The sequence below is a fragment of the Kitasatospora sp. SolWspMP-SS2h genome, assembly GCF_003259315.1.
GTDB lineage: Bacteria > Actinomycetota > Actinomycetes > Streptomycetales > Streptomycetaceae > Kitasatospora > Kitasatospora fiedleri.
Window position 1 is genome coordinate 1 of record NZ_QLLT01000027.1, and the last position, 57147, is coordinate 57147.

General features: G+C 73.4%; 50 protein-coding genes and 1 pseudogene (1 of these 51 only partly in view). 8 read left to right on the forward strand and 43 right to left on the reverse strand.

Annotation, left to right across the window (positions count from 1 at the left end):
* Positions 1–332 precede the first annotated feature (332 nt).
* The 4 genes from K353_RS27465 to K353_RS27480 form a co-directional block, all read right to left on the reverse strand.
* Positions 333–1859 (reverse strand): CoA-acylating methylmalonate-semialdehyde dehydrogenase, encoded by a 1527-nt coding sequence (locus K353_RS27465; protein WP_100836178.1) that lies wholly within the window; start codon positions 1857–1859, stop codon positions 333–335.
* Between the two features lie 106 nt (positions 1860–1965).
* Complete coding sequence (locus K353_RS27470; protein ID WP_111556212.1) at positions 1966–2826, reverse strand: hypothetical protein; 861 nt, start codon at positions 2824–2826, stop codon at positions 1966–1968.
* 4 nt (positions 2827–2830) lie between these two features.
* Complete coding sequence (locus K353_RS27475; protein WP_233533865.1) at positions 2831–3361, reverse strand: hypothetical protein; 531 nt, start codon at positions 3359–3361, stop codon at positions 2831–2833.
* Positions 3362–3485: 124 nt separating this feature from the next.
* Positions 3486–5000 carry a gamma-aminobutyraldehyde dehydrogenase gene (locus tag K353_RS27480; RefSeq protein WP_111556213.1) on the reverse strand — a complete coding sequence of 505 codons (1515 nt, stop codon included), beginning with the start codon at positions 4998–5000 and terminating at the stop codon, positions 3486–3488.
* Between the two features lie 201 nt (positions 5001–5201).
* Here K353_RS27480 and K353_RS27485 point away from each other — a divergent pair, with 201 nt between their 5' ends.
* Positions 5202–6848, forward strand: coding sequence for a PucR family transcriptional regulator (locus tag K353_RS27485; protein ID WP_111556214.1), 1647 nt, complete (start codon positions 5202–5204; stop codon positions 6846–6848).
* 36 nt (positions 6849–6884) lie between these two features.
* On the opposite strand, the gene K353_RS27490 is transcribed toward K353_RS27485, so the two are convergent.
* The 5 genes from K353_RS27490 to K353_RS27510 all read right to left on the reverse strand — a co-directional run bounded on the left by K353_RS27490 (position 6885) and on the right by K353_RS27510 (position 12034).
* The gene (locus K353_RS27490; protein WP_111556215.1) at positions 6885–7577 is read right to left on the reverse strand and encodes a hypothetical protein; all 693 of its coding nucleotides are present in this window, start codon (positions 7575–7577) and stop codon (positions 6885–6887) included.
* Positions 7574–8593 carry a WXG100 family type VII secretion target gene (locus tag K353_RS27495; protein WP_111556216.1) on the reverse strand — a complete coding sequence of 340 codons (1020 nt, stop codon included), beginning with the start codon at positions 8591–8593 and terminating at the stop codon, positions 7574–7576. The genes K353_RS27490 and K353_RS27495 overlap by 4 nt, the downstream gene beginning before the upstream one ends.
* Positions 8590–8904 carry a WXG100 family type VII secretion target gene (locus tag K353_RS27500; protein ID WP_111556217.1) on the reverse strand — a complete coding sequence of 105 codons (315 nt, stop codon included), beginning with the start codon at positions 8902–8904 and terminating at the stop codon, positions 8590–8592. The genes K353_RS27495 and K353_RS27500 overlap by 4 nt, the downstream gene beginning before the upstream one ends.
* Before the next feature lie 114 nt (positions 8905–9018).
* The gene (locus tag K353_RS27505) at positions 9019–10377 is read right to left on the reverse strand and encodes an aspartate aminotransferase family protein (protein ID WP_111556218.1); all 1359 of its coding nucleotides are present in this window, start codon (positions 10375–10377) and stop codon (positions 9019–9021) included.
* Positions 10378–10588: 211 nt separating this feature from the next.
* Positions 10589–12034, reverse strand: a complete 1446-nt coding sequence (locus tag K353_RS27510) for a gamma-aminobutyraldehyde dehydrogenase (RefSeq protein ID WP_111556219.1) — start codon at positions 12032–12034, stop codon at positions 10589–10591.
* A gap of 266 nt (positions 12035–12300) precedes the next feature.
* On the opposite strand from K353_RS27510, the gene K353_RS27515 reads away from it, so the two are divergent.
* The 4 genes from K353_RS27515 to K353_RS27530 all read left to right on the forward strand — a co-directional run bounded on the left by K353_RS27515 (position 12301) and on the right by K353_RS27530 (position 16348).
* Positions 12301–12774, forward strand: a complete 474-nt coding sequence (locus tag K353_RS27515; protein WP_030458782.1) for an Lrp/AsnC family transcriptional regulator — start codon at positions 12301–12303, stop codon at positions 12772–12774.
* Complete coding sequence (locus K353_RS27520; protein ID WP_111556220.1) at positions 12771–14165, forward strand: aspartate aminotransferase family protein; 1395 nt, start codon at positions 12771–12773, stop codon at positions 14163–14165. The genes K353_RS27515 and K353_RS27520 overlap by 4 nt, the downstream gene beginning before the upstream one ends.
* A gap of 316 nt (positions 14166–14481) precedes the next feature.
* The gene (locus K353_RS27525) at positions 14482–15198 is read left to right on the forward strand and encodes an ABC transporter ATP-binding protein (RefSeq protein ID WP_111556221.1); all 717 of its coding nucleotides are present in this window, start codon (positions 14482–14484) and stop codon (positions 15196–15198) included.
* A 10-nt stretch (positions 15199–15208) separates the two neighbouring features.
* Positions 15209–16348, forward strand: a complete 1140-nt coding sequence (locus K353_RS27530; RefSeq protein ID WP_111556222.1) for a hypothetical protein — start codon at positions 15209–15211, stop codon at positions 16346–16348.
* Between the two features lie 64 nt (positions 16349–16412).
* Here K353_RS27530 and rlmN read toward each other — a convergent pair whose 3' ends face one another.
* From rlmN to rpsB, 7 genes are all read right to left on the reverse strand, one after another.
* Positions 16413–17513 carry a 23S rRNA (adenine(2503)-C(2))-methyltransferase RlmN gene (gene rlmN / locus K353_RS27535; protein ID WP_111556223.1) on the reverse strand — a complete coding sequence of 367 codons (1101 nt, stop codon included), beginning with the start codon at positions 17511–17513 and terminating at the stop codon, positions 16413–16415.
* An 85-nt stretch (positions 17514–17598) separates the two neighbouring features.
* A complete protein-coding gene (locus K353_RS27540; RefSeq protein ID WP_111556224.1) occupies positions 17599–17787 on the reverse strand; it encodes a hypothetical protein in 189 nt (62 codons plus the stop codon).
* A 145-nt stretch (positions 17788–17932) separates the two neighbouring features.
* On the reverse strand, positions 17933–18799 hold the full coding sequence (locus K353_RS27545) for a phosphatidate cytidylyltransferase (protein WP_111556225.1): 867 nt from the start codon (positions 18797–18799) through the stop codon (positions 17933–17935).
* Between the two features lie 205 nt (positions 18800–19004).
* Positions 19005–19562 carry a ribosome recycling factor gene (gene frr / locus K353_RS27550; RefSeq protein ID WP_030458788.1) on the reverse strand — a complete coding sequence of 186 codons (558 nt, stop codon included), beginning with the start codon at positions 19560–19562 and terminating at the stop codon, positions 19005–19007.
* 80 nt (positions 19563–19642) lie between these two features.
* The gene (gene pyrH / locus K353_RS27555; protein WP_111556226.1) at positions 19643–20398 is read right to left on the reverse strand and encodes a UMP kinase; all 756 of its coding nucleotides are present in this window, start codon (positions 20396–20398) and stop codon (positions 19643–19645) included.
* 291 nt (positions 20399–20689) lie between these two features.
* Positions 20690–21529, reverse strand: coding sequence for a translation elongation factor Ts (tsf, locus tag K353_RS27560; RefSeq protein ID WP_111556227.1), 840 nt, complete (start codon positions 21527–21529; stop codon positions 20690–20692).
* Positions 21530–21661: 132 nt separating this feature from the next.
* Positions 21662–22564 carry a 30S ribosomal protein S2 gene (rpsB, locus tag K353_RS27565; protein ID WP_111556228.1) on the reverse strand — a complete coding sequence of 301 codons (903 nt, stop codon included), beginning with the start codon at positions 22562–22564 and terminating at the stop codon, positions 21662–21664.
* Between the two features lie 663 nt (positions 22565–23227).
* Here rpsB and K353_RS27570 point away from each other — a divergent pair.
* The gene (locus K353_RS27570; protein WP_233533870.1) at positions 23228–23779 is read left to right on the forward strand and encodes a murein hydrolase activator EnvC; all 552 of its coding nucleotides are present in this window, start codon (positions 23228–23230) and stop codon (positions 23777–23779) included.
* 181 nt (positions 23780–23960) lie between these two features.
* On the opposite strand, the pseudogene K353_RS27575 reads toward K353_RS27570, so the two are convergent.
* The 18 genes and pseudogenes from K353_RS27575 to proS all read right to left on the reverse strand — a co-directional run.
* A pseudogene (locus tag K353_RS27575) lies at positions 23961–24533 on the reverse strand (TetR/AcrR family transcriptional regulator); the annotation flags it as partial.
* Between the two features lie 175 nt (positions 24534–24708).
* On the reverse strand, positions 24709–25587 hold the full coding sequence (gene whiG / locus K353_RS27580) for an RNA polymerase sigma factor WhiG (RefSeq protein ID WP_255410771.1): 879 nt from the start codon (positions 25585–25587) through the stop codon (positions 24709–24711).
* A gap of 1404 nt (positions 25588–26991) precedes the next feature.
* Positions 26992–28317: a DNA-processing protein DprA gene (gene dprA, locus K353_RS27590; RefSeq protein ID WP_199528264.1), complete on the reverse strand. Its 1326-nt coding sequence runs from the start codon at positions 28315–28317 to the stop codon at positions 26992–26994.
* Between the two features lie 401 nt (positions 28318–28718).
* The gene (locus K353_RS27595) at positions 28719–30392 is read right to left on the reverse strand and encodes a YifB family Mg chelatase-like AAA ATPase (protein ID WP_111556232.1); all 1674 of its coding nucleotides are present in this window, start codon (positions 30390–30392) and stop codon (positions 28719–28721) included.
* A complete protein-coding gene (locus K353_RS27600) occupies positions 30393–30863 on the reverse strand; it encodes a YraN family protein (RefSeq protein ID WP_370447668.1) in 471 nt (156 codons plus the stop codon). It abuts the gene before it with no gap.
* A gap of 277 nt (positions 30864–31140) precedes the next feature.
* Complete coding sequence (locus tag K353_RS27605) at positions 31141–31467, reverse strand: DUF2469 domain-containing protein (RefSeq protein ID WP_030458804.1); 327 nt, start codon at positions 31465–31467, stop codon at positions 31141–31143.
* 56 nt (positions 31468–31523) lie between these two features.
* Entirely contained in the window at positions 31524–31997 is a 474-nt protein-coding gene (locus K353_RS27610; protein WP_111556233.1) for an NUDIX hydrolase, read from the reverse strand.
* 82 nt (positions 31998–32079) lie between these two features.
* On the reverse strand, positions 32080–32826 hold the full coding sequence (gene lepB / locus K353_RS27615; RefSeq protein WP_111556234.1) for a signal peptidase I: 747 nt from the start codon (positions 32824–32826) through the stop codon (positions 32080–32082).
* A gap of 182 nt (positions 32827–33008) precedes the next feature.
* Positions 33009–33869: a signal peptidase I gene (gene lepB, locus K353_RS27620; protein WP_370447669.1), complete on the reverse strand. Its 861-nt coding sequence runs from the start codon at positions 33867–33869 to the stop codon at positions 33009–33011.
* 260 nt (positions 33870–34129) lie between these two features.
* Positions 34130–34990 carry a signal peptidase I gene (gene lepB / locus K353_RS27625; RefSeq protein ID WP_233533867.1) on the reverse strand — a complete coding sequence of 287 codons (861 nt, stop codon included), beginning with the start codon at positions 34988–34990 and terminating at the stop codon, positions 34130–34132.
* Positions 34991–35237: 247 nt separating this feature from the next.
* The gene (gene lepB / locus K353_RS27630) at positions 35238–36143 is read right to left on the reverse strand and encodes a signal peptidase I (RefSeq protein ID WP_111556236.1); all 906 of its coding nucleotides are present in this window, start codon (positions 36141–36143) and stop codon (positions 35238–35240) included.
* A 65-nt stretch (positions 36144–36208) separates the two neighbouring features.
* Positions 36209–36559 (reverse strand): 50S ribosomal protein L19, encoded by a 351-nt coding sequence (rplS, locus tag K353_RS27635; RefSeq protein ID WP_033215154.1) that lies wholly within the window; start codon positions 36557–36559, stop codon positions 36209–36211.
* A 156-nt stretch (positions 36560–36715) separates the two neighbouring features.
* Positions 36716–37534 (reverse strand): tRNA (guanosine(37)-N1)-methyltransferase TrmD, encoded by an 819-nt coding sequence (trmD, locus tag K353_RS27640; protein ID WP_111556275.1) that lies wholly within the window; start codon positions 37532–37534, stop codon positions 36716–36718.
* A gap of 5 nt (positions 37535–37539) precedes the next feature.
* Entirely contained in the window at positions 37540–38175 is a 636-nt protein-coding gene (gene rimM, locus K353_RS27645) for a ribosome maturation factor RimM (RefSeq protein ID WP_111556237.1), read from the reverse strand.
* Between the two features lie 200 nt (positions 38176–38375).
* On the reverse strand, positions 38376–38615 hold the full coding sequence (locus K353_RS27650) for an RNA-binding protein (protein WP_014138265.1): 240 nt from the start codon (positions 38613–38615) through the stop codon (positions 38376–38378).
* 2 nt (positions 38616–38617) lie between these two features.
* On the reverse strand, positions 38618–39046 hold the full coding sequence (gene rpsP, locus K353_RS27655; protein ID WP_014138264.1) for a 30S ribosomal protein S16: 429 nt from the start codon (positions 39044–39046) through the stop codon (positions 38618–38620).
* 310 nt (positions 39047–39356) lie between these two features.
* Positions 39357–39935 carry a hypothetical protein gene (locus K353_RS27660; protein ID WP_030458815.1) on the reverse strand — a complete coding sequence of 193 codons (579 nt, stop codon included), beginning with the start codon at positions 39933–39935 and terminating at the stop codon, positions 39357–39359.
* 421 nt (positions 39936–40356) lie between these two features.
* The gene (gene proS / locus K353_RS27665) at positions 40357–41769 is read right to left on the reverse strand and encodes a proline--tRNA ligase (RefSeq protein WP_111556238.1); all 1413 of its coding nucleotides are present in this window, start codon (positions 41767–41769) and stop codon (positions 40357–40359) included.
* Between the two features lie 270 nt (positions 41770–42039).
* Between proS and K353_RS27670 the strand changes: the two genes are divergently transcribed.
* Complete coding sequence (locus K353_RS27670) at positions 42040–42855, forward strand: class I SAM-dependent methyltransferase (RefSeq protein WP_111556239.1); 816 nt, start codon at positions 42040–42042, stop codon at positions 42853–42855.
* Between the two features lie 157 nt (positions 42856–43012).
* On the opposite strand, the gene ftsH is transcribed toward K353_RS27670, so the two are convergent.
* The 7 genes from ftsH to K353_RS27705 all read right to left on the reverse strand — a co-directional run bounded on the left by ftsH (position 43013) and on the right by K353_RS27705 (position 53236).
* Positions 43013–44917, reverse strand: a complete 1905-nt coding sequence (gene ftsH / locus K353_RS27675; protein WP_111556276.1) for an ATP-dependent zinc metalloprotease FtsH — start codon at positions 44915–44917, stop codon at positions 43013–43015.
* Between the two features lie 86 nt (positions 44918–45003).
* A complete protein-coding gene (locus K353_RS27680) occupies positions 45004–45528 on the reverse strand; it encodes a GNAT family N-acetyltransferase (RefSeq protein ID WP_233533868.1) in 525 nt (174 codons plus the stop codon).
* 114 nt (positions 45529–45642) lie between these two features.
* On the reverse strand, positions 45643–47202 hold the full coding sequence (ffh, locus tag K353_RS27685) for a signal recognition particle protein (RefSeq protein WP_111556241.1): 1560 nt from the start codon (positions 47200–47202) through the stop codon (positions 45643–45645).
* Positions 47203–47304: 102 nt separating this feature from the next.
* Positions 47305–49737, reverse strand: coding sequence for a [protein-PII] uridylyltransferase (locus K353_RS27690; protein WP_111556242.1), 2433 nt, complete (start codon positions 49735–49737; stop codon positions 47305–47307).
* Between the two features lie 119 nt (positions 49738–49856).
* Complete coding sequence (locus tag K353_RS27695) at positions 49857–50195, reverse strand: P-II family nitrogen regulator (protein WP_111556243.1); 339 nt, start codon at positions 50193–50195, stop codon at positions 49857–49859.
* Positions 50192–51517: an ammonium transporter gene (locus K353_RS27700; RefSeq protein WP_111556244.1), complete on the reverse strand. Its 1326-nt coding sequence runs from the start codon at positions 51515–51517 to the stop codon at positions 50192–50194. The genes K353_RS27695 and K353_RS27700 overlap by 4 nt, the downstream gene beginning before the upstream one ends.
* Before the next feature lie 261 nt (positions 51518–51778).
* Positions 51779–53236, reverse strand: coding sequence for a hypothetical protein (locus K353_RS27705; protein ID WP_111556245.1), 1458 nt, complete (start codon positions 53234–53236; stop codon positions 51779–51781).
* Positions 53237–53676: 440 nt separating this feature from the next.
* Here K353_RS27705 and K353_RS27710 point away from each other — a divergent pair, with 440 nt between their 5' ends.
* The gene (locus K353_RS27710; protein WP_111556246.1) at positions 53677–54351 is read left to right on the forward strand and encodes a bifunctional DNA primase/polymerase; all 675 of its coding nucleotides are present in this window, start codon (positions 53677–53679) and stop codon (positions 54349–54351) included.
* A gap of 105 nt (positions 54352–54456) precedes the next feature.
* Here the strand turns inward: K353_RS27710 and ftsY are convergent, their stop codons facing one another.
* Together ftsY and smc are read right to left on the reverse strand one after the other, a co-directional pair.
* Positions 54457–55743, reverse strand: a complete 1287-nt coding sequence (ftsY, locus tag K353_RS27715; protein WP_111556247.1) for a signal recognition particle-docking protein FtsY — start codon at positions 55741–55743, stop codon at positions 54457–54459.
* A 13-nt stretch (positions 55744–55756) separates the two neighbouring features.
* A protein-coding gene (gene smc, locus K353_RS27720) for a chromosome segregation protein SMC (RefSeq protein ID WP_111556277.1) crosses the window boundary here: on the reverse strand, positions 55757–57147 show its 3' portion. 2392 nt of this gene lie beyond the right edge of the window; 1391 of the gene's 3783 nt are visible here — the last part of the coding sequence; the start codon falls outside the window, past its right edge — the gene reads right to left on this strand; it ends in the stop codon at positions 55757–55759.

Below are 57147 nucleotides of genomic sequence, written 5' to 3' on the forward strand. Positions count from 1 at the left end.
TCCGACGTTTCAAACTCTAGCCGATCCCCGCTCCGAAAAGCGAATCGGCCGCAATCTCCGGAAAAGCGCACGACGAATACGAACGGGGACGCGAAAGACACGCGACCCGCCACGGATCAGCCGAACCGGTTTTCCAAGGGATTGGCCGCCCCGGGACCGTCCACGCCGACACGTGTCCGGTGCTCCCTGCCGAGCGACCAGTGAACACTACGCCGGATCCGGGCCCGGTGCAAACAACCGCCCGCAGTGAGCGGTGACAGCCGGGATGACAGCCGGAAGGCCGGCCCCGGGTGGGGGCCGGCCTTCGGTCGTGCCGGGGCGCGGTGGACTGCTCAGTTGTTGGTGGGGAAGCCCAGGTTGATGCCGCCGTGCGAGGGGTCGAGCCAGCGCTGGGTGACGGCCTTGCCGCGGGTGAAGAACTGGACGCCGTCGGCGCCGTAGGCGTGGGAGTCGCCGAACAGCGAGGCCTTCCAGCCGCCGAAGGAGTAGTAGGCGACGGGGACGGGGATCGGCACGTTGATGCCGACCATGCCGACCTCGACCTCGTTCTGGAAGCGCCGGGCGGCGCCGCCGTCGTTGGTGAAGATGGCGGTGCCGTTGCCGTACGGGTTGGCGTTGATGAGCTCCAGGCCCTCGTCGTAGGAGGGGACCCGGACGACCGACAGGATCGGGCCGAAGATCTCGTCGTTGTAGACGGACATGCCCGGCTTGACGTGGTCGAACAGGGTGGGGCCGAGCCAGAAGCCGTCGGCGGTGGGGGCGCCGGTGGCGTCCTCGGCGGCGATGGCGTGCTTGCGGCCGTCGACGGCCAGCTCGGCGCCGTCGGCGACGCCGGACTCGACGTAGGAGGTGACCTTGTCGCGGTGCTGGCCGGTGACCAGGGGGCCCATCTCGGAGTCGCCGTTGCAGCCGGGGCCGACCTTGAGGGTGGCCATCCGCTCCTTGATCTTGGCGACCAGCTCGTCGCCGATCGGGTCGACGGCGACCAGGACGGAGACGGCCATGCAGCGCTCGCCGGCCGCGCCGAAGCCGGCGTTGATGGCGGCGTCGGCGGCCAGGTCGAGGTCGGCGTCGGGGAGCACCAGCATGTGGTTCTTGGCGCCGCCGAGGGCCTGCACGCGCTTGCCGTAGCGGGTGCCGTTCTCGTACACGTAGCGGGCGATGGGGGTGGAGCCGACGAAGGAGACCGACTTGACGTCGGGGTGCTCCAGGAGGCGGTCGACGGAGACCTTGTCGCCGTGGACGACGTTGAAGACGCCGTCGGGGAGGCCGGCCTCCTTCCACAGCTCGGCGATGAAGTTGGCGGCGGACGGGTCCTTCTCGGACGGCTTGAGGATGACCGTGTTGCCGGCCGCGATGGCGATCGGGAAGAACCACATCGGCACCATGGCCGGGAAGTTGAACGGCGAGATGATGGCGACCGGGCCGAGCGGCTGGCGGATCGAGTAGACGTCGACGCCGGTGGAGGCCTGCTCGGTGAAGCCGCCCTTGATCAGCTGCGGGATGCCGCAGGCGTACTCGACGACCTCCTGGCCGCGGGCCAGCTCGCCGAGGGCGTCGGAGTGCACCTTGCCGTGTTCGGAGACGATGATCGCGGCGAGTTCGTCCTTGCGGGCGTTGAACAGCTCGCGGAAGTTGAACAGCACCTGGGTGCGCTTGGCGATGGAGGCCTGGCGCCAGGTGGTGAACGCCTGGGCGGCAGCGGCGACCGCCTGGTCGACCTCGGCGATCTCGGCGAAGTCCACCTGGCCGGTGACCTGGCCGGTGGCCGGGTCGTGGATGTCGCCGCGGCGGGGCGCGGTTCCGGCGGTGGCGACGTACTGGCCGCCGATCCAGTGGGTGATGTGCTTGCTGCTCAAGGGTCTCTGCCTCCGATGTCCACGGATGTCCCGCGCTCGTCCTCCAGTCTGCGCGGGACGGCCGGCCCGCTCAACGAGCATCCTGACGGGGAAGCGCGATTCACCCTTACAGGTCGTCGGAGCGCTCCGCCTGGTCCGGGGAGTCTGGGGAGTCCAGGCGGTCGAGGTGGTCGAGGTGGTCCAGGTAGGGGTCGTGCAGGCCGTCGGCGAGGGCGGTGGTCTCCAGCAGGTCGAGGCGCAGGTCCTGGGCCCAGGTCTCGGCCCACTGCCGGGTGCCGGTGGCCTCGGGCGGGAGCAGGGCGGCGGCGGTCTCCAGCCGGTCGGCGAGCGCGCGGGCGGTGAAGTCCTCGTCGAACGCGCCTGCCAGGGAGAGAAGTTCGCCCTCCCGCCGGTGGTCGGTGAGGGCGTGCAGGGCCTGGAGGTCGGCGGGCAGGGCGCGTTCGCAGAGGGTGAGGACGGCGAGCGCGGCGGTGTCGTCCAGCGCGGCGACTGGGACGGGGGCGCCGTCGGGGAGGGTCGGCGGGTGGCGCAGCGGTTCGCGGCGCAGTTCGACGCCGAGCGGCGGCAGCTCGGCCCGTGGGGTCTCTCCCGGGGCGCCGTTCAGGGGCTGCTCAGCCGCGCTGACGGCGAGTTGGCGGCGGCGGGCGGTGCCGGGCGGCGTCTGGACGCGGTGGCCGGCGGCGCGGAGGGTCTCGGCGAGTCCGGTGGCGAGGTCGGCCAGCGGCGGGCCTTCGGCGGTGACCAGCAGCAGGTCGGTGCCGCGGACGGGGGCGGCCAGGCCGTGCAGGCGCAGCGCGTCCGGTCCGGCCAGCGTGAGGCCGTGCCGCAGGCAGTACGGCTGGACAGCGGCGAGCAGCGCGGCCCGGTCGCGGTCCCGATCGAGTTCGCGGTCGCGGTCCCGAACACGCTCGCGGTCGCCGGGCGGCCCGGGTTCGTCGACGAGGTGGGCGGGGCTGGTGTCGTCCATGGGGTCAGTCTGTCCCGTCCGGCCCGATCCAGTGCAGTCCGTTCCGTCCCGTCCGCTCCCGTCCGTCCCGCGCCCCACCCGTCCCGTCCGGGTACGGCCCGCGCAGGTGCGCGGCGGCGTCGTGCAGGGCGAGTTCGAGGGCGCGGGGGTCGACGAGCCGGCCGTCGGGGTGCGGGGGGATCAGCCAGTGCGGGCCGCGGGTGGGGCGGGTGGGGTGCGGGACGGCGATCCAGGTGCCGTCGCCGGAGGCGCGGATGCCGGTGCCGGTCCAGCGTTCGGCGGTGCCGACGGGGACGAGGAAGCCGACGGTGTCGCCGTCGGGGTCCTCCAGGACGGGGCCGCCGCCGGGCCGGTCGAGCAGTGCGGCGGCGGGGCGGCCGAGCGGGCCGGGGGCGTGCAGGACGTCCCAGCGGCGGCCGGCGGGGAGCAGGGCGAGGCCGAACCGGGTGCGTTCCCAGGTGCGCCGGCACTGGTCGGGGTCGGGGGCGGCCTCGGCCAGCCAGTGCAGGGCGCTGGGGTGGCGGACGGTGCTCACGGGCGGTTCCTCGTCTCTCCCGGGTGGCGGGCGGCGGGCGGGGTGCCTGCTGCCGTCACCCGGGAGAGCGGGGTACCGGGGATCTCTTACACGGATCGGCGGGCCGCCCGCGGGCGGCCCGTGGTCAGCGGTCGCCGAAGATCGTCCGGTGCCAGTCCTTGCGGGCGACCGCGGTGGTGTCGAACATGACGTGCTTGACCTGGGTGTACTCGTCGAGCGAGTACTGCGACATGTCCTTGCCGTAGCCGGACGCCTTGTACCCGCCGTGCGGCATCTCGCTGATGATCGGGATGTGGTCGTTCACCCAGACGCAGCCGGCCGCGATCTCGCGGGTGGCGCGCAGCGAGCGGTGGACGTCGCGGGTCCAGGCGGAGGCGGCCAGGCCGTAGGGGGTGTCGTTGGCCAGGCGCAGGCCCTCCTCGTCGCTGTCGAAGGGCAGCACGACGAGGACCGGACCGAAGACCTCGCCCTGGACGACCTCTCTGTCCTGGGCGGCGCCGGTGATCAGGGTGGGGCGGTGGTAGGCGCCGAGCGCGAGGTCGGTGCCGTCGTGGCCCTTGCCGGTGGCGGGGCCGCCGGTGACGACGGTGGCGTAGGAGCGGGCGCGCTCGACGAAGCCGGCGACCCGGTCGCGGTGGGCGTAGGAGACCAGCGGGCCGAGGTCGGTCCGCGGGTCGAGCGGGTCGCCGAGCCGGATGCCCTCGTAGAGCTCGGCGACGCCGGCCACGAAGGCGTCGTAGAGCGGGCGCTGGACGTAGGCGCGGGTGGCGGCGGTGCAGTCCTGGCCGCTGTTGATCAGGGAGGCGGCGACGGCGCCGTGCACGGCGGCGTCGAGGTCGGCGTCGTCGAAGACCACGAAGGGGGCCTTGCCGCCGAGTTCGAGGTGGGTGCGCTTGACGGTGGCGGTGGCGATCTCGGCGACCCGCTTGCCGACGGCGGTGGAGCCGGTGAAGGAGACCATCGCGACGTCGGGGTGGCCGATCAGGTGCTCGCCGGCGGTGCGTCCGGCGCCGGTGACGACGTTGACGACGCCGTCGGGGATGCCGGCGGCGGTGCAGGCGCGGGCGAACATCAGCGAGGTCAGCGGGGTGATCTCGGCGGGCTTGAGGACGATGGTGTTGCCGGCCGCGATGGCCGGGAGGATCTTCCAGGCGGCCATCTGGAGCGGGTAGTTCCAGGGCGCGATGCTGCCGACCACGCCGATCGCCTCGCGGCGTACGTACGAGGTGTGGTCGCCGCTGTACTCGCCGGCGGCCTTGCCCTCCAGGTTGCGGGCGGCGCCCGCGAAGAACGCGGTGTTGTCGATCGTGCCGGGGACGTCGAACTCGGTGGAGAGCTTGATCGGCTTGCCGGTCTGCGCGGTCTCGACCCGGGCGAAGTCCTCGGCGTGCTCGGCCAGGATGCCGGCGAGGCGGTTGAGCGCCTCGGAGCGGGCGCCGGGGGTGGCGCCGGACCACTCGGGGAGGGCGGCGCGGGCGGCGGCGACGGCGGTGTCGACGTCGGCGGCGGTGGCGAGCTCGACCTGCTGGACGGTGGCGCCGTTGGCGGGGTTGACCACGGCGAAGGGCTCGCCGCCGGAGCCCCGGGCGGGGCGGCCCGCGATGTGCTGCGCGCCCTCGTTGAAGCTGGTCAGGTCCATGAGCTGCCTCCATTGCCTACTCGACCCGGCCGACGATGCCTCGGTTCGGCCCCGGGGGCAAGCGTCACTCAGCAACGGCCCGGCCGAAGGGCCTTACACGCTGCAAGGCCGCGTCCGGGCGACAGGGCGTCGCCGTCGCGGATGATTGTCCTGACACCCTGAGAACCCCTTCCCCCTGAGAACCCCCCGGAGGTATCCGCGATGCTCCCCACCGTCGCCCGCGTGCTCGACCTCGACGTGATGCGGCGCGGGGTGCCCCAGGTGGTGGCCGGCGCGGCGGCGCTGGAGCGGCCGGTGCGCTGGGTGCACGTGAGCGAGCTGCCGGACGTGGCGGGGGTGCTGCGCGGCGGCGAGCTGGTGCTGTCGACGGGCATCGCGCTGCCGGAGGACCGGGAGGGGCTGGCCCGGTACGTGCGGGAGCTGGCCGAGGTCGGGGTGGCGGGGCTGGTGATCGAGTTCGGCCGGCGGTACTTCGACTCGCTGCCGCGGGCGCTGGTGGCGGCGGCGGAGCGGCACGGCCTGCCGCTGGTGGTGCTGCGCCGGGAGTTGAAGTTCGTCGCGGTGACCGAGGCGGTGCACGCGCTGGTGGTGAACGCGCAGCTGGAGCAGTTGCGGGTGTCCGAGGCCGTGCACCAGGTGTTCAACGAGCTGGCCACCGAGGGCGCGGAGCCCGCCGAGGTGGTGCGGCAGGTGGCCCGGATGGCGGGCGCGCCGGTGGTGCTGGAGAACCTGGCGCACCAGGTGCTGGCGCACGACCCGGCGGGGCGCGGCGAGGAGGAGCTGCTGGAGAACTGGGAGCACCGCTCGCGCGGCGTGCACCCGGCGGGCCGCACCGGCTACGACCCGCGCTCGGGCTGGCTGGTGACCACGGTCGGGGCGCGCGGCCAGGACTGGGGGCGGCTGGTGCTGGTGGACGAGCCGGTGCCGCTGCCGCCGGACGTGCCGCACCCGCACGCGATGCTGCTGGAGCGCGGTGCGGCGACGCTGGCGCTGAACCGGCTGGTGGTGCGCGACCGGGAGTCGCTGGAGCGGCAGACCCACCGCACCCTGCTGTCCGGCATCCTGACCCACGCGCTGACGGTCTCCGAGGTGGCGCTGCGCGCGCAGGCGCTGGGCGTGCCGCTGGAGGGCCGCCGGCTGGTGGGCGTGGTGCTGCGGCAGCGGCAGGGTCCGCTGCCGGCGGCGCTGGAGGCGCAGGCCCGGCTGCGGGACTTCACCGAGCTGGCGGCGACCGCGATCCGCACCTCCCGGCTGTCGGCGCTGGTCGGCGCGCTGGACGACGAGGGGGTGGGCCTGCTGGTGGCGCTGGGCTCGCAGCAGGAGGAGCACGCCTCGCTGGAGGCGTTCGCGGCGGCGCTGCGCCGGCTGTCCGCGGAGGCGGGCCGGGACGGGGCGGCGGCCGAGCCGGTGATAGCGGTCGGCTCCTCGGTGGGTTCGGTCCGGGACGCCCGGCGCACCCTGCTGGAGGCCACCCAGGTCGCGGACGCGGCGCTGCACGACGCGCCGGGCGGCCGGGCGGCGTACTACCGGCTGCCGGACGTCCGGCTGCGCGGCCTGCTGCACCTGCTGCGCGACGACGAGCGCCTGCAGACTTACGTGGAGCGGGAGTTGGGCCCGCTGCTGGCGTACGACGCGGAGCACGGCGGCCAGTTGGTGCAGATGCTGCGGATCTACCTGGAGCAGGGCCGCAACAAGTCGGCGGCGGCCGACGCCGCGCACCTGTCCCGGCCGTCGTTCTACGACCGGCTGCACAAGGTGGAGCGGATCCTGGGCGTCGACCTGGACCAGGTGGAGTCCTGCCTGTCGCTGCACGTGGCGCTGCTGGCGCTGGACGCGGTGCGCCGCTGACGGCGGGTCAGCGGCGCACCGCGGCCGGTCCCGCGGTCAGTCCCGCGGCCGGGGCGGCGGGACCTGGCCGCGGACCAGCAGTTCCAGGGCCTGCGCGTCGTGCCGGTCGCGGGCGTCGAGGGCGACCCGGGAGCCGTCCGCGAAGTACGCCTCGACCCGGTCGGACCAGGAGCCCATCCGCGGTTCGACCCGGGCGAGCTGCTGCCGGGGGATCTCGCCGTACGGGTGGTAGCCGTCGGAGAGGGCGCTGCCGAGCAGGATCCGGCGGTCGGTGAAGACCAGCACGACGCCGCGGTTCTCGTACCTCCGGTCGCCCGGGCCGCCGGTCAGCACCTGGACGGCGAACCGGCCGGCCTGGCTCTCCCAGCCGCCGGACAGGCCGCGGCCGCGGAGGATCCGCCGGAGGTTGCGGAAGAAGCCGCCGACGGCCTCCTCGATCGCGTCGACGACCGCGCCGAGCAGGTCGAGCAGGACGCCGAGCGCCTGGAACAGGCCGTCCCGTTCCTTCCGGTGGCGGCGCGGGACGCGGCGGAGCAGGTCGCTGAGCTGGATGTCGAGCACGGCGTGCACCTGCTCGCCGGGCGCCAGGTGGGGCGCCACCAGCGGCAGGTGCGAGCCGCCGCCGAGCCGCCGCGGCTCGTACACCTGCGGCGCGGCCGGGTACGGGTGCGGTCCCCGGCCGTACGGGTCGGCGCCGTACGGGCCCGTGCCCGGGGGGCCGCCGGTCATCCGAACGCCTCCGTCACGCGGTTGCCCGGTACCCGGTACGGCTCGCCGTCGGGCGGGCCGTCCAGCGCGCCGGCCACGGTGTCCAGGCCCTGGTCGCCGAGCAGGTTGTCGGTGAGGACGCCGGGGAAGTCGCCGGCGCCGGTGATCGCGCCCAGGCCGCCCTTGACGCCGCCCTTGACCGCGCCGAAGCCCTTGCCCAGGGCCTGCGCGGTGGCGAACTCGCCGAGGTTGGCCATCGAGGGGTTGCGGACCAGGTCGAGGCCGGACTTCCAGCGGTTGCCCCGGCCGCCGAGCTTGCGGACGGCCTTGGCGGCCTTGCGGGCCTTGTTGAACTTGCCCAGGGTGCGCGCCGCCTTCATCGCCTTGACGGCTTCGTGCAGTTCCTTGAGCGCCTTCTCCAGCTTGAGCGAGACCTGGCCCACCCGGGCGATGTAGATGGCGATCTCGCCCTCGACGATGAGCGCCTCGGCGGCGGTGGCCAGGCCCAGGGTGAGGATGTCGACCACCACGGAGGCGGCCAGGGTGATGATCAGGGTCTCGATGGCCTCGCGGATGATCTCGATGATCAGGTTCTCGGCGAGCTGGCACTCGGCGGCGGCCTGGCTGATGATCTGGGCGACCTGGGCCATGTCGGCGGCGGTGGCGTCGACCGCCTCGACGACGGTGGCCATGTGCCCGCCGAACGCGGTGGAGGCCGCGCCCTCCCAGCCGCCCTCGACCCGGGTGCCGGCCGCCCGCAGCTCCTCGGCGACCTCCTGCATCGCCTTCGCCTGGGCCTGCCACTCGTGCGAGGCGGCGGTCAGCGCCTGGAGGTCGCCGGTGACCTTCTCCAGCACGTCCATCAGCCCGGTGGCGTCCAGCGCCGCCTTGACGATGGAGTCGAGGCCCGCGTCGAGGCCCTCGCTGACCGGGTTCTCGAAGCTGGGCAGCGGGGGCAGTTGCCCGGCGACCCGGTCGCGGGTCCACCGGTACGCGTCGACCGCGTCGCCGAACGAGCCGGGGGCCAGGGTGCTCACTGGCCGCCCCCGTACACCGCGGCGGTCTCGTGCTCGTTGCTCTCGTAGTTGTCCACCGCGAACCGGACGCCCTCGGCGGTGCCGTCGAGCAGGTCGATCAGGTCGGCGAAGTTCTCCTGCTCCGCTTCGGCGTGCTCCTGGTAGGAGCCGTGCAGTTCGCCCGAGCCCGGCAGCTTACCGAAGGCCTCGGACGAGAGCTGGACGCCCGCCAGGGCCGAGCGGATCTGCGCGATCCGTTCGGCCTGGGCGTCCAGTACGGCCGCGTATCCGGTCAGTGCTTCGGGCTCGACCCGAAACCCCGTGTCCCCCATGACAGTTCCTTTGCTCTCAGGTCAGGCGAATCATCGTACTGATCCGATGAGCAAAGACATCCGGGGCCCCGGGTGGTTTCCCCGGAGCCCCTGTGGAGAAGTCGCGAAGGATCGTCAGACCGTGTGCGCGTCGGTGAGGGTGAGCACCTCGTCCAGCACGGCGAGACCGGTCTTGGCCTCCTCCTCGCTGACGTTGCACGGCGGCACCACGTGGAAGCGGTTCATGTTGGTGAACGGCCACAGGCCGCGCTGCTTGCAGGCCGCCGCGAGCTGCGCCATTGGCGCGTTGTCGGCACCGGCCGCGTTGTACGGCACCAGCGGCTCGCGGGTCTCCCGGTTCTTCACCAGGTCCAGCGCCCAGAACACGCCCAGGCCGCGCACCTCGCCGATCGAGGGGTGCCGCTCGGCCAGCTCGCGCAGGCCGGGGCCGAGCACGTGCTCGCCGATGTGCGCGGCGTGCTCCACGATGCCCTCCTCGGCCATCGTGTTGATCGTCGCCACCGCGGAGGCGCAGGCCAGCGGGTGGCCCGAGTAGGTCAGGCCGCCCGGGAACGCCTTCTGCGCGAAGGTCTCCGCGATCGCCCCGGAGATCGCCACGCCGCCCAGCGGCAGGTAGCCGGAGTTGACGCCCTTGGCGAAGGTCAGCAGGTCGGGGGTGATCCCCCAGTGGTCGGCGGCGAACCACGCGCCGGTGCGGCCGAAGCCGGCCATCACCTCGTCCAGGATGAACACGATCCCGTACCGGTCGCAGATCTCCCGCACGCCCACCAGGTAGCCGGCCGGCGGCACCAGGATGCCCGCGGTGCCGACCACGGTCTCCAGGATGATCGCCGCGACGGTGCCCGGGCCCTCGAACGCGAGGGTCTGCTCCAGGTGCGCCAGCGCGCGCTCGCACTCCTGCGCCTCGTTCTCGGCGTGGAAGTTCGAGCGGTACGGGTACGGACCCCAGAAGTGCACGATGCCCGAGACGCCGGCCTCGTTCGCCCAGCGGCGCGGGTCGCCGGTCAGGGCGATCGCGTTGGCGGTGGCGCCGTGGTACGAGCGGTAGGTGGAGAGCACCTTGTGCCGGCCGGTGTGCAGCCGGGCCATCCGGATCGCGTTCTCGTTCGCCTCGGCGCCGCCGTTGGTGAAGAAGATCTTGTCCAGGTCGCCGGGGGTCCGCTCGGCGATCAGCCGGGCGGCCTCGCTGCGCGACTCCTCGGCGAAGCCCGGGGCGATGGTGCACAGCTGCGCGGCCTTCGCCTGGATCGCCGCGACCACCTTCGGGTGCTGGTGGCCGATGTTGGTGTTCACCAGCTGCGAGGAGAAGTCCAGGTAGCGGTTGCCGTCGTAGTCCCAGAAGTAGGAGCCCTCGGCACCGGCCACCGCGAGGGGGTCGATCAGCGCCTGGGCGGACCACGAGTGGAAGACGTGCGCGCGGTCGGCGGCCTTGACGGCCTGCCCGGCGACCGAGTCAGCGGTGGGAGTGCTCATGCGACCAGCGTAGGGAGCGCCCCCGGCCCGGGGCAGCTCCATCCTGTCACGCGAGTCGCGCGCCGCCCTGACAGGGTGAAAAGCCGGGGGCGCGGGGAGGATTCCCCGCGCCCCCGGTGGACGCCTACCGCCCTCAGATCGCGGTCGTACTGCGCCCGACCGTCCTGACCCGCTAGATCGCGGTCATACTGCGCCCGACCGTCCTGACCCGCTAGATCGCGGTCATGACGTGCTTGATCCGGGTGTAGTCCTCGAACCCGTACGAGGACAGGTCCTTGCCGTAGCCGGACTTCTTGAAGCCGCCGTGCGGCATCTCGGCGACCAGCGGGATGTGGGTGTTGATCCACACGCAGCCGAAGTCCAGCCGGCGGGACATCCGCATCGCGCGGGCGTGGTCCTTGGTCCACACCGAGGAGGCGAGCGCGTACTCGACGCCGTTGGCGTACTCGACGGCCTGCTCCTCGTCGGTGAACTTCTGCACGGTGATGACCGGGCCGAAGACCTCGTTCTGGATGATCTCGTCGTCCTGCTCCAGGCCGGAGACCACGGTCGCCGCCCAGAAGTAGCCCTTGTCGCCGACCCGGTGGCCGCCGGCCTCGACCTTGGCGTGCGCGGGCAGCCGCTCGATGAAGCCGGCCACCTGCTCCAGCTGGTTGGCGTTGTTGAGCGGGCCGTACAGCACGTCCTCGTCGTCCACGCCGCCGGTCTTGGTGTCGGCGGCGGCCTTGGCGAGCGCCTCGACGAAGGCGTCGTGGATCGACTCGTGCACCAGCACGCGGGTGGCGGCGGTGCAGTCCTGGCCGGCGTTGAAGTAGCCGGCCACCGAGATGCCCTCGACGGCCTCGGCGATGTCGGCGTCCTCGAAGACCACGACCGGGGCCTTGCCGCCGAGCTCCAGGTGGACCCGCTTGACGTCCTTCGCGGCGGACTCGGCGACCTGCATGCCGGCCCGGACCGAGCCGGTGATGGAGGCCATCGCCGGGGTGCGGTGCTCGACCATCAGGCGGCCGGTCTCCCGGTCGCCGCAGATCACGTTGAAGACGCCGGCCGGCAGCTCCAGGTCCTTCAGCACGCCGCCGATGATCTCGGCCAGCAGCACGGTGGAGGCCGGGGTGGTGTCGGAGGGCTTGAGCACCACGGCGTTGCCCGCGGCGATCGCCGGGGCGAACTTCCACACCGCCATCATCATCGGGTAGTTCCACGGCGCGACCTGCGCGCAGACGCCGACCGGCTCGCGGCGGACGATCGAGGTCAGGCCGTCCATGTACTCGCCCGCGGCCTTGCCCTCCAGCAGCCGGGCGGCGCCGGCGAAGAAGCGCAGCTGGTCGACCATCGGGCCGATCTCCTCGGAGAGGGTCAGCCCGCGCGGCTTGCCGGTGTTGCGCACCTCGGCGTCGACGATCTCGTCGGCCCGGGCCTCGACCGCGTCGGCCACCTTGAGCAGCAGCTTCTGCCGGAGGGCCGGGGTGGAGTCCCGCCAGACCGGGAAGGCGGCCGCGGCGGCGGCCATCGCGGCGTCCACGTCGGCCGGGCCGGAGAGCGGGGAGGTCGCGTAGACCTCGCCCGTGGTCGGGTCGACGACGTCGAGCGTGCGGCCGTCCGCAGCGTCGACGAACTCGCCGTTGATGTAGTTGCGCAGCGTACGAAGCTCGCTCACGGTCTCTCCTCGGTCTGGGCCTGCGTCGTTGCAGCTCCGGGCGCCAGGTTACCCCTGGGTCCGGGGGGCCACGGCATGTCAGCGACAAGTCACGATCGGCGGGGTGCAGGGTCGCGCGTGTATGTGGCCAGGGTACCCATGCCACTGCCGTTATCGACAGAGGCTCCCGTCGAGAGCCACGCTTTCCGCGTCCGATCTTCGAAAGGGCGACGAAATCAGCAGCACGGCCGCTTGCGATTCCGCCGCCCGTCAGGCACAGTGGCGGCGTGGCCAACCGTGACCGGAACGCCAGCGTTCCCCTCGACGCCGCCTCCAAGGCGATCATCGAGCAGCTCCAGGAGGACGGGCGCCGTCCGTACGCCGCCATCGGCAAGGCCGTGGGCCTGTCCGAGGCGGCCGTCCGGCAGCGCGTCCAGAAGCTGCTCGACCAGGGCGTGATGCAGATCGTCGCCGTGACCGACCCCCTCACCGTCGGATTCACCCGCCAGGCGATGGTGGGCATCCGGGTGGAGGGCGACATCGAACCGGTCGCCGACGCGCTGGCCGCCTTCGACGAGGTCGACTACGTGGTGTGCACCGCGGGTTCGTTCGACCTCCTCGCCGAGCTGGTGTGCGAGGACGACGAGCACCTCCTCGAACTGATCAACAAGCGCATCCGCGCGCTTCCCGGCGTGCGGAGCACCGAGAGCTTCGTTTACCTGAAACTCCGGAAACAGACCTACACCTGGGGCACCCGATGACAGCCGACCCGGCGCAGAAGGACCTTTCCAAGACCGCCTACGACCACCTGTGGATGCACTTCACCCGCATGTCGTCGTACGAGAACTCCCCCGTGCCGACGATCGTCAAGGGCGAGGGCACCTACGTCTGGGACGACAAGGGCCGCAAGTACCTCGACGGCCTGGCCGGCCTGTTCGTGGTGCAGGCGGGCCACGGCCGCGAGGAGCTCGCCGAGGCCGCCGCCAAGCAGGCCAAGGAGCTGGCCTTCTTCCCGGTGTGGAGCTACGCCCACCCGAAGGCCGTCGAGCTGGCCGAGCGCCTGGCCAACTACGCCCCCGGCGACCTGAACAAGGTGTTCTTCTCCACCGGCGGCGGCGAGGCCGTCGAGACCGCGTGGAAGCTGGCCAAGCAGTACTTCAAGCTGACCGGCAAGCCCACCAAGTACAAGGTCATCTCCCGGGCCGTCGCCTACCACGGCACCCCGCAGGGCGCGCTGTCCATCACCGGTCTGCCGGGCCTGAAGGCCCCGTTCGAGCCGCTGGTGCCGGGCACCCACAAGGCCCCGAACACCAACATCTACCGCGCCCCGGCCTTCCTCGCCGGCCCCGACGGCACGGTCGACCCGGAGGCCTACGGCCGCTGGGCCGCCGACGAGATCGAGCAGGCCATCCTCTTCGAGGGCCCCGAGACCGTCGCCGCCGTCTTCGTCGAGCCGGTGCAGAACGCCGGCGGCTGCTTCCCGCCGCCGCCCGGGTACTTCCAGCGCCTGCGCGAGATCTGCGACCGCCACGACGTGCTGCTGGTCTCGGACGAGGTCATCTGCGCCTTCGGCCGCCTCGGCACCATGTTCGGCGCCGACAAGTTCGGCTACGTGCCGGACATGATCACCTGCGCCAAGGGCATGACCTCGGGCTACTCCCCGATCGGCGCCACGATCATCTCGGACCGCATCGCCGAGCCGTTCTACAAGGGCGACAACACCTTCCTGCACGGCTACACCTTCGGCGGCCACCCGGTCTCCTCCGCGGTGGCGCTGGCCAACCTCGACATCTTCGAGCGCGAGGGCCTGAACCAACACGTCCTCGACAACGAGTCGAAGTTCCTGGCCACCCTGAACAAGCTGCGCGACCTGCCGATCGTGGGCGACGTCCGCGGCAACGGGTACTTCTACGGCATCGAGCTCGTCAAGGACAAGATCACCAAGGAGTCCTTCAACGACGACGAGGTCGAGCGCGTCCTGTACGGCTTCCTCTCCAAGGCGCTGTTCGACAACGGCCTGTACTGCCGCGCCGACGACCGCGGCGACCCGGTCGTGCAGCTGGCCCCGCCGCTGATCTCCGACCAGTCGACCTTCGACGAGATCGAGCAGATCCTGCGGACCAGCCTGTCCGACGCGTGGCAGAAGATCTGATCCTCCTTCCCCACCCTCCGCCGAAGGGCGGTCCCGGCTCCTCACCGCCGGGACCGCCCTTCGGCGCGTCCCGGGCGCCGCCGCGAGCGTCCGGGCGGCCGGGTGGCCGAGCGTCCGGGCGGCCGAGCGTCCGGGCGGCCGGGTGCCGGGGCCCCGAGCGTCCGGCCACCGGCCGCCGCCGGGGTGAATCTGCCGTCCGACACGCCGTGTTCGGGGTGATTCGTCCCGGATCGGCCCCGTGCGGCGTGCCCGCGGCACCGTCCGATCGTTCTAATCTGACGACTGTCATATCCCCGTCGGCACCTGGATGGATCTCATGTCAGCGGCCCCGCCCGACAACGACGTGCTCTGGGCCCGAGGGATCGTCAAGTCCCACCACGGCACCCCCGCCCTGCGCGGCGTCTCGCTGGGCGTCCGCGAGGGCGAGATGCTCGCCGTCACCGGCCCGCGCGGCTCCGGCAAGTCCACCCTGCTCGGCTGCCTGTCCGCGCAGCTCCCGGTCGACGAGGGCGAGGTCTGGTTCCACAGCTCCCCCGTGCACACCCTGGGCCGGGCCGGACGCGAGAAGCTCCGCCGCGAACGCTTCGGCTACGTCGGCCCCGAACCGCACCTCGTCCCGGAACTGACGGCCCGGGAGAACGTCGCCCTCCCCCTGCTGCTGGCCGGCACCGGCCACCGCGCCGCCTACCGCGCCGCCGGCGAGTGGCTGGAGCGCCTCGACGTCGCCGACTGCGCCCGCCTGCGCCCGGCCGAGCTCCAGCAGGACCGGCGCCAGCGGATCGCCGTCGCCCGCGCCCTCGCCCCCCAGCCGCCGGTCGTCTTCGCCGACGACCCGACCGCGCCGCTGCACCGCGACGCCCGCGAACAGGTCATGCGGATACTGGCCAGCGCCGCCCGCTCGCACCGGCTGACCCTGGTGCTGGCCACCCACGACCCGGCGCTCGCCCGGTTCGCCGACCGCACCGTCCACCTGGTCGACGGCCGGCTCTCGACCGAGCCCGCCGACGCGCCCGCCGTCGCCGCCGGGAACTGAGGGGAGCGCCGTGTACTACCTCAGGCTCGCCCGCGGCTACCGCGCCCTCGACCTCGCCCGCTGGCTGCTCACCGCGACCGCCGCCGCCGTGGTCGCCGCCTTCCTGCTGCGCGCCCTCGGCCGGGCCCTCAACGGGACGGAGGGCAACCTCGAACGGCTGCTCTGGTGCCTGCCACCGCTCGCCGCCGTCGCCTGGTTCGCGGCCGTCGCCGCCCGGGCCGTCCCCGCCCAGCACCCCGAGCGGATCACCGGCCTCACCGCCGCCGGGGCCGGCCCCACCCGGATCCGGCTGCTGGTCGCCGGGGAGGTCGCGCTCGCCTGCGGGCTCGGCTCCGCGGTCACCCTGCTGCTGTTCCTGATCCTGCGCAACGACATCGCCGGGCCCTCGCTCGCCCCCGCCGTCGGCATGGGCGTCCCGCTGCCCGCCGCCGCGCCGGTCGTCCTGCTCGCGGTCCTCCCGCTGGTCGCCGGGGTCTCCGCGGCCGGCGCGATCCGCCTCCCCGACAGCCTCCCGGGACGGCCGGCCGAACCCGCCCGCACCCGCCATACCCTGCTGCGGGTGCTGCTGCCCGCCCCCGTCCTGCTCGCCGGACTCGGCCTCGAACTGTACGGGCTGCGCCCCGACGCCACCGACGCCGAACGCACCCTCGACCTCCCCGCCGGACTCCCCGCCACCAGCCCCGCGCTGCTCACCGGCTGGACGCTCACCGCGTTCGCCCTTGCGCTGTGGACCGGCCCGCTGCTCGCCCTGGCCGGCCGGCTGCTCGCCCTGCGCCGCCCCGCCCCGCTCCGGCTGCTCGCCGGCCGGACGCTCACCGCCCAGGCCCGCCGCCTCGGCACCCCGCTGGCCGTCCTCACCGCGGTCGTCGCGCTGGCGCTGGTCGCCTGGCGCAGCTGGGCCCGGACCGGCGCCGCCCTCCCCGGCCTCACCCTGGTCGAGGGCGCCCTCGTGCTCGCCTGCGCGGTCGCCGCCCTGGCCGCCCGCCTGCACGAACTGCGCGCCGACCGCGGCCCCACCCTCGACGCCCTCGACCGCCTCGGCACCCCGCCCGGCCTGCTCACCGGCACCGTCGCCCTCCGCGCCCTCGCCGCGGGCACGGTCCTGCTGCTGACCGGCGGACTGACGGTGCTGCTCTGCCCGCTGCCGTGAGACGCACCGAGGGGCCCGCCGTTCCCGGCCGGGCCCCTCGGTCGCGTCGGCGCGCGCGGTCGCGTCAGCCCGCGGCGGCCAGCTGCCCGCAGGCCCCGTCGATCTCCTGGCCGCGGGTGTCGCGGACGGTGGTGGGCACGCCGTGCGCCTGGAGGCGGCGGACGAACTCGCGCTCGTCCTCGGGCCGAGAGGCCGTCCACTTCGAACCCGGGGTCGGGTTGAGCGGGATCAGGTTCACGTGCACCCGGCGGTTCTTGATCAGGCGGCCGAGCAGGTCCGCCCGCCACGCCTGGTCGTTGATGTCCTTGATCAGCGCGTACTCGATGGACACCCGGCGCCCGGACTTCTCCGCGTAGTTCCACGCGGCGTCCAGCACCTCGTCGACCTTCCAGCGGGTGTTGACCGGCACCAGTTCGTCGCGCAGCTCGTCGTCCGGCGCGTGCAGCGACAGCGCGAGGCGGCAGCTCAGGCCCTCGTCGGCGAAGCGGTGCATGGCCGGAACCAGGCCGACGGTGGAGACGGTGATGCCGCGCTGGGAGAGACCGAAGCCGTCCGGGGACGGGTCGGTGAGGCGGCGGATCGCGGACAGGACGCGGTTGTAGTTGGCCAGCGGCTCGCCCATGCCCATGAACACCACGTTGGACAGCCGGGCCTCGCCGCCGGGGACCGCCCCGGTCCCGAGGTCGCGCATACCGGCCGCGATCTGCTCGACGATCTCCCCGGTGGACAGGTTGCGGGTCAGCCCGGCCTGGCCGGTCGCGCAGAACGGGCAGTTCATGCCGCAGCCGGCCTGCGAGCTGATGCACATGGTGACGCGGTCGGGGTAGCGCATCAGCACCGACTCGACCAGCGTGCCGTCGAACAGCTTCCACAGCGTCTTGCGGGTCGCGTCGTCGTCGCAGGAGACGTGCCGCACCACGGACATCAGCTCGGGCAGCAGCGCCTCGGTCAGCTTCGTCCGGCTCGCCGCCGGGATGTCCGTCCAGGTCTCCGGGTCGGCGGACATCCGGCCGAAGTAGTGGTTCGACAACTGCTTCGCGCGGAACGGCTGTTCGCCCAGCTCGGCAACGGCCTCCTTGCGCTCGGCGGGGCTGAGGTCGGCGAGGTGTCGCGGGGGCTTGGCGCCGCGCGGCGCGACAAAGGTCAGTTCTCCGGGCTTAGGCATGGTTCATCCAGTGTCGCAGACGCCGGGAACCGGTCCCGCCCCGCTCCGGGCGCCCCGCTCCGGGCCGGTGACGGAGGCCGGGGCGCTACCGGCGCGCGAGGAGGTAGACACAGCCCAGCATCACCGCGGAGCCGAGCAGGACCGCCAGGGCCACGAAGCCGACGACCAGCACGGCGACACCGGCGCTCACCCCGAGGCCGAACCGGGCCGCGCGCTCGGCCCGCTCGACGGCGGCTTCGTAGGCCGGATCGTCGTCCCGGGCTTCCTCGTTCACGGCACCTCCTCGCCGGCACCCTGCCGGCCTCCGGCCGGCCCGCTCCCGGGCGGGCCGAACGCGGTCCGGAACATGCGCAAGGGCCCGCCTCCGGCGGGGACCGGCCCGGCGGCGGGCCCCCCTCGGGGCCGGGGGAGGCTCGGGCTCAGCTGCCGACGAAGGCGGCGAGCAGCAGCCAGACCACGGGGGCGGTGGGCAGCAGCGAGTCCAGGCGGTCCATGATGCCGCCGTGGCCGGGGAGCAGGGTGCCCATGTCCTTGATGCCGAGGTCGCGCTTGATCATCGACTCGGCGAGGTCGCCGAGGGTGGCGGTGACCGCCGCGCAGCCGCCCAGGATCAGGCCCTGCCACCAGGTGCCGCCGTCGATCAGGTACTGCATCAGCAGCGCGCCGGCGATCATCGACAGGCCGATGCCGCCGGCCAGGCCCTCGCGGGTCTTGCCGGGGCTGATGGCGGGCGCGAGCTTGGTGCGGCCGAACTTGTAGCCGACGGCGTAGGCGCCGGTGTCGGAGCAGATGGTGACGACCAGGAAGAGCAGGATCCGCCAGGCGCCGTCGTCCGCGGCCAGGATCAGCGCGACGAAGGTGGCCAGGAACGGCACGTAGAAGGCGGTGAAGATGCCGGCCGTTATGTCGCGCAGGTAGTTCTCCGGCGGGACGGCCATCCGGGCCACCATCATCGCCAGGCCGGTCACCGCGAGGATCGCGGCGGCCCACTGGCCGCCCGCGAAGTAGCCGGTGACGACCATGCCCGCGCCGCCGACCATCAGCGGGACCTGCGGGACGCGGACGTCCTTGCGCTCGGCGAGCCGGCTGGTGAGCTCCCAGATGCCGACGGCCACGGCGGCCGCGACGACCACCACGAAGACCGCCTTGACCACGAACAGCGAGGCCGCGACGACCGCCCCGAGTCCGATGCCCACGCCTATCGCGGCGGGCAGGTTGCGGCCGCCGCGCGGCTTGCGGGGCTGCTGGTCGGTCTGGGCCACGGAGGTCTCCTGGGCGGGGGGCATGAACTGAGTCTGTGCCGCGCCGCCCCCTCGTCATGCCGGAGGCCGCCGCGCGTGACCCGTTTGGTGTCGGCCGGGTCGGGCCGCCGGGACCGGCCCGGCCGGAGCGGGGGCGGTCCCGGGTGGAGCGGGGGCGGTCCCGGGTGGAGCCGCGCCCCGGGCCGGGCGGTCGGGCCGCCGGTCCGGGGCGTTGCGGGCGGGGTCCGGGTCAGACCTCCAGCAGCTCGGCTTCCTTGTGCTTGAGCAGCTCGTCGATCTGCGCCACGAACTTGGCGGTCAGGTCGTCGAGCTCCTTCTCGCCGCGGCGGCCGTCGTCCTCGCCGATCTCCTTGTCCTTGACCAGCTTGTCGATCGCGTCCTTGGCCTTGCGGCGGATGGAGCGGACCGAGACCTTGGCGTCCTCGCCCTTGCCGCGGGCCTGCTTGATGTACTCGCGGCGGCGCTCCTCGGTGAGCTGCGGGAGCACCACCCGGATGACGGAGCCGTCGTTCGACGGGTTGACGCCCAGGTCCGAGTCGCGGATCGCGGTCTCGATGGCCTTCAGCGCGGTCTTGTCGAACGGGGTGACCATGGCCATCCGCGGCTCCGGGACGGAGAACGAGGCCAGCTGGTTGATCGGCGTCAGCGCACCGTAGTACTCCGCGACGATCTTGGCGAACATGGCCGGGTGCGCGCGCCCGGTGCGGATGGCCGCGAGGTCGTCCTTGGCCACGGCGACGGCCTTCTCCATCTTCTCCTCGGCCTCGAGGAGGGTCTCATCGATCACTGTGTGCTCCCTGTCCGGTTCATCTGCTGTTGTCCCGTACCGGTGCCCCGGACGGCTGTTGCTGCTCGGAACCCCGACGGCTAGGCCCGGGCGGAATCCTCGCTGATGAGTGTGCCGATCTTCTCACCCTCGACCGCGCGGGCGATATTGCCCTCGGCCAGCAGCTCGAAGACCAGGATCGGCAGTCCGTTGTCCTTGCACAGGGTGATCGCGGTCAGGTCGGCGACCTTGAGGTCCCGGGAGATCACCTCGGTGTAGTCCAGCGCGTCGAACCGGACCGCGGCCGGGTTGGTGCGCGGGTCGGAGTCGTAGACGCCGTCGACGCCGTTCTTGCCCATCAGCAGGACGTCGGCGTGGATCTCCAGCGCCCGCTGCACGGCGGTGGTGTCGGTGGAGAAGTACGGCATGCCCATCCCGGCGCCGAAGATCACCACGCGGCCCTTCTCCAGGTGCCGGATGGCGCGCAGCGGCAGGTAGGGCTCGGCGACCTGGCCCATCGTGATGGCGGTCTGGACCCGGGTCTCCATGCCCTCCTTGATCAGGAAGTCCTGGAGCGCCAGGCAGTTCATCACGGTGCCGAGCATGCCCATGTAGTCGGAGCGGGCCCGGTCCATGCCGCGCTGCTGGAGCTCGGCGCCGCGGAAGAAGTTGCCGCCGCCGATGACCACGGCGACCTCCGTGCCGGCCCGGACCACCGTGGCGATCTCGCGGGCGATGGCGTGCACCACGTCCGGGTCGACGCCGAGGCCGCCTCCGCCGGCGAACGCCTCGCCGGACAGCTTGAGCAGTACCCGGCGGCGTGCACCGCCCGGAGCGGTCTCCTGCGTCTCCTGCATGGACTTTCTCCTTCTCCGCCTGCTGGTTCAGCAGATCTGCAAAGTGCCGGTCACGGCGCGGGGCGTGCGGTCCCGGCGCCGTGTACACGAGAGGAGGCCACTGCCGCGGGAACCGGTACGGTCTCCTGCACGGCAATGGCCTCCTCGTCGTTCATGGTGCCGACGCCGCTTCCCCGGGGGTGCTGGGGGGCTCGTCGGCTCGCTCCACCGTCCTCGCGGACGGGGGCGGTCCTCCTACCTTATGTCCGGAACGGGGCCCGGAGCGGCGGGACGGACTGCGGGGAACGGGTCTCAGGCGCCGACGCGGAAGCGGACGAAGCGCTTGAGGGTGACGCCGGCCTCGTCGAGGACCTTGGCGACGCTCTTCTTGTTGTCCTTGGCGAACGCCTGCTCCAGCACGGCGTTCTCCTTGACGAAGCCGGTGACCCGGCCCTCGACGATCTTCGGCAGGGCGGCCTCGGGCTTGCCCTCCTCGCGGGCGGTGGCCTCGGCGACGCGGCGCTCGTTCTCCAGGTCCTCGGCCGGGATGTCCTCGCGGGAGAGGTACTTCGGCGCGAAGGCGGCGATGTGCTGGGCGACGTCCTTGGCGGTGTCGGCGTTCTCCTGGTCGAGCTCGACCAGGACACCGATGGTCGGCGGCAGGTCCGGGTCCGACTTGTGCAGGTAGACGCTGACGAAGCCGTCGTTGTCGAACTGCGCGAAGCGGCGGAACACGATCTTCTCGCCGAGGGTCGCGTTGGCCTCGTCCACGAACTGCTGGACGGTCTGGCCCGGGGCGATCTCGGAGGCCAGGGCGGCGTCCAGGTCGGCCGGGGAGGTGGCGGCGACGTGCGCGGCGATCGCGTTGGCGACCTCGACGAACTTGCCGCCCTTGGCGACGAAGTCGGTCTCGCAGTTCAGCTCGACCAGGACGCCGGACTTCTTGTCCTCGGCGATCAGCGCGGCGACGGCGCCGTTGGAGGCGTCGCGGCCCTCGCGCTTGGCAACGCCCTTCTGGCCCTTGATGCGCAGGAGCTCGACGGCCTTCTGGACGTCGCCCTCGGCCTCGTCCAGGGCCTTCTTGCAGTCCATCATGCCGGCGCCGGTGAGCTCACGGAGCTTCTTGACGTCCGCGGCGGTGAAGTTCGCCATGGTTGTGATCTCTTCTCACGTCTCGCGTGTCTGCGTGGGAAAGTGCCGCGGCCCGTGGTGCGGGCCCCCGGCACGGGAGAGAGGGGCACCCACCGGCTCAGCCCGGCCGGTGCCCCTCACCCTGGTGGTACGTCAGGCCTGCTCGGCCTCGGCGGCCGGAGCCTCGGCCTCGGCGGCAGCGGCCGGAGCCTCGGTCTCGGCAGCAGCCTCGGCGGGGGCCTCGGTGGCGGCGGCCTCGGCGGCGGGGGCCTCGGCGGCCTTCTCGCCCTCGAGGATCTCCTTCTCCCAGGCGGCCAGCGGCTGGTCGGCGCCCGGCTCGGCCTTGGCGTCGCCCTTGGCGACACCGGCGCGGGACTTCAGGCCCTCGGCGACGGCGTCGGCGATCACGCGGGTCAGCAGGGTGACGGAGCGGATCGCGTCGTCGTTGCCCGGGATCTTGTAGTCGACCTCGTCCGGGTCGCAGTTGGTGTCGAGGATGGCGACGACCGGGATGTTGAGCTTCCGGGCCTCGCCGACCGCGATGTGCTCCTTCTTGGTGTCCACGATCCAGACGGCGCTGGGCACGCGCTGCATGTCGCGGATACCGCCGAGGGTCTTCTCCAGCTTGTCGTACTCGCGCTGGAGGACCAGGAGCTCCTTCTTGGTGAGGCCGGAGCCGGCCACGTCCGTGAAGTCGATCTCGCCGAGCTCCTTGAGGCGCTGCAGACGCTTGTAGACGGTCGAGAAGTTGGTCAGCATGCCACCCAGCCAGCGCTGGTTGACGTACGGCATGCCCACGCGGGTCGCCTGCTCGGCGATGGCCTCCTGGGCCTGCTTCTTGGTGCCGACGAAGAGGACGCTGCCGCCGTGGGCAACGGTCTCCTTGACGAACTCGAAGGCGCGGTCGATGTAGTTCAGCGACTGCAGGAGGTCGATGATGTAGATGCCGTTGCGCTCCGTGAAGATGAAGCGCTTCATCTTCGGGTTCCAACGGCGGGTCTGGTGACCGAAGTGGACGCCGCTCTCCAGCAGCTCCCGCATCGTGACGACGGCCATGTGCCGTACTCCTCGTGTGTTGCCCGGCGCGCCGTGAGGCAGTTGCGTCCTGTGGGGTGCCGGGGTACTCGGTTTTGTCCGTGCCGGTCGGGCGACCGTCACGCCTGACGCCCCGACGTGCCAAGCCGCTCGGCCTGCGCGAGGCTTGCGGCCTCGGCGGGCCCGGCGGACCGAGCGGCACTCGCACCGTCGCGACCGCTCCCCCGAGGGGGCCGGACCGCCGGTGGCGGGGCGTGCGAAGTCGACCCGGCAGACCGGGTCGCGTGTGAAGTGTACGGGAAGCCCCGAGCGACGGGCGACTCCCGGCGTTCCCACCGCCCTGTTCAGCGCCGTCCGGACCGGCCCGCCGCCCACCGTTCACCCCTGCGGGGGACGGCAGTTGTCCACAGCCCCCGGTCTGTCCACAGGTCCCGGAACCGACCTGCGCGACGGGCCCCGACGGCCCCACCCTGGTGACCGCCCCGGCGGACGGGCCTGGCGGGCGGGTCCGGTGGGTGGGTCCGGCGGGTGGTACGGGAGTCGACGCGGAGGTGAGGGGTGCACGGACGGGGTGGCCGGGGGCTGCGGAGGCTGCGGGCGCGGCAGGCGCGGATGTCGGCGGGGGCGCGGATGTCGGCGCGGGCTTCTCGGGCGGGGACGGGGACGAGGGCGGCATTGCCGCTGGTGCTGGTGCTGGTGCCGACGCTGGTGCTGCTGTCGGCGTTCGGCGGGTTCGTGCCGAGGGCGGTGGCGGAGGCTTCTGCGGCCGGGCCGCTCCTGGTGGGGCGCACCGCCGCGCTGGGGCCCGGGCCGGAACGGGTGTGGCCGGTGGGCGGGCGCTCGGGGCTGCTGCGGCGGTTCGAGCTGCCGCCGACGCGCTGGGCCGCGGGACACCGCGGTGTGGACCTGGCGGCCCCACCGGGCACGGCGGTGCGGGCGGCGGCACCCGGGGTGGTGACCTTCGCCGGTCCGGTCGCCGGGCGTCCGGTGGTCGTGGTGACGCACCCCGGCTCGGGCACTCCCCCGCTGCGGACCACCTACCTGCCGGTGGCGGGCTCCGTACCGGTCGGCACCGGCGTCGCGGCGGGCGACCAGATCGGGGTGCTGGCCGCCGATTCCGGCCACTGCCCGGTCGGCTGCCTGCACTGGGGCCTGCTGCGCGGCGAGCGCTACCTCGACCCGCTCGCCCTGCTCGGCTCCGGCCGGGCCCGGCTGCTGCCGCTCACCCCGCCCTGACGCGAAGTCAGCTCCCGTCCCGCCGCGACCGCCCGCACGCCCGGCTCGCGCCGTTCGCCACGTTCGCGTTGTTCGCCGCGTTCGCGCAGTTCGAGTCGTCCCCGCCGTCCGTGCCGCTCGCGCCGCCCTCGGGCGCACGGCCGGGCCGGTGCTGCGCGTCGGCCCGTTGCCGGTCTCCCGAGCGCAGGCCGTCGAGGGCGAAGCGCACCGCGGTGTCGGCGATCTCCCGGACGGCCTCGGCCGCGGGTGCGCCGTCCTCACCCCGGACGCGTCCGCTCTGGCGGACCGCCGCCTCCACCACGCCCTGGAGCAGCGAGGCCGCGACTCCGGGCCGACCGTGGCCGAGTTCCTCCAGGGTGCGCACCACCATGGCGGTCAGCCCGGCGTGGGCCGCCCTGATCCTGGCCCGCGCGGCGTCGTCGAGTTCGTACTCGGCGACGGCCACCACGGCCCGGTGCACCGGGTCGGTGGCCAGCGACACCTGGCCGCGGACGTACGCCTCGATCCGCTCGGCCGGACTGTCGCAGGCCGCCATGCCCGCTTCGATCTCGGCGGCCCAGAGCGGGAGGTCGACCGTGCAGAGCGCTTCCACCAGCTCGGACTTGGAGCGGAAGTACTCGTACACCGAGGAGCGCGCGAGACCGGCGCGCGCCGCGAGCGCGCCGAAGCTCAGCGCCTCCCGGCCGCCCTCCGCCAGCAGGACGCGTGCGGCGTCCAGCAGCGCTGCCTGCTGCAACTGTCGATGCTCGGCCACCGTGGCCGCCCGGATTTTCGGCACGGACCAACTCTACGGACGCCGACGACCGGCGGACACGACATCACGTACCCGCCGGCCACCACGCGCCGCTCCACGCCCGTCACGTCCCGTCGCACCCCCGTCCCGCACCGACCGGCCCCGGCGGGGCCCGACTCCCCGCGCCGGGCCCCGCTCACCGGGCGTCGGACATCTTCGCCCGCAGTTGCAGCACCGACTTGGTGTGGATCTGGCTGACCCTGCTCTCCGTCACCCCGAGCACCTGGCCGATCTCCGCCAGCGTCAGGCCCTCGTAGTAGTAGAGCGTCACGACGGTCTTCTCCCGCTCGGGGAGGGTGTTGACCGCCGAGGCGAGCAGCCGGCGCAGCTCGCGGTCCTCGGCGATCTCGACCGGGTTGTCCGCGCCGCTGTCCGGCAGCGTCTCCATCAGGGTCAGCCGGTCGCCGCCCTCGCCCGCCGAGTGCAGCAGTTCGTCCAGCGCCACCACGTTGGCCAGCGACAACTGGCTGAAAATGGTGTGCAGGTCGTCCAGCGAGATGCCCATCTCCGCCGCGACCTCGGGGTCGTGCGGAGACCGCCGCAGCCGGGCTTCCAGCGTGGCGTAGGCCCGCTCGACGGCCTTGGCCTTCTGCCGGACCGACCTGGGGATCCAGTCCAGCGCCCGCAGTTCGTCGATGATCGCACCGCGGATCCGACTGATCGCGTAGGTCTCGAACTTGATCGCCCGGTCGATGTCGAACTTCTCGATGGCGTCGATCAGCCCGAACACCCCGGAGGAGACGAAGTCCGCCTGCTCCACGTTGGCCGGCAGCCCGACCCCGACCCGGCCCGCCACGTACTTCACCAGCGGCGAGTAGTGCAGGATCAGCTGGTCCCGGAGCCCGTGGTCGCCGGTGTCCTTGTACGAGCGCCACAGCGCCTGCAACGCCGACTGGTCGGCGTCCTTCGGCCGGTCGCCGCCCCTGCCCTCGTCCGCCGCACCGCCGCGCGCGCCGACGGCCGCGTCCGCTGCCGAAGCGGGTGCCGCAGTCGGCGCCGCAGCCGGTGCGGGCACCGTCGCACCGGCCCGCACACCCGTCCCCGCGCCCGCCCCGCCGCCGCCCGGCGCGCCCCGGTGGCCGCCGCTCTTCGCGGACGCCTCCTCGACCGGCCGCGCCGCGACCGCGCCGTCGACTCCGTCCGGAGCCGCAGGCCGGGTCGGCGTCGCCGCTGGTCCGGAAGCCGGAGCCGAACCCAGGGCCGGGCCCGGGGCCGGAGCGGGCAGTGGCACCGACGGTGGCGCGCCCTGCCCGGTGGCCGGGCGCTCACCGAGGTTCCGGTCCGGGGGTTCCGGCGAGCGCGCGGGTGGCGGTCCGCCCGCCTGCCTGCGGACCTGGGCGCTGCGGACGGACGAGTCCTTCGCCTTCGCCCGCGCGCCCCGCTTGGCCTGACCGCGCGCCGGCCGCCCGGCTCCGGACGGAGGCTGGGGCGAGACCGGGGGCTCGGCGGTGGCCGGTCCGGAACGCGACCCGTCGACGCCCCACTCTCCACCGCCTCGCTCTGCCCCATCCTGTCCGCCACCGCCCGGAGCACCGCTGCCCGGGGCACGGCCCGGCTGTCCGCCGCCGCCCGGGACGCCACCGGTCTGACCGGCACCGCCCTGGCCGCCGACCTTGACGCTCCTGGTCTTGGGACCGGCGGACTTGGCACCCGTGGACTTGGTGCCGCCCGCCATGGCCGGTCCGATCGTTCGGGCGCCCGCGCCGGTCACCGCACCGGTGTCCTCGGCCCCGAGCGACCGCGGCTTCGCCGCCGCGCCGGGCGGTGCCACCTGTGGGCAGGGCAGCACCTGGCCTGGCCGGTCGGCCGGTGAGCGCACCGGGCCGGGCCGGGCCGCGGGCCCCGTCGGGGCCGGTGGGCGCGGGAGGGACGAGGACGGGACGGGACGGGCCTGGGGCGGTGGGGTCGCGGCCGAGGTGCTGCCCGGCCTCGTCATTCCCACGACTCCCGAGGATCTGGGCCGCAGTTCCGCGGTGCTGTGGTTCTCGGCCCCCGTCCCGTCCGGGGACCGACCGTCACCGGTCACCCTGTGTCCGGGAATGTGAGTGGGCATGCGTTGGTTTGCGCCGTTCTGCCGAGTCATGTGCTGATAGGGACGCCATGAGCGAGCGTAGCGTGACCGAGTCGCTGCACAGTGCTACCGCCACTCGGGCGTCGCCCGATCCGGTGGCAGCAAAGGGCGGCACCGGCGCGTCGCGGGCGGGTCTCCGGCGCGCCCCGGACCCTCCCCGCCCGGCCGGCCCGTCGACCGGCACGGACCTGCGCGCCACCTCCGGACGACCCGGCCCCGGCCCCCGGCGCGGCGCTCCGACCGAACCGGCCGGTCCGCCATCGTCCCTCAACTCGCCCCGCATCACCTCCTGTTGACCGATTGACCCGCTCGGAACCCCGCAGCCTGTCCGGCTCTGCCCGGATGCGATCACTTCCGACGCACCAGCCTCCAATGCGCTCCGTGTCGCTCCACGAAGCCGAGCGAACTCAGTTCGTGGAGGTGCTGGACGGTGGTGGCCTCGGAGAGCGCCGCGTAGTGGGCGAGTCGCTGGACCGGCGCGCCGTCCGCGCTCGCCGGGACGGCTTCCAGGACCCGGGCCACCGGTGGTTCCAGCGCGTCCCGCGGCAGGATCGGGCCGACCCGCTCCGGCGCCAGGTCGGACCCGATGGCGCCGATCAGCTCGCCCACCTCGGCGCCGCTGGTGACCATGGTGGCCGCCCCGTTTCTGATCAACGTGTGGACGCCTGCCGAGAGTTCGGAGGTGATCGGGCCGGGGATGCCCATGGTGTGCCGGTTGAGGTCGCGGGCCCGCCGCGCGGTGCTGAGCGCGCCGCTGCGCGGTGCGGCCTCGACCACCACCGTGCCGCGGGTGAGCGCCGCTATCACCCGGTTCCGCAGCACGAACCTGAACCGGGTCGGGTTCATCCCGAGCGCCAGCTCGCTCACCAGCAGCCCGTCCCGGCCGATCCGTTCGATCAGCGGCTCGTTCCCGCGCGGGTAGCAGATGTCGACGCCGCTGGCGAGCACGGCGATCGTCATTCCGTTGACCGCCAGCGCCCCGAGATGCGCGGCGGTGTCCACCCCGTACGCCGCCCCGGACACCACCACCCAGCCTCGCTCGGCCAGTTCGGAACCGAGCTGACCGGCGACGTGGCGCCCGTACGCGGTGCAGGCCCGCGACCCGACGACGGCGACCGACCGCAGCGCGAGCAGGCGCAGCGACGGCAGCCGCTGTGACGGCAGGCCGCGGACCCACAGCCCGATCGGGCGGCTGTCGCCGAGGTCGTCGAGTTGGGAGGGCCACTCGCTGTCGCCCGGAATGATGAACCTCCCACCGAGTTTGGCGATCCGCTCCAGGTCGGTGACCGGGTTGAACTTCCGCAGCCTCTCCTGGTAGGCGGTGATCCGGTCAGCGCCGAGCCCCAGCCGGTTCGCGGGTGCCCCTTCGTAGAACCCCTGGACCAGGCCCACCACGCCGTGCCGTTGGACGGCTCGGCCGATCGCGGCGTCGCCCGGTTCGATCAATCGGGTGAGCGCCGCCCGGGAGATCCGCTCGGGCTCGGGCGGATCGGACGGGACCGTCGGCGCGGCCCAGGCCGTGGGCCGGATGGCCCGGTGCTCGACCCGCGCGGTCCCGGCGGGGAGGGCGCGCTCGGTAGCCGCGACCGGCGGTGCGCGGTGCACGGCCCCGGGCCGGTCCGCAGCAGTCGGAGGCGGAAGCGGAAATGAAGCCGGAGTCGGAGTCGGAGTCATGGTGCCGGAGCCGTCGGCTCCCGGGGCGGTCCGGGCCGGTTCCGGCGGTCCGTGGCGTACGCGGTGCACCGCCGGTGGATCGCCGCCACGGACCGGCTGCCGGAGTCGTTCGCCCCCGTTGCACGCCGTGCGGGTGCCGGCCTGGTCGGCGACGGTGTCGGGGGGATGGGGCAGGCCGTGGCCGGGGCGACCAGGTGTCCCGCCCGCCCCGGTGCCGTCCGGGAGTCGCCAGTGGTCGCGGGGTACGGGATGTGCGGTCATCGGCGCGCCTTCTGTCTGTGCCGTGCTCTGTCTCTGCGGTGCTCTGTCTCTGCCGTACTGGGTGGCCGAAGGGACGATCCGCCCGTCGGCCGGGTCCGCTCCGCTGCCGGGGTCTTGCCACCCCGGCAGGTGAGGCCGGGTCAGGACGCGTCTCCCGGGTCGGGGTCCGCGTCCGTGCCCGCGTCGGCGTACGGGTAGCGCGGGTCGTTCCTGCGGTCGGTCGGGCGGAGGACGCGCTGGACCCCGGTGCGGAGGGTGAGCGCGGTCTGGACGTCGGACCGGTTCGGGCAGTTCCGGCCGGCCAGGTCGGCGACCGTCCAGGCCACCCGCAGGACGCGGTCGAGGCCGCGCGCGGTGAGCAGGCCCCGGTCGAGGTCACGTTCGGCGTCGGCCAGCGATCCAGGTGCGAGTTGCCAGCGCGTGCGCAGTTCGTGCCCGGGCACTTCGGCGTTGGTCCGCCACGGGGTGTCGACGAGGCGAGCGGCGGCCCGCGCCCGGGCCTCCCGCACGCGTGCCGCGACCGTCGCCGTGCTCTCGGCCCTTCCGCCTCGCTGCATCAGCTCGGCCTTGGTGACTCCGGCAACCTGCACCTGGAGGTCCACCCGGTCCAGCAGCGGACCGGACAGCCTGGCCTGGTAGCGGTTGACCATGACGGGGGTGCATTCGCATCCTTCTCCTCTCAGTGAATAGCGGCCGCAGGGGCAGGGGTTGGCGGCCAGGCAGAGCAGGAAGCGGGCGGGCAACCGCATCGAGCCCGCGGCTCTGGCGATCATCACCTCCCCCGACTCCAGGGGTTGGCGCAGCGCGTCGAGGACCCGGACCGGGAATTCGGGCGCCTCGTCGAGGAACAGCACGCCGCGGTGGGCGAGGGAGACGGCCCCGGGCCTGGGCAGTCCCGTTCCGCCGCCGATGATGGCGGGCATGGTCGTCGAGTGGTGCGGGGCGCAGTAGGGCGGGGTGTCGATCAGGGGACGGTCGGATGGGAGCAGGCCGGCCACGGAGTGGATCGCGGTCACTTCGAGGGCTTCGGCGGAGGTGAGCGGTGGGAGCAGGGCCGGGAGCCGTTCGGCCAGCATCGTCTTGCCGGCTCCCGGTGGGCCCTTCAGGTAGAGGTGGTGACCGCCCGCTGCGGCGATCTCCAGGGCTTGGCGGGCCTCGTACTGCCCGGCCACGTCGGCGAGGTCGGGGCGGAGGGCCGGTTCGGAGGTGAGGTCGCGGACGCCGAGGCCGGGCAGCAGCAGTCCGGCGAACGAGGAGTCGGGGCGGCCGTTGGACGGGTCGGGCGGTTCGTCGGGGACGGGGGCGTTGGTGAGGATCGCGATGAGCTGGCGCAGGCTGCGCACTCCGAGGACGGAGACGCCGGGCACCAGTTTCGCTTCGGCGGCGGTCTGCTCGGCGACCACGATCTGCCGGTAGCCGGCGTCGGCCGCCGCCAGTACTGCGGGCAGGACTCCGCGTACCGGGCGCACCCGGCCGTCCAGTCCGAGCTCTCCGATGATCAGCAGGCCGTCGATCGACGCGGGGTCGAGTCGTTCGGCGGCTGCCAGGACGGCGCAGGCCACCGCCAGGTCGTACCCGCTGCCGCTCTTGGGTACGGAGGCCGGGGTGAGGCCCACGGTGAGTTTCCGCAGCGGCCATTTCTCTCCACTGTTGGACACGGCGGCGCGGACCCGGTCGCGGGCTTCCAGGAGGGCCTTGTCGGCGAGGCCCACCAGGCTGAAGGCCGCGAGTCCGGGTTCGAGGTCGGCCTGGACCTCGACCACGACGCCGTCCACGCCGACCAGGGCGACCGAGCAGGTGCGGGCGAAGGCCATTCACACCGCCCCGCGCAGGTGCTCGACCGCGGCCGCGCCCCGGCGGGGGTTGACCACGGCGACCAGGTCGATGCGGATGCCGCCGGGCGGCGGCGGGGCCGGCCCGCCGCTCTCCGCGTCGGGCTGCGGGTCGGCGCCCCCGGCCCGTTCGACGGCGAGCACGAGTCGGGAGAAGTGCACCGGCCAGCGTTCGGCGAGCCAGCGCTCGGCGAGGTGGCGCAACCGGTCGGCCTTGGTCCGGTCGATCGCCTCGGCGGGCTGTTGGAAGCCCCGCTCGGAGCGGGTCTTCACCTCGCAGATCGCGAGGGTGTCCCCGTCGAGCGCGACGATGTCGAGCTCGCCGCCGGCGCAGCGCCAGTTGCGTTCCAGGATGTACAGGCCGTCCTCGGCGAGCCGGCGGGCGGCGACCTCCTCGCCGTAGCGTCCGAGGCCGTTGGTGGAAATCTTGTTGGGATTCTGCACGGCAATCACCTCCGGCCGGAAGGTTGCCGTCAGACACCGGGGGCGGGCCAGCGGGATCGCCAGACCTGTGGATAACCCGGGCCTGTGGATAACTCAGGTCACCCGTTCGAGCGACAAATCGAAAAATGCGCTGGACAGTGCTCGATCAGCGCGGCCAGTCTCGGTGGCCCGGGCACCGCCGCAGCTCACCGAGGTGCGACGGCCCTGGCCAGGAGGGCACGGTCGGCCGTGCCGTCCCCGCCGGGTACCGGGCCCGAGGGAGACCGGCCGCCAGGCCGCGGGGTGGTCAGTTCCCGAAGGCGGAGTCGTCCGAGGGCAGCTCAAGATCGCTCTTGGCCAGCTCCTCGATGTTCACGTCCTTGAACGTCAGCACACGGACCTTCCGGACGAACCGGGCCGGTCGGTACATGTCCCAGACCCAGGCATCCGCCATCGACACTTCGAAGAACACCTCGCCCTGCACGGAGTGCACCTGGAGGTCGTAGTCGTTCGTCAGGTAGAAGCGACGCTCGGTCTCGATCACGTACTTGAACAGGCCGACGACATCCCGGTACTCCCGGTAGAGCTTCAGCTCCATCTCGGTCTCGTACTTCTCGAGGTCTTCGGCACTCATTCCAAGCGTCCCCTCACTCGTCACGTCCACCCCATTGTGGACCACCGGACCCGCACTCAGAGCCTTACTGGTGGTTCTGGCGGGCCTTCGGTCAGAACCCGTTCCACCAGTTCGGCCAGTCCGCGCGGGTGGACGGTCTCCCCGGTGGTCCTCAACTCGTCCGGCGTCCACCAGCGGACGGCCAGCAACAGCGCGTGCTCGTCCGCTCCACCCTCCGTCAGTGACACCGCGGTCCGTGTGGTGCGGGCCAGCCGGAACCACTGCTCCTGTCGGTACTCCCTGCCCCGGAAGGAGAACTCCGCCGTGCCGTACCCGACCAGCGGTCCCCAGTCCACGTCCGTCAGCCCGATCTCCTCGGCCAGCTCGCGCCGGGCCGCCGCGGCCGGGCTCTCGCCCGGCTCGATGCCGCCACCGGGCGTGATCCACCAGGTGGTCCCCGGCGCGGCCGGGTCCGTCCCGCGCAGCAGCAGGACGCGCCCGTCCGGGTCCAGCAGCAGTACCCGAACGGCTCGGCGGTGCTCGACGGCCATCTGGTTCAGCTCCGTCCTGAGGCGCTGGGCGCGCCTCCTGGCCGGTGGCGGCGCCCGGGCCGGCGCGCCGCCGGCCCCGGAATCAGGTCCTCCGCCGCCGGCCCCGCAGCCACCGGGTCAGCGAGACCGCCCAGCCCGCCGCGGAGGCCGCCACGATCAACACCGCGCCGCCGACCGCCGTCCAGGCCGCGGGCAGCAGCGGACCGGCCCGATGCGCGCCGGGCGCGCCCAACGCGTCGAAGGCCGGGACGCGCCGCTCCAGCGCGGCCCGGGACAGCGGCTGGATCACCGCTTCCACCCTCGCCTTCACCTCGGAGGCGGGCACCGAACCGAAGGCCACGTCGAGGTGGCTTCGCGAGTCCAGGGAGTTGCCGCGGAAGTCGCCGAGCAGGAACAGCCGCCCCTCGGGCACCGTGACCGAGAACTCGGTCGTGTTCATCCGGACGGGGGCCAGGTAGGGCTCGGACACCTGGTGCCCGTTGACGGTGATCCGTCCTTCGCGGTCACCGGAGACGGTGTCGCCGCCGACCGCGACCACGCGTTTCACCAGGGTCGCGTTCCCCCAGTCCTGGTCCTGGAAGACGACGATGTCGCCGCGGCCGGCGGATTCGCCGGTGCGGGCCAGGACGGTGTCGCCGGACTCCAGGGTCGGGCTCATCGAACCGGTCGGGATCCGGTAGGGCCGGTACTGGACGGCGAGCACTCCGAAGCCGCCGACCAGCATCGCGAAGCCGAGCGCGATCACCACGCCCTGCACGATCGACGCGGTGTTCCGGCGGCGGGCCGGTCCGGCCCCGGTGCGCGGTGTCCGCTCCGCGACGCTGCTCATCGGTTACGCCCTCTCCTGGTGCTCGGGCGCTCCGGCCGAGCGCTCTCGGCCGGTCCGCCCGCCGCCGGTCGACCGCCGGCCGGCCGGGGCCGGACAGCGCTGCGGGCCGTGGCACGTGCGAGCAGATTACTCGCCGGTACCACGGCCCGCGCAAGAGGCGTAGCCGACCGATCGCCCTCCGGTCAGCGGCGGCGCCTGCGCACCCACCACACGGCGGGGGCGGCGAGCGCCGTACCGGCCATGGTCGGAGCGAGCGGTCCGGCGGCGGCCAGGCCCTTCTGGTCGAAGGTGTCCGGGACGGGCAGCGTCGCCCAGTCGCCGATCGGCCAGGCCACCACGAACGCGCGGCCGACCACGTTGTCGACCGGGACGGTTCCGCCGCCGGGCTGGTCCATGTGGTACCGCGAGTCCAGGGAGTTGCCCCGGTGGTCACCCATCACCCAGAGCCGTCCCTTGGGCACGTTCACCGGGCCGAAGGGCTTCTCCCCGCACGGGGTGTTGCCGGGGAAGATGTACGGCTCGTCGAGCGCGACGCCGTTCACCTTGACCGGGCCGGAGCCCTGGCACTCCACGGTGTCACCGCCCACCGCGATGACCCGCTTGATCAGGTCCTTCTCGTCGCTGGACGGCATCAGCCCGATGAAGCTGAACACATCCTGCACGCCGCGCACGAAGGAGTTGTCGCTGCGCTGGGTCGGCTCGTCGTTCAGCCAGCCGCCCGGGTCCTTGAAGACCACCACCTCGCCGCGCTCCGGCTCCGAGCCGAACCACGGGGTGAGCTTGTCGACCAGGACGCGGTCGCCGACCTGCAGCGTGTTCTCCATCGACCCGGAGGGGATCGAGAACGCCTGGACGAAGAAGGTCTTGATCACCAGGGCCAGGATCAGCGCGATGCCGATCAGGATCGGCAGTTCCTTCCAGAAGGAACGCTGCTTCGGCGCCCGCCTGGACGGCGCCGCCGAATCCCCGGCGGCCTCCGCCCCCGCCTCGGCGTCCCGCTGCTCCTCGCCGTCACCGGCGGGCAGTCCCTCCTGGTTGCCCACGGGTTCCCCGTCGGGCTCCGGAGCACCTGAGCGGGCACCGATCACCAGATCCCCCACGACATCTCCTCCCTGCTGTGCGGACGCCTGTGCGCCCGCGCTCACGAGTGCCGCACAGCGGGCACCACACTCTGCGATCGATCGAAAACCCGCCTCTGGCTTGCCCACTGGGGCAGGCACGACACCAGGCCGGAACCGAGCACTTCACACTTCTCTATCACTACCGGTCGACGCGCCCGTGCTCCCACGCGCCGACCCGGATGTCAGTCGGCCACCGGCCCGCCCCTCCGACGCGTGCCGCGGTACCGGGTGAGGAGCGGAAGCACGCCCAACACACCCATAACGAGCGGGGGTTCCGCAGGAACCGGCCCGATGGCCGCCGATCCGGCCGCCCGCCCCGGCAGGGAGGAGAGTGAATCGGGAACGCCGAGTTGACCGAAGTGGGAGAGCGGCCAGGCCACCACGAAGGCGCGCCCGACCACGTTCCCCACCGGGATCGTCCCGGAGCCCGGGTTGCCCATGTGGTAGCGGGAGTCGGCGGACAGGTCGCGGTGGTCGCCCATCACCCAGAGCCGTCCCTGGGGCACCGTCACCTTGAAGGTGATCCGCGAGGGTGAGTTGCCGGCCGCGACGTACGGCTCGTCCAGCGGCGTGCCGTTCACGCTCACCCGGCCGTGCTCGTCGCAGCACTCGACGGTGTCGCCGCCGACACCGATCACCCGCTTGATCAGGTCCCGCTCGTCATCGGAAGGGAGCAGGCCCACCGCCGAGAACACCGACTTCACGTTCCGCAGCACGGGCCCGTCCGTGGACGGCTTGTGGTCGTTCTCCAGCCAGCCGCCCGGGTCCCTGAAGACCACCACCTCACCGCGCTCCGGCTCCGAGCCGAACCACGGGGTGAGCTTGTCCACGACGACCCGGTCGCCGATCCGCAGGGTCTGTTCCATCGAACCGGAGGGGATCACGAACACCTGGATCAGGAACGTCTTCATCACCAGCGCGATGACCAGGGCCACCAACACGATCACCGGCAGCTCGCGCAGGAGGGAGCGACGGCTGCGGCGCGCGGCGCGCTTGGCGGTGCGGCGGCGCTCGGCGCGGCCCCGGGCGGGACGACTCGCCACACCGTCCGTACCGCCCGGGCCGACGCCGCCCGCACCGACGCCGGCGGTACCGCTGCCGCCGTGGCCGACTGCGTCCCGCGCGTCGTCTGCGCCGTCCGTGTCTTCCGTGCCCGTCGCGCCCTCCGTCCCTCCCGAGGGCGGCAGGTACACCGACGCGGACCCGGACGCGGGGTCGTGGGCGGGGTCGGCTCCGAGGTCGGAGTCGGACGGCCCGGCGGCAGCGGCGGCAGCGGCGGCAGTCCTGGGTCTACCTCTGCTCCCCATGGCCACCGGTCCCCTCAATCGCGGCGAACGCCGCCGGTCGGTCGAGGGAGGTGGCGCGGCCGAGGGGGAACATCACCCAGTCCGCGCGGCCGATCACCTTGTCCTCGGGCACGGCGCCTCCGCCGGGCTCGCCGAGGTGGTCGCGGGAGTCCCGGGAGGCGCTGCGGTGGTCGCCCATCATCCACAACTTGCCGTCAGGAACCACGATGTCGAACGGTACCGCCGAGGGCGCGTCGCCGGGGAGCAGGTAGGCGCTCTCGTCCAGCGGCACGCCGTTGACGCTGAGCCGGCCGTCGGTGCCGCAGCAGGTGATCCGGTCGCCGCCGACGCCGATCACCCGCTTCACGTAGACCGTGTCACCGGCCGGGGCGAGGCCCGCGCCGGCCAGCAGCCGCTTCAGGCCGGACGGTTCCTCCTGGTACGGCAGGAAGGAGCCGATGCCGTCGAAGACCACCACGTCGCCCCGCTGCGGGTGCTTGCCGAAGGCGTACGCGAGCTGGTTGACCAGCACCCGGTCGCCCGGCCGCAGTGTCCCCTCCATCGAGCCGGACGGCACCGCGAAGGGCCGGACCACGAAGGCGTTCACCAGCAGCAGCACGACCACGCACACCGCCGCGATCCACAGCAGGTCCCGCGACCACCGCCGCCCGCCGCCGTGGCCGTCGTCCCCCGCGTCCTCGGGGTCGTCCTCGCCCGCTGGGCCCTCCCCACCTTCGGATTCCGTGCCGGAAGCCGGGGCGGTGGCAGTGCCGGTGGCGGCGCCGGCGGCGCTGGTGACGGTGCCGGTCGCCGCTCCGGGGGCGGAAACGGCGGCGGACCGCGGCGGCGAGTCCGCACCCGTGGGTGCGGGACTGCCGTCGCGGTCCGCTGGTGGCTCGTGCGTGCTCATCGGAGGTGAGCTTATCCCCCCGGTCTACACCGGTTGGAGGGCCGACCCCGGGTGAGCCTGCGCGATCACGCGTCGCGCTTCTCCTTGATCTTCGCGGCCTTGCCGCGGAGGTCGCGCAGGTAGTACAGCTTGGCGCGGCGGACCGCACCGCGGGTCACGACCTCGATCTTCTCGACGACCGGGGTGTGCACCGGGAAGGTGCGCTCGACACCGACGTTGAAGCTGACCTTGCGAACGGTGAAGGTCTCACCGATGCCGGCGCCGTGACGGCGGATGACGACGCCCTGGAAGACCTGGACGCGCGAGCGGCTGCCTTCGATGACTCGGACGTGCACCTTGAGGGTGTCGCCGGGGCGGAAGGCGGGGACGTCGGTGCGCAGCGAGGCCGCGTCGACAGCAGCGAGCTTGTTGCTCATCGTTGCTCTCCATCGCAGGCGCCACGGGCCGCCCACGGATATTCGTGTCAACTGGGTGGTGCTGCGGGCCGCTTCGGCTGGCGGTGAGCCCCCCGTGGCGGGGGCACCGGTCCACTGGCTCCCCGCGAGGGGAGCCGGGCGACAGACAGCAGTCGCCTATTGTTCCACAGGGTCGGCCGTGGACCGAAATCGGCCGTCCGCCTCGTCCCAGGCCAGGCCGAGCACGCTGAGCGCTTCGCGCTCCTTCTTCGTGAACGCCTCGCGCTGCCACCGGGCCACCAGGTCCGGCCGGTTGGCGAGGGTGCGGGCGAACGCCTGCTCGCGCCGCCACTGGGCGATCTTCCCGTGGTGGCCGCTGAGCAGGACCTCCGGCACCTCCCGGCCGCGCCACTCGGCGGGCTTGGTATACACCGGGCCCTCCAACAGGTCGGCCATGGCACCGGGGGCGAAGGAGTCGTCGCGGTGCGACTCGGCGTTGCCCAGCACGCCGGGCAGCAGCCGGGCGATCGCCTCGACCATCACCAGCACGGCGACCTCGCCGCCCGCCAGCACGTAGTCGCCGATCGAGGTCTCGACCACCGGCATCCGGGTCGCGGCCTCCTCGATGACCCGGCGGTCGATGCCCTCGTAGCGGGCGGGCGCGAAGGCCAGCCAGGGGCGGGCGGCCAGGTCCTGGGCCAGCTCCTGGGTGAAGGGGCGTCCGCTGGGGGTGGGCACCACCAGGGTCGGCACCTCGCCCTCGGGCCCGGCGGCCAGGACGGCGTCCAGGGCGGCGCCCCACGGCTCGGGCTTCATCACCATGCCGGGTCCGCCGCCGTAGGGGGTGTCGTCCACGGTGCGGTGGATGTCGGTGGTCCAGGTCCGCAGGTCGTGCAGGTGGACGTCCAGCTGCCCGCGGGCCCGCGCCTTGCCGACCAGGGAGACGTTCAGCGGCTCCAAGTACTCGGGGAAGATCGTGACGACGTCGATCCGCAGGTCGCTCACGCGCCGCCGCCGTTCTCGCCGGAGTCCGAGCCGCCGTTCTCGGCGGCGTCCGGGCCGGTGCCCGGGCCCTCCTCCGAGCCGTCGCCCGAACCCTCCTCCGCCCCCGCACCCGCACCCGCGTCGGCGGCGTCGATCAGGCCGGGCGGCGGGGTGATGACGGCGCGCTGCTCGTCCAGGTCGATGGTGGGGACGATCTGCTCGACGAACGGGATCAGCACCTCGGTGCCGTCGGGGCGCTGGACGGTGAGCAGGTCCTGGTACGGGAGGTGGAGCACCTCGGTGAGCTCGCCGACCGGGGTGCCGTCGGCCAGCACCACGTCCAGGCCGATGAGTTGGTGGTCGTAGTACTCGTCCGGGTCGTCGGGGGTCTCGTCCGGGTCGACCTCGGCGATCAGCATGGTGCCGCGCAGGGCCTCGGCGGCGGTGCGGTCCTTGACGCCGGCGAAGCGCAGCAGCAGGCGCCCGCTGTGCACCCGGCCGGTCTCGACGGTCAGCGGTCCGATGGCGGCGGGGTCGGTGAGGAGGACCGCGCCGGGCCCGAGCCGCAGCTCCGGCTCGTCGGTGCGGACTTCGACACTGACGTCCCCTCGGATGCCGTGGGCGCGGCCGATCCTGCCGACGACGAGCTGCACGGTGATCGTTCTCCTGAGAGGTGATGGCACTGGTGGGAAGCGGGGAGCCCCCGGAACGGAGAGCTCCCGGAGCCGGGAAGATCCCGGGAGCGGGAAGGACCCGGAAACGGGAAGGACCGGCCGGGACGGATGCGTCCCGGCCGGTCCTGAAACCCGGTTGGCCGACCTGGCGGTCGGCGCCCTCGGCGGTCGAGCGGAGGTCAGCGGAGGCTGTCCACGTCGACCAGGTCGACCCGGACGTTGCGTCCGCCCAGGGCGCCGACCACGGTGCGCAGCGCGCGAGCCGTGCGGCCGCCCCGGCCGATCACCTTGCCGAGGTCGTCGGGGTGCACGCGCACCTCGATGGTGTGGCCGCGGCGCAGGTTCCGCGAGCGGACCTGCACCTCGTCGGGGTGCTCGACGATGCCCTTCACCAGGTGATCGAGGGCTTCCTCGATCATGCTCAGGCCTCGGTGGAAGCGGCCTCGGCCTCGTCAGCCTTGTCCGACTTCTTGGCCTTCGGGGTGATGGCGACACCGGTGGTGGCGTCCTCGAAGCCGGCGACGGCCTTGGCGAACAGGTGCGAGAAGTCCTCGACCTTGGGCTCGGCCACCTTCAGCGGCTCCGGAGCCGGCAGGCCCTTGAACTTCTGCCAGTCGCCGGTCAGCTTGAGGATGGCGAGGACCGGCTCGGTCGGCTGGGCGCCGACGGACAGCCAGTACTGGGCGCGCTCGCCGTCGACCTCGATCTTCGAGGGGTTGTACGTCGGCTGGTAGATGCCGATCTCCTCGATCGCGCGGCCGTCACGCTTGGTGCGCGAGTCGGCGACGACGATGCGGTAGTGCGGGGAGCGGATCTTGCCCAGACGCTTCAGCTTGATCTTGACAGCCACGGGTGTGGATTCTCCTGGTTTTGACGTGGGTGAGCAGCGCTCCGCCGCGTGGGGCTGCGGCGCGAGGTGCCGTTCAAGGGACACGCCAGCCGTTAGGAGAGAGGGTCCTGTCTAGGCTGCCGGGTACTCAGCCATCCATTGTGCCACACCGCCGAATGGCCCCCGGACGGCGCCCCCGCACGGTCCGGACAAGGACCTCCGGGTGCCGACGGGCCGCGGGCACCCCGCCCGCGGCCCGGTCGAGCACCGTCCCGACCGGAACACCGTCCCGACCGGAACACTGCCCCGGTCGGACGCCGCCCGGAACGGTTCAGGCGATCTTGAACGGCTGCTGGCAGGCGCCGCAGACGATCGAGGCCTGCGCCAGCACGGACGGGACGACGCGGACGTTGCGACCGCAGCCGCACACCGCCTTGACCCGGACGCCGCCGCCCGAGGAGCCGTGCCGTGCGGCCGGCCCGCGGAAGGCGCGGTGGTTGCCCTCGCCGGCGACGGCGAGCTGGTGCGCCCCGAGCGCGCGGTCGAGACGCTCGATGGTCTCGGCGTAGCGGTCGCGGGTCTCGTGCCCCATCGTCACCTGGGAGAAGCCGCTGCTGGCGTGCGGCTCGACCGGGTGGGCCAGGCCCAGCTCGGAGGCGAGCAGCAGGAAGCGGCGGTTGTGGTAGCGGCCGGCCCGCGAGGTGTCGCGGATCTCCCGGGCGGCGGCCAGGCCGTGGGCGGCCTCGTGCAGCAGTCGCTCGAAGTTGAGCTGGGTGCCGCAGGCGGACGAGGACTCGCCGATCAGCGCCTCGGGCGACGCCAGATCGGGCAGGTCCCGGTGGTGGGCCTGGATGTCACTCCAGGCGGCGGCCAGTTCGGCCGCGAGGACGAGGGGCTGTGTCGTGCTCACGCTGTACCAACGATGGAGAGAGAGGCGGTGTTCCGGCGGGCACCCAGGTCGGGGAATTCCCAGCGGACTCTCAGAAACGCACTTCCGCGCGCGAATTGCGCGGCTCCGGACTGACGCAAGACCAACCCCCTGCACGTATCGAACCGGCGGGTTTCGCCGGGCTCTCGGCACCCGCCGCGGAGCCCAACATCCCCACGGCGGACGGCCCGCGTCCTGTCCGAAAATTGACAGGGCCACGGGCCGTACACCGTACCGCTTGTCGACTACCTCGGGGAGTTGACTGGTGAGTAGCTCAATTGCCGTGACGCGGAACGGGATTCCGGAATTCGCCGGGAGAGCCGCCGATCGCGCAGTTCACGGGTCCGGGACCGGCCGGGAACCGGTCCGCGGCCGCCCGGGAGGGGCGGCCGCGGCGGGCGGCTCAGTACGCGCGGGCGACCAGGGCGAGGTTGCCGGGCTGGTCGTCGGCGGCCGGCACGGAGCCGTCCTCGGCGATCAGGCAGCGCACCGAAACACCCTGCTCGGCCAACTTGGCCTCGCCCTCGGGGCCGAGGTCGGCCCAGGAGATCCGGCCCCAGCCGGTGGTGGCGGCCTCGGCGGCCTCCTCGATGGTCTTGACGTCCACGGTGCGGGCCTCGCGGCGCTCGCGGGACTCGCGCAGCAGCTGCGCCTGGTCCTCCTCCAGGATGCCGGGGACGATCGCGGCCAGGGAGTCGACCGTGACCGGCTCCTTGCCGCCGGCGATCCGGCGCACCAGCATCGCGGTGCCGGCCTCCAGGTCGCGCGGGCCGACCTCGATCCGCAGCGGGACGCCCTTGAGCTCCCAGTCGACGGCGCGGCGGCCGAACGGGGTGTCGGTGCGGTCGTCGACGACCACCCGCACGCCCGCCGTCTCCAGCGCGGCGCCGATCTCGCGGACCTTCGCCAGCACCGCGTCGTCGCCCTTGATGGCCAGCACCACGGCCTGCACGGCGGCCAGCCGCGGCGGGACCCGCAGGCCGTTGTCGTCGCCGTGGGACATGATCAGGCCGCCGACCATGCGGGTGGAGACGCCCCAGGAGGTCTGCCAGACGTGCTCGCGCTCGGCGCCCTGCAGCTGGTAGGTGGTGTTGAACGCCTTGGCGAAGTTCTGGCCCAGCTCGTGGCTGGTGCCCATCTGCAGCGCCTTGCCGTCGCCCATCATCCCTTCGAGGGTGAGGGTGTTGATGGCGCCGGCGAAGCGCTCCCTGGCGGTCTTGCGGCCGAGTACCACGTCGATGCCCAGCACGTTGGTCATGAAGTCGCCGTAGACGTCGGTGTGGATCAGCGAGGCGTACGCGCGGGCGTCCTCGTAGGTGGCGTGGGCGGTGTGGCCCTCCTGCCAGAGGAACTCGGTGGTGCGCAGGAAGACGCGCGGGCGCAGCTCCCAGCGGACCACGTTGGCCCACTGGTTGATCAGCAGGGGCAGGTCGCGGTGGCTCTGCACCCACTTGGAGAAGTACTCGTTGATGATGGTCTCGGAGGTGGGCCGGACGACGACCGGCTCCTCCAGCTCCTTGCCGCCGCCGTGGGTGACCACCGCGAGCTCGGGGGCGAAGCCCTCGACGTGCTCGGCCTCCTTGGTCAGGTAGGACTGCGGGATGAACATCGGGAAGTAGGCGTTCTGGGCGCCCGCCTTCTTGATCCGCGCGTCCATCTCCTGCTGCATCCGCTCCCACAGGCCGTAGCCGTACGGTCGGATGACCATGGTGCCGCGCACCGGACCGTTGTCGGCCAGCTCGGCCTTGTTGATGAGGTCCTGGTACCAGCGGGGGAAGTCGTCCGCCTGGGGGGTGAGAACGGGTGCCTTAGCCATGGGCCGAATGGTACGGAAAACCGGGGCCGGACCGTGAATCCGTTTCGTCCCGGCCCGAAAGCCCGCCCCCGCACCGCACCGACCCCCGCCCCGCCCGCGCGCCGCACCGGACCGCGCCCGCGCACACCCCGGGGCGCACACCAACGGCGCACGGATACCTGCTCGCACCCCTCTGGACGGCGGGGGCCGCCCGCTGTTCGCTGGGAGGGGGGCCGGGGGGCCGGGCTGCGGGGACCGCAGCTGATTCCGAGGATCGAATGGGAGGCCGCGATGGCTTCAGCGCAGGTGACCGGCAGCACCGTGGACCGGGTCCGGACGGACGGCCCGGCGGGGAGCGGCGGTCGGGCGCGGGACTGGGCGGAGATCCAGGAGCGCATGCTCGTCCCCCTCTACCAGGACGTTTACCGGCGGTTGGAGGTCGGCGCGGCCACCAGTCTGCTGGGTGTCGGCTGCCGGTCCGGGCTGGCGCTGCTGCTCGCCGCCGGGCGCGGCGCGCAGGTCGCGGGGGTGGAGGCGGACGGCGGACTGCGGGAGCTGGCGGCGGCCCGCGGGTTGCAGGTGGTGCCCGGCGGGGGCCCGGCGGCCCTCGCCCGTTCGGCGCACTCCGTCCCCCGCCCGGCGCACTCCCTGGTGACGGTTTTCGAGCAGCCGCCGGTGCCTGCGCTGGTCGCCTGGTCGGCCGAGCGCACGCTGCCCGGCGGGCAGCTGGTGGTGGCCGCCTGGGGCCGGCCGGAGCGCTGCGAGAGCGCCGCCGTGCTGGAGGTGGCCCGACGGTACGCCCCGCTCGACGCGCCGGACCCGTTCGCCGCATCCGGCCCGGGCGCCCTGGAGTCGCTGCTGGCGGCGGCGGGGGCGCGCCCGTCCGGGGGCGGCCGGGCGGCCTGCCCGTTCGCCTACGCGGGTCTGGACTCGGCGGTCCGCGGCCTGCTCTCCACCGGCCTGTTCGAGCGGGCCGAGGCGGCCGCGGGGACGGCGCTGGTGGTCAAGGAGCTGGAGGAGGCGCTGCGGCCGTACCTGCGCCCGGACGGTTCGGTGCGGATGGCGAACGAGTTCCGCTGGGCGGTGGGGACGCGGCCCCGCCGCTGAGCGGCCGGCCCGGAGGACGGCACGGAGGAACGGCACGGAGGGACCGCGCGAAGGGAACGCGCGAAGGGAACGCGCGAAGGGAACGCGCGAAGGGAACGCGCGAAGGAACGGCACGGAGGAACGGCACGGAGGAACGGCACGGAGGGAACGCGCGGGGTCAGGACCGGCCGAGCCCGGCCGCGGCGTACGCGGCGTCCTCGTCCAGGGTCTCGGCCTCCAGCAGGGCGGCGGCCAGCGCGTCGAGCCGGTCGCGGTGCCGGTGCAGCAGGGCGACGGCCTCCTCCCAGCACTCGGCGACGATCCGGCGGGCCTCCTCGTCGACCGCGTCCAGCGTGGTGGGGGCGGCGGCCAGGCCGTACGGGGACTGGCTGTCGTCGGGGACGGCGGTGACCCGGCCGACCCGCTCGCTCATGCCCCAGCGGCCGGCCATCGAGCGGGCGATGGTGGTGAGTTGTTCGAGGTCGCTCTCGGCGCCGGTGGTGACCACCCCGTAGACCACCTGTTCGGCGGCCATCCCGCCGAGCGCGCCGATGATCCGGCCGCGCAGGTAGGGCTCGGTGTAGGAGTAGCGGTCGGTGTCGGGGGTGGAGAGGGTGACGCCGAGGGCCCGGCCGCGCGGCACGATGGTGACCTTGCGGACCGGGTCGGCGCCGGGTTGCAGCATGCCGAGCAGGGCGTGCCCGGACTCGTGGAAGGCGGTGCGCTCGCGCTCCTGCTGGGGCATCACCAGCGGGCGCACCGCGCCGAGCTGGACCTTCTCCAGCGCCTCGGAGAGGTTCGCCTGGTCGACGGCGTCCTGCTGGCGTTTGACGGCGATCAGCGCGGCCTCGTTGACCAGGTTGGCCAGGTCGGCGCCGGTCATGCCGGGCGTGGTGCGGGCGACGGCGTCCAGGTCGGTGCCCTCGGCGAGCGGCACCCGGCGGGTGTGGATCCGCAGGATCTGCTCGCGGCCGGCCCGGTCGGGCGGGCTGACGGTGATCCGGCGGTCGAACCGGCCGGGGCGCAGCAGCGCCGGGTCGAGGACCTCGGCGCGGTTGGTCGCGGCGATCACGATGACGCCCTCGGAGCCGGAGAAGCCGTCCATCTCGGTGAGGATCTGGTTGAGCGTCTGCTCGCGCTCGTCGTGGCCGCCCAGCCCGCCACCGCCGCCGCGCTGGCGGCCGATGGTGTCGATCTCGTCGATGAACACGATCGCCGGGGCGACCTTGCGGGCCTCGGCGAACAGTTCGCGGACCCGGCCGGCGCCGACGCCGACGATCATCTCGATGAACTCGGACGCCGAGGCGGAGAAGAACGGCACGTCCGCCTCCCCGGCGACGGCCCGGGCCAGCAGCGTCTTGCCGGTGCCTGGCGGACCGGACAGCAGGACGCCGCGCGGCATCTTCGCGCCGAGCCGGCGGTACGCCTGCGGGTTCTTCAGGAAGTCGACCACCTCGCTGAGCTCGGCCTCGACCTCGTCGATGCCGGCCACGTCCCGGAAGGTGGTGCGCTTGCCCTGGCTGGTGTCCACCGGCTTCGGCGGGGCCTTGCGGCCGAGCGCGCCGCCGCCGATCCCGCCGGACATCCGGCGGGCGATCAGCACCCAGACCCCGATCAGCAGCAGCATCGGCGCCAGCGAGATCAGCAGGTTCGCCAGGAAGCTGCGCTGCTGCACCACCGGACGGGCCGTCACCTCGACGTTCTGCGACTGCAGGGTGCCCCAGAGGTTGTCGGTGGCGAACTCCGGCCGCTGGGTGGTGAACTCCGTGTAGTCGCCCTTGTCGCCGTCCGGCTTGGGCTGCCCGCTCTTGAGCGTGCCCTCGATGGCGTCGCCCTTGGCGTAGACCTTGGTGACGTTCCCGGCGTTCAGCTGCTTGGCGAACTCGGTGTACGAGATCGTGGTGGAACCGCCGTTGCCGAAGAGGCTGAGCAGCAGGTCCGAGAGCAGGAACACCACCAGCGCGGTGAGGATCAGGCCCACCCAGCCGCCCGGCATCCTCTTCTTCGGCGGCGGAGGGGGCGGCGCCCCCTCGGACCGCCAGGGCTGGTCGGGGGTCTGGCGCGGCGGCACGGGGTTGCTCACCCGTCGGACGATACGGACCCCGTGCCCGCCGGACGGCGCGCAACGCCGCGCCCCGCCCCGGTCGGCGCACCGGCCGGCCGGCCCGGTCAGCGCACCGGTGTCGGCCACTCCTCCGCGGTCAGCGCGAAGCGCTCGTGGTCGCGCCAGGCGTCCTGGAGGAACAGCATCCGCGGCGTGAGCCCCTCGTGCCGGAAGCCCAGCCGGCGGGCCAGCGCGATCGACCGCTCGTTGTCCGGCTGGACGTTGATCTCCAGCCGGTGCAGTCCGAGCCCGCCGCGCTCCGGCCGCGTGAAGCAGCGCTCCACCACCAGCCGCATGCCCTCCGACATCCGGCCGGTCCCGACGAACGGCTCGTACGAGTCGTAGCCCAGCACCGCGTTGCAGAACCGCGCCATCACGATGTTGGCCACGTTGCACTTGCCGACCAGGCCGCCGGTCGCGGTGTCGACGATCATGAACGTCCGCAGGCCCGCGCCCTGACGGCTCAGCAGGTCCGGCATGCCGTCCGGCTCCACCGGGTTCCACCGCCCGATGTGCGCGGCGGAGCGCCGCACCGCCTCGGCGTAGGGGACGACGTCATCGGGGCGGGGGGCTCGGATCGTCACGCGCATACGGGACATCATCGCGCACCCGCGCGCGGAAGCACGGGCACGGGTGGCGGATGCACGGGCGGCACGGACCGGGGGCGCGGTTCCCCGCGCCCCCGGTCCGTGCCGCCCCGCCGCCTACAGCAGGTCCTTGAACTCCTTGGGGAGCTGGAAGTCCGCCGGCCCCTGGCCCGGCTGGACGCCGAACGCGCCGCCGGACTGGGCGCCCTGGCCCGGCCCGAGGGCCTTGCGCTCGGCGGCCGCGGCCTCCTCCTGGGCCCGCTTGAGCGGGTTGCCGCTCTTGCGCTTGCCCTTGGCGACCGGGGCCTTCTTGCCGGAGCGCTTGCCGCCGCCGCCCATCCCGGGGATGCCCGGCATGCCGGGGATGCCCTTGCCGGAGGCCATCGCGGACATCATCTTGCGGGCCTCGAAGAACCGCTCGACCAGGCCGGAGACCTCGCCGACCTGGACGCCGGAGCCCTTGGCGATGCGCAGCCGGCGCGAGCCGTTGATCAGCTTCGGGTCGGCCCGCTCGGCCGGGGTCATCGACTTGATGATCGCGCCGACCCGGTTGACGTCCTTGTCGTCCAGGTTGTTGATCTGGTCGCGGATCTGGCCCATGCCGGGGAGCATGCCGAGCAGCTTGGAGATCGAGCCCATCTTCTGGACCTGCTCCAGCTGCGACAGGAAGTCGTCGAGCGTGAAGTCCTTGCCGCCGCCCTGGAGCTTGGCGGCCATCTTCTCGGCCTCGGCCTGGGAGAAGGTCTGCTCGGCCTTCTCGATCAGCGAGAGGACGTCGCCCATGCCGAGGATGCGCGAGGCCATCCGGTCGGGGTGGAAGGCGTCGAAGTCGTCGACCTTCTCGCCGTTGGAGGCGAACATGATCTGACGGCCGGTCACGTGGGCGACCGAGAGCGCGGCGCCGCCGCGGGCGTCGCCGTCGAGCTTGGAGAGCACGACGCCGGTGAAGTCCACGCCCTCCAGGAAGGCCTGGGCGGTGGTGACCGCGTCCTGGCCGACCATGGCGTCGACCACGAACAGGACCTCGTCCGGGTCGATCGCGGCGCGGATGTCGGCGGCCTGCTGCATCAGTTCGGCGTCGATGCCGAGGCGGCCGGCGGTGTCGACGATGACGACGTCGTACTGCTTCTGCTTGGCGTACTCGACGGAGTCGCGGGCGACCTGCACCGGGTCGCCGACGCCGTTGCCGGGCTGCGGGCCGTAGAAGGCGACGCCGGCCCGCTCCGCGACGACGCCGAGCTGGGTGACGGCGTTGGGGCGCTGGAGGTCGCAGGCGACCAGCAGCGGGGTGTGCTTCTGGGTCTTGAGCCAGTGGCCGAGCTTTCCGGCCAGCGTGGTCTTGCCGGCGCCCTGGAGGCCGGCCAGCATGATCACGGTCGGGCCGGTCTTGGCGTAGCGCAGGCGGCGGGTCTCGCCGCCGAGGATGCTGATCAGCTCCTCGTTGACGATCTTGATGATCTGCTGGGCGGGGTTCAGCGCGCCGGAGACCTCGGAGCCGAGGGCCCGGTCCTTGACCTGCTTGATGAAGGCGCGGACCACGGGGAGCGCGACGTCCGCCTCCAGCAGGGCGATCCGGATCTCGCGCGCGGTGGCGTCGATGTCCGCCTCGCTGAGACGGCCCTTGCCCCGGAGGTTCTTGAACGTCGCTGCGAGGCGGTCGGAGAGAGTGTCGAACACGTCGGTCGCGGGTCCCTTGCGGCATCGAGTACGGGTACTGTCGTCGCCCCAAGGGTAGCCGTACCCCCGGCGGGCGGTCTGCGCCCCTGCGCGAACCGCGGGTCAGGGGGTCTCCAGGGCGGCCCTGACCACCCGCGCGACCTCGTGCGCGCGCTCCCGCTCCAGCGGCCGGCCGTCCGGCGAGGTGAGGTAGAAGGCGTCGACGGCCTCCGCGCCGAGGGTGGAGACGTGCGCGGTGCGCACCCGGACGCCGGCCACGTCCAGCGCCCGGCCGATCCGGTGCAGCAGGCCGGGGGCGTCGTGCGCGCGGACCTCCAGCACGGTGGCGGACCGCGAGGCGGCGTGCGGGGCGACGGTGACCACCGGCGGCGGGGTGCTGATGCCGCGGCGGCGCGGCGCGGCGGCGTCGCGTTCGGCGAGCTTGCGGGCGACGTCGAGCGAGCCGTCGAGGGCGCGGCGCAGGTCGGCCCGGAGCCGGGCGGCCTCGGGCAGGTCGCCGTACTCGGCGGCGACCGTCCAGGACAGCAGCAGGACGGGCCCGGCGCCGACCGGGTCGAGTTCGCGCAGGCCGGCCTTGCGGACGGTGAGGCGGTGCACGGCGAGCACCCCGGCGACGGTGCCGAGCAGGCCGGGGCGGTCGGGGAGGGCCAGGGTGAGTTCGACGCCCATCGGCTCGGTGCCCTGCTCCCCCGCCGGTTCGGGGTGGGCGGCCAGGGTGAGCGCGGGCCCGCCGGTGCGGGCGGCCTCGACGGCCAGGCGCTCCTGGTCGGCGGTGACCTCGGGGTCGGCGGCGGGCGGGCTGGTGTCGCCGGCCAGCCGGGCGGCGGTGCGCTCGACCAGCGCGGTGACCAGCGAGGCGCGCCAGCTCGACCAGGCGGCCGGGCCGGTGGCGGTGGCGTCGGCCTCGGTGAGGGCGTGCAGCAGTTCCAGGTGGGTCTGGGTGCCGACGGTCTTGGCGATCAGGTCGGCGGTGGCGGGGTCGTCGGGGTCGCGGCGGGTGGCGGTGTCGACCAGCGTGAGGTGGTGGCGCACCAGCAGCGCGAGGGTGTCGGTGTCCTGCCGGTCGAAGCCCATCCGGACGGCGACGTCGCGGACGATCACCTCGCCGGCCTCGGAGTGGTCGCCGGGCCAGCCCTTGCCGAGATCGTGCAGCAGGGCGGCGACCAGCAGCAGGTCGGGGCGGGCGGTGCGGCGGGTCATCGCGGCGGCCCGGACGGCGGTCTCGATCAGGTGCCGGTCGACGGTCCAGCGGTGCACGGCGTTGCGCTGCGGGCGGCAGCGGACCCGCTCCCAGTCCGGCAGCATCCGGCTGATCAGCCCCTCGGCCTCCAGCGCCTCCCAGACCGGCAGGCAGGCCTCGCCCGCGCCGAGCAGGGTGACCAGCTGGGCGCGGGCCTCGTCGGGCCAGGGCACCGGCAGCGGCCCGGTCTCGGCGGCCAGTCGGCGGACGGTGGCGTAGCCGACGGTGAGCCCGGCCTGGGCGGCCGCGGCGGCGGCCCGCAGCGGCAGCACCGGGTCGGCGGCGGGCCGGGCGGCGTGGGCCAGCACCGCCTCGCCGTCCTGTTCGACCACGCCCTCGGCGAGCGGGCGGCGCTCGGGCGCGTCGGGGCCGACCGGGGCCCGCCGGGCGCCGTTGAACGGGAAGCCGAACCGGGCGGCGCGGCGGGCCGGGCGGCGGCGCTCGGCCAGCACCCGGTCGACCGAGCGCCAGGTGACGTCGGAGGCGTACGCGACGGTGCGGGCCGCCTGGTAGACCTGCCGCAGCAGGGTGTCGGCGTCGAGCACGCCGAGTCGTTCGGCGACCTGGTCCTGGTCCTGGAGGGAGAGCCGTTCGGTGGCCCGCCCGGTGGTCAGGTGCAGCGCGTCGCGGACGTCGGCCAGGGTGCGGGCGGCGGCGTCCAGGCCGTCGCGGGGGGCGTCGGCGAGCCAGGTCGCGGCGACCGCGTTCAGCGCGACCAGGTCGCGCAGGCCGCCGCGGGCCTCCTTGAGGTCGGGTTCGAGCAGGAAGGACAGCTCGCCGTGGCGCTCGGCCCGGGCCCGGCCGAGCTCCTGGAGCTCGGGGAGCCGTTCGGGGGCGGCGGCGCGCCAGTCGGCCAGGACGGCGGAGCGCAGGTCGGCGGTGAGCTGCGGGTCGCCGGCCAGGTGGCGGGCGTCGAGCAGGCCGAGCTGGGCCTTGAGGTCCTCGGCGGCGACCTTGCGGGCCTCGCCGGGGGTGCGGACGGCGTGGTCGAGGGCGACACCGCTGTCCCAGACCGGGTACCAGATCCGTTCGGCCAGGTCGGCGGCGAGCGGGCCCTCGTGCAGCAGCAGCAGGTCCAGGTCGCTGCGCGGGGAGAGTTCGGCCCGGCCGTAGCCGCCGACGGCGACCAGCGCGGTGCGGGCGGGGGCGCCGGCGGCCCGGTAGAGGGCGGCCAGCCAGTCGTCGGTGAGCCGGGCCAGGGCGGCGCGCCGGCGCGGGCCGGTGGTGTCGGGGTCGGCCAGCAGGCGGGCGCGCTCGGCGGGGTAGCCGTACTCGGCGGGGTCGGTGCTGCTCACGTCTGCTCCCGGTGCGTGCGGGTGCCGGATACGCCTTCGGCGGACCTGCCACGGGGGCAGGTCCGCCAGGAGGGTTTCAGCGGTGGATCAGGGTGGATCGGAGGACGGGCGGGCGGGGGTCAGAGGGCGTCGGGGCCTCGTTCGCCGGTGCGGACCCGGACGGTGGTCTCGACCGGGACCGACCAGACCTTGCCGTCGCCGATCTTCCCGGTGCGGGCGGCCTTGACGACCACGTCGACCAGCTGCTCGGCGTCCTCGTCCTCGACCAGTATCTCGATCCGGACCTTCGGGACCAGGTCGACGGTGTACTCGGCGCCGCGGTAGACCTCGGTGTGGCCGCGCTGCCGGCCGTACCCGCTGGCCTCGGTGACGGTCAGGCCGTGCACCCCGAAGGCCTGCAGGGCGTCCTTGACCTCGTCCAGGCGGTGCGGCTTGATGACGGCGGTGATGAGCTTCATCGGGCGTCGACCTCGGTCTTCTCGGCGGGGGCGGTCGCGGGGGCGGCCGGGGCGGTGCGCACCAGGCTGGCTCCGACGGCGGTGAAGTCGTAGGCGGACTCGGCGTGTTCGGCCTGGTCGATGCCGGAGACCTCGACCTCCTCAGCGACCCGGAAGCCGATGGTCTTCTGGATCAGCATGCCCAGCAGCCAGGAGAGCACGAACGAGTAGACCAGGACGGCGACCACGCCGAGCACCTGCTTGCCGAGCTGGCCCAGGCCGCCGCCGTAGAACAGGCCGGAGGCGGTCTGGCCGACGTGGCCGGTGGCGAAGAAGCCGATCAGCAGCGAGCCGATGATGCCGCCGACCAGGTGGACGCCGACCACGTCGAGCGAGTCGTCGAAGCCGAACCTGTACTTCAGGCTGATCGCCGCGGCGCACAGCACGCCGGCGATCAGGCCGATCGCGATCGCGCCGAGCGGGGAGACCGAGCCGCAGGCCGGGGTGATGGCGACCAGGCCGGCCACCGCGCCGGAGGCGGCGCCGAGGGTGGTGAACGCGCCGTGCTTGACCTTCTCGTAGGCCAGCCAGCCGAGGATGGCGGCGGCGGTGGCGACCTGGGTGTTGACGAAGGCCATGCCCGCCACGCCGTTGGCGGCCAGCGCGGAGCCGGCGTTGAAGCCGAACCAGCCGAACCACAGCAGGCCGGAGCCGAGCATCACCAGCGGCAGGTTGTGCGGGCGCATCGGGTCCTTCTTGAAGCCGATCCGCTTGCCCAGCACCAGGGCCAGGGCCAGGCCGGCCGCACCGGCGTTGATGTGCACCGCGGTGCCGCCGGCGAAGTCGATCACGCCGTTGCGGTCGCCGAGCCAGCCGCCGTTGCCGCCGTCGAAGAAGAACACCCAGTGCGCGACCGGGAAGTACACCACGGTCACCCAGAGCGCCACGAACAGGCTCCAGGCGGTGAACTTGGCCCGGTCCGCGATCGCGCCGCTGATCAGGGCCGGGGTGATGATCGCGAACATCAGCTGGAAGGCCGCGAACCCGGTCACCGGGATCGTCCCGGTCAGGGCGTTCAGGTCGATGCCGCGCATCCCCAGGAAGTCGAGGTTGCCGATCAGACCGGCCCCGGCGTCCGGCGCGAAGGCCAGCGAGTAGCCGTACAGGACCCAGAGCACCGAGACGATGGCCAGTGAGATGAAGCTCATCACCAGCATGTTGAGGGTGCTCTTGACCCTGACCATGCCTCCGTAGAAGAAGGCCAGGCCCGGGGTCATCAACATGACCAGGGCCGCACAGATGAACACAAAGGCGGTATCGCCCGCGCTGAAGCCGTCCGGCATCGGCGTCTCCTCCGAATGAGAGCCGCACCACGACCGGGATTACCTGTCCCGTGCCCATCCCGGCGTGTCGGCGATGAGAGGAGAGTGCCGAAGGCGGGTTTCGGCCGATGCGGCTCGGTGTTTCGCCGCAGTGACGCGGTTGACGCGCCCGTTACGGGAAGGTGAACCACGGCAGGTGACGCGTACTGGACAGCGCGTGCTATACGCCGACGGCCGTCCGGACGGGGGGCGGACGGCCGCGGGCGGCGGGGGCGGAGCGGATCAGACCACCGCGACGAACTCCGGGATGTCGTGCACCACCCGCTCGGCCAGCCGGTCCACCCCCGGGGCGCCGCGGAAGTCCCGGCTGGCCGCCTCGGAGGTCTTGCGGACCCGGGTGTTCAGCCGCTCGGAGCGCACCTTCTTGGCGATGTCGACCGCCTCCTCGCAGTACTTCGCGGCCTCCTCCGGCTCGTTCTGCAGCAGCCGCACCGAGGCCATCCCGACCAGGTTGAACGCGTAGGTGCGGACGTGGTCGCCGTCCTCCCGGAACCGGTCGACCGCCTCGGTGATCAGCGGCTCGGCGGCCTTGGCCATCGCCGGCCCGTGGTCCGAGGTGTACGCCAGGTCCCGGTAGGAGTGGCCGTTCTCCGCGCACAGCTCGGCGTACGAGAAGAACCTGAGCCAGCTCGGCGCCGCCTCGTTGGTCTCCCGGATGTCGCTGAAGGTGTCCTCCGACAGCCGCACCGCCCGGGCGCACCGGTTGACCTCGCCGATGGTGGAGTACGCCCGCGCCTCCATCGCGTACAGCAGCGACTGCTGGCGGGCGGTGGCGGTGTCCCGGCTGCCGTACTGGGCGAGGTGGATCAGCTCCAGCGCGTCCTCGCCGCGGTTCAGGTGGATCATCTGCCGGCTCATGTCGGTCAGCACGTGCGCCCCGAACGGGCGGTCCCCGGCCTCCTTGGCCGCGTGCAGCGCCAGCACGTAGTACTTCTGCGCGCTCGGGTGCATGCCCACGTCGTACGACATGAAGCCCGCCAGGTGGGCCAGCTCGGCGGTGATCCGGAACAGCCGCTTGGTGGTCGCCTCGGGGTAGGTCTCCTGCAACAGGTCGGTGACCTCGTGGAGTTGGCCGACCACCGCCTTGCGGCGCAGGCCGCCGCCGTTCTGCGCGTCCCACTTCCGGAACATCTCGGTGGTCTGCTCCAGCAGCTGCATCTCCGGCTCGGACAGCCGCCCGGAGAAGTGCTCGCCGCCGTTGGCCGCCGCCAGGATCGGGGTGGGGACGCCGTTCGGACCGGGCGTCAGCCAGCGCTGCATCGGCTCGATCAGCGCCGCACCGGCCGTCAGCGCCAGCGAGGTGCCGAGGAAGCCGCGCCGGTTGAGCATCAGGTCGCTGCGCGAGTACTCGCTGATCGCCTGCACGGTCTGCTGCGGGCTCCACGGGAGGTCCACGCCGCTGCCGACGGTGGTCACCTGGACCACCGCGCGCAGGCCGAGGTCCTCGACCGAGACCACCGAGCCGAAGCGCTCCGAGAACAGCTCGGACATGATCTTCGGGATCGGCTCCCGCGGCTGCTCCCCGTCCAGCCACCGGCGCACCCGCGAGGTGTCGGTGGAGACGTGGTGGGCGCCGATCTGCCGCGCCCTGCGGTTCACTTGACGCGCCAGCTCGCCCTTCGACCAGCCGCTGCGCGCGAACCAGGAGCCCAGCTTCTCGTTCGGCTGCTTCTCACCCATGGGAACGTCCCCATCCCGCCCCGAACCCGGGGCCCCGCTTCGCCCTGACTCGTGTCCATCGCCTGCACCGCCGTCCGCGTGACCGGTCGGCTGCGTTCCGTATCCCGAACGTAGCGCCCCTGCGCCATCCGGGGGAGCAACGCCGGAAAAACGCCACCTTTCGCCACCCCCACGAGTGAACTACCGGGCCGGGTACCGCGCTTCACTGGGAATCAGCTCGGCATGACCCCGGCACATGCCCGGACCTGACGGAGGCACGCGTGCGGCAACGACGATCCGGCATCCGCGGGGCTGGTGCAAGGCGCCTGCTCGCCCGTGCCACCCGAATCGGGGTGCGCCGGTCCGCGCACGCCTCCGGCGCGCCGCGCACCACGCGCCCGTCGGACGACGCGCCGTCACCGTCCCGTAACCAGCGGCGACCGGAACCGGTTGGGGGTGGCATGGACAAGCTCTTCGGCAGCCTGCGGCTCACCCCCCTCGGCGCCCGCCGCCGCACCCGGCCCGCCGCGCTGCAGGCCGCCGCCGAGTACTCCGGGCGCTGGGGCTGGACGCTGGCGGCCGGCAGCCCGGCCCCGCACCCCGCGACCGCCCCGACGGCCTGCGGCTGCGGCGTCCCGCGCTGCGCCGCGCCCCACCTGCACCACCTGGTCGGGCCCGCGATCGCCCCCGGCGCGACCGCCGCCGAGCTGGTCGCCCGATGTCCGGCCGACGCCCCGCTGCTGCTCCCGACCGGCCACCAGTTCGACGTGCTGGACGTCCCGGCCCAGCCCGGTCTCCAGGCCCTGGTCCGGCTCGAACGGATGGGCACCCAGGTCGGCCCGGTGCTGGCCTCCCCGGCCGGCCGGCTGCTGTTCTTCGTCGCCCCCGGCACCGCCGAGCGCCTGCCCGAGCTGCTCTACCGGATGGGCTGGGACGACGCCTCGCTCGACCTCGCCTGCCACGGCCTCGGCTCCTACCTGGCCGCCCCGCCCACCCCGCTCGGCCCGCTCGGCCCGATGCGCTGGCTGCGCCGCCCCGCCGCCGACAGCGCCCCGCCCGAGGCCCGCCTGCTGCTCGGCACCCTGGCCTACGCCTGCCACCGCACCCGCGTCCGCACGGCGGAGTTCGCGGGCTGACGGCCGCGGGGCCAGGGGGCGGACAGGCGAAGGGGCGGTGCCGGGAAGGGAGTCCCTTCCCGGCACCGCCCCTTCGCCCGCCGTCCGGACGCGGCGCCGGCGGCACTAACCGAGCAGCGCGTCCACGAACGCCCCCGGCTCGAACGGCGCGAGGTCGTCCGCGCCCTCGCCGAGGCCGATGAGCTTGACCGGCACGCCCAGCTCGCGCTGGACCGAGATGACGATGCCGCCCTTCGCGGTGCCGTCCAGCTTGGTGAGCACGATGCCGGTGATGTCGACCACCTCCGCGAACACCCGGGCCTGGACCAGGCCGTTCTGCCCGGTGGTGGCGTCCAGCACCAGCAGCACCTCGTCCACCGGGCCGTGCTTCTCGACGACCCGCTTGACCTTGCCGAGCTCGTCCATCAGGCCGGTCTTGGTGTGCAGCCGGCCCGCGGTGTCGATCAGGACGGTGTCGACGCCGTCGGCGATGCCCTGCTTGACCGCGTCGAAGGCGACCGACGCCGGGTCGCCGCCCTCGGGGCCGCGCACGGTGTGCGCGCCGACCCGCTCGCCCCAGGTCTGGAGCTGGTCGGCGGCGGCGGCGCGGAAGGTGTCGGCGGCGCCGAGCACGACCTTGCGGCCGTCGGCGACCAGGACCCGGGCGAGCTTGCCGGTGGTGGTGGTCTTGCCGACGCCGTTGACGCCGACCACCAGGACGACGGCCGGGCCCTCCTCGTGCTTGACCGAGCGGACGGTGCGGTCGGCGTCGGTGCCGATCAGCTTGACGAGCTCCTCGCGGAGCAGGGTGCGCAGTTCGTCGGGGGTGCGGGTGCCGAGCACCTTGACCCGGGTCCGCAGGTTGTCGACCAGTTCCTGGGTGGCGGCGACGCCGACGTCGGCGGTGAGGAGGGTGTCCTCGATCTCCTCCCAGGTGTCCTCGTCCAGGCGGTCCCGGGAGAGCAGGGTGAGCAGGCCCTTGCCGAGGGTGGACTGCGAGCGGGAGAGCCGGGAGCGCAGCCGGACCAGGCGTCCGGCGGTGGGCTCGGGCACCTCGATCGCGGGCGCGGCCTCGGCCTCCTCGGCGGTCGGCTCCCCGGTGGTCGGCGCCCCGGTGGTCGGCTCCCCGACGGCGGGCTCTCCCGTGGCCGGTTCCCCGGCCGGGGCTCCCGGGGCCTCCGGGGCCCGGGTGGCGCCGGAGGCGGTGGGCGGCGCGGTGGGCTCGGCGGCCCCTTCCGCGGGCTTGGCCGGAGCGGTCGCGGTCGTCGCCGGGTCCGTCTTCGCGGGCGCGGTGATGGTCGGCGGCTGGCTCGGCCGGTCCAGTTCTCTGCGTCGTTTGCCGGAGACGACGAGTCCGGTGATCGCGCCGATGGCGACCACCGCAATGACAACGGCAAGGATCACGTATTCCATAACCCGTCCAGTATCACGTAGCGCCTGTGCCGGGCCCGGTTCCGCGGGTTCCAGCGCTGTCCTGTACCTCTGCTCGGCCTGCTGCGGCCGCCGCCGCCCGCTGCGTCGGCTCCGCCTGCCGGGGCGGCCGGGCCGGCCTCCCCGGTCCGGGTACCCGCAGCCGCTGGCTGATCACCTGGGAGATGCCGTCGCCCTTCATGGTGACGCCGTACAGGGCGTCGGCGGACTCCATGGTGAGCTTCTGGTGGGTGATGACGATCAGCTGGGAGCTCTCCCGCAGCTCCTCCATGATCCCGACCAGCCGCCGCAGGTTGGTCTCGTCGAGCGCGGCCTCGACCTCGTCCATGACGTAGAACGGGCTGGGCCGGGCCTTGAAGATCGACACCAGCAGGGCGACGGCGGTGAGCGAGCGCTCGCCGCCGGAGAGCAGCGAGAGCCGCCTGACCTTCTTGCCGGGCGGGCGGGCCTCGACCTCGACGCCGGTGGTGAGCATGTTCTCCGGGTTGGTGAGCAGCAGCCGGCCCTCGCCGCCGGGGAACAGTCGGGCGAAGACGCCCTCGAACTGGGCGGCGGTGTCGCGGTACGCGGCGGTGAACAGCTGCTCGACCCGGGCGTCGACGTCGCGGACGATGTCCATCAGGTCGCGGCGGCTCTTGCGCAGGTCGTCGAGCTGTTCGCCGAGGAAGCGGTGCCTGGCCTCCAGGGCGGCGAACTCCTCCAGCGCGAGCGGGTTGACCTTGCCGAGCTGCTGGTGGGCGCGTTCGGCGGCCCTGAGCCGCCGCTCGACCTCGGCGCGGACGTAGCGGACCGGTGCGGCGGGCTCGGCCGGCTCACCGGACGCGCCGGGTCCGCCGGATTCGCCGGGTCCGGCGGGTTCGCGGCCGTCCTCGGGCGGCGGGGCGGGGACGGGCTGGTCGGGGCCGTAGCCGGCCAGCAGGTCGTCGGCCTCGATGCCGAACTCCTCCAGCGCCCGGGCCTCCAGCTGTTCGATCCGCAGCCGCTTCTCGGCGCGCAGCACCTCGTCGCGGTGGCCGGCGTCGACCAGCCGGTCGCGTTCGGCCTTGAGCGCGCGGCCGTGCTCGCGGAACTGCCGCAGTTCGGCCTCGCGGGCGGTGCGGTCGGCCTCGACGGCGGCGCGTTCGGCCTCGGCGGCGGCGAGCGTCCCCTCGATCCGGCCGAGCAGTCGGCGGGCGCCGGTGGCGACGGCGGTGGCGGTGCCGGCTTCCCGGCGGGCGCGTTCGCGGCGTTCGGCGGCGCAGGCGCGGGCCTCGCGTTCGGCGCGGGCGGCCCGGTCGATCTGGTCGGCGCGTCCGGCGAGGGCGCGGACGCGCTCCTCGTGGGTGCGGACGGCGAGCCGGGACTCCGTCTCGGTCTGCCGGGCGGCGGAGGCGGCGGCGGCGAGCC

Coding starts and splice junctions, on each gene's coding strand:
- K353_RS27505 (WP_111556218.1), bottom strand. CDS start 10,377: ATGAGCACTCCCACCGCTGACTCGGTCGCCGGGCAGGCCGTCAAGGCC.
- K353_RS27520 (WP_111556220.1), top strand. CDS start 12,771: ATGACAGCCGACCCGGCGCAGAAGGACCTTTCCAAGACCGCCTACGAC.
- K353_RS27610 (WP_111556233.1), bottom strand. CDS start 31,997: ATGGCCGTCGAGCACCGCCGAGCCGTTCGGGTACTGCTGCTGGACCCG.
- dprA (WP_199528264.1), bottom strand. CDS start 28,317: ATGACTCCGACTCCGACTCCGGCTTCATTTCCGCTTCCGCCTCCGACT.
- K353_RS27490 (WP_111556215.1), bottom strand. CDS start 7,577: ATGACCGGCGGCCCCCCGGGCACGGGCCCGTACGGCGCCGACCCGTAC.
- K353_RS27680 (WP_233533868.1), bottom strand. CDS start 45,528: ATGCGCGTGACGATCCGAGCCCCCCGCCCCGATGACGTCGTCCCCTAC.
- proS (WP_111556238.1), bottom strand. CDS start 41,769: ATGGCTAAGGCACCCGTTCTCACCCCCCAGGCGGACGACTTCCCCCGC.
- ftsY (WP_111556247.1), bottom strand. CDS start 55,743: ATGGAATACGTGATCCTTGCCGTTGTCATTGCGGTGGTCGCCATCGGC.
- K353_RS27705 (WP_111556245.1), bottom strand. CDS start 53,236: ATGGGTGAGAAGCAGCCGAACGAGAAGCTGGGCTCCTGGTTCGCGCGC.
- rpsB (WP_111556228.1), bottom strand. CDS start 22,564: ATGGCCGTCGTCACGATGCGGGAGCTGCTGGAGAGCGGCGTCCACTTC.
- K353_RS27470 (WP_111556212.1), bottom strand. CDS start 2,826: ATGGACGACACCAGCCCCGCCCACCTCGTCGACGAACCCGGGCCGCCC.
- K353_RS27670 (WP_111556239.1), top strand. CDS start 42,040: ATGGCTTCAGCGCAGGTGACCGGCAGCACCGTGGACCGGGTCCGGACG.
- K353_RS27485 (WP_111556214.1), top strand. CDS start 5,202: ATGCTCCCCACCGTCGCCCGCGTGCTCGACCTCGACGTGATGCGGCGC.
- K353_RS27500 (WP_111556217.1), bottom strand. CDS start 8,904: ATGGGGGACACGGGGTTTCGGGTCGAGCCCGAAGCACTGACCGGATAC.
- K353_RS27695 (WP_111556243.1), bottom strand. CDS start 50,195: ATGAAGCTCATCACCGCCGTCATCAAGCCGCACCGCCTGGACGAGGTC.
- K353_RS27595 (WP_111556232.1), bottom strand. CDS start 30,392: ATGGCCTTCGCCCGCACCTGCTCGGTCGCCCTGGTCGGCGTGGACGGC.
- K353_RS27700 (WP_111556244.1), bottom strand. CDS start 51,517: ATGCCGGACGGCTTCAGCGCGGGCGATACCGCCTTTGTGTTCATCTGT.
- lepB (WP_111556236.1), bottom strand. CDS start 36,143: ATGAGCACGCACGAGCCACCAGCGGACCGCGACGGCAGTCCCGCACCC.
- tsf (WP_111556227.1), bottom strand. CDS start 21,529: ATGGCGAACTTCACCGCCGCGGACGTCAAGAAGCTCCGTGAGCTCACC.
- K353_RS27480 (WP_111556213.1), bottom strand. CDS start 5,000: ATGGACCTGACCAGCTTCAACGAGGGCGCGCAGCACATCGCGGGCCGC.
- K353_RS27525 (WP_111556221.1), top strand. CDS start 14,482: ATGTCAGCGGCCCCGCCCGACAACGACGTGCTCTGGGCCCGAGGGATC.
- pyrH (WP_111556226.1), bottom strand. CDS start 20,398: ATGCAGGAGACGCAGGAGACCGCTCCGGGCGGTGCACGCCGCCGGGTA.
- K353_RS27650 (WP_014138265.1), bottom strand. CDS start 38,615: ATGATCGAGGAAGCCCTCGATCACCTGGTGAAGGGCATCGTCGAGCAC.
- rlmN (WP_111556223.1), bottom strand. CDS start 17,513: ATGCCTAAGCCCGGAGAACTGACCTTTGTCGCGCCGCGCGGCGCCAAG.
- lepB (WP_111556234.1), bottom strand. CDS start 32,826: ATGAGCAGCGTCGCGGAGCGGACACCGCGCACCGGGGCCGGACCGGCC.
- K353_RS27545 (WP_111556225.1), bottom strand. CDS start 18,799: ATGCCCCCCGCCCAGGAGACCTCCGTGGCCCAGACCGACCAGCAGCCC.
- rplS (WP_033215154.1), bottom strand. CDS start 36,559: ATGAGCAACAAGCTCGCTGCTGTCGACGCGGCCTCGCTGCGCACCGAC.
- K353_RS27710 (WP_111556246.1), top strand. CDS start 53,677: ATGGACAAGCTCTTCGGCAGCCTGCGGCTCACCCCCCTCGGCGCCCGC.
- K353_RS27605 (WP_030458804.1), bottom strand. CDS start 31,467: ATGAGTGCCGAAGACCTCGAGAAGTACGAGACCGAGATGGAGCTGAAG.